The following is a 53173-nucleotide window of genomic DNA, read 5'->3' as shown; positions in this document are numbered from 1 at the left end:
CCTACGCTGCCGCAAGCCGGACGGCACCACCGGGCTGGTGGTCGGCGCGGTCGCCGGCGGCCTGCTGGGCCGCACGATCGACACGCGCGGCGACCGCACGCTCGGCACCGTGCTGGGCGGCGTCGGCGGCGCGCTGGCGGGCCGCGAGATCGAGCGCAGCAGCTCCAACCGCCGCTGCCGTTGAGCCTTTCGGGCTGATCGGCGTTGGAAGGGGCGCGGTCCGATGGGGACCGCGCCCCTTTTTCGTTGGAGACGACACATGCCCACCCGCAGTGGATCGGCGCGCTACGAAGGCCTTGGCAAGGACGGCAAGGGCTGGGTTTCCACTCAGTCGGGCGTGCTCAAGGACCAGCCATATGGCTTCAACACCCGGTTCGAGGACGGCGCCGGCACCAACCCGGAGGAGCTCATCGCCGCCGCGCATGCCAGTTGCTTCACCATGGCGCTCAGCTTCGCATTGGCCGGCGCCGGCTATCATGACGGTACGCTGGAGACGAGCGCGAAGGTCACCGTCGAAAAGGATGGCGACGGCTTCACCATCACCTCGTCGAAACTCGATCTCACCGCCACGGTCCCCGGCATCGCCGTCGATGAGTTCGAGAAGATCGCGAACGAGGCAAAGGCCGGCTGCCCGGTGTCGAAATTGATGACCGCCGAAGTAACGTTGACCCACCATCTGTCAGAGTAACTTGCGCGCGCGTGAACGGGCAGTAATGTTACGTTCACGCAACCGCGCGGCGTCTTCATCGTTCTCCCCGTTACTTTCGTCGATCAAGGAGAACAGTGATGCGTATCATCCTGGGTACGGTGTTGGCAGCGACCACGCTGGCCACGGTTCCGGTCGAGGCCACCGCGCAGACGCCGCCGCAGGCCGATCGCGAATATCGCCGCGACATCAATGATGCGCGCCGCGATTATCGTGATGACCTGCGCCGCGCGGACTCGCGCCGCGACGTGCGTGACGCCCGACGCGACTATCGAGATGACGTGCGCGACGCGCGACGCGATCGCAACGATACGGTGCGCGACTGGCGGCGATACAATCGCTACGACCATAACCGGTTCGAACCGGGCCAGCGCGGTTACGACCCGGCCCGCTACTACCGCGACGGGCGTTATTACCGGCAGCGCGCGCTGACCCGCAACGACCGCGTCTATCGCGGCTACAACGGCCGTTACTACTGCCGCCGGTCGGACGGGACGACCGGGCTGGTCGTCGGCGGCTTGGCCGGCGGTGCGCTGGGCAATATCATCGCCGGCGGCGGCTCGCGGCTACTGGGCACGGTGATCGGGGCGGGCGGCGGTGCGCTGCTCGGCCAGTCGATCGACCGCGGGCAGGTCGTCTGCCGCTAAGCGCGGCTTGACCAGGCGGAGGCGGCCCCGGCATCGCGCCGGGGCCGTTTTCGCATCAGATGATCCCGCCGCCCAGCATCAGCCGCAGGCCGAAGATCAGGATGAGGATCAGGTTCAGGTTGCGCCCGCCGTTGCGGGACGACAGCGCGCCGATCGCCGCGCCGACGACCGCGATCGGGATGACGAACCAGTAGCCCCAGGCGAAGAACGGCAGGAACGGCACGATGCCGAGCACCAGCGCCACCAGACCGATGAGGATGGAAAGCAAGTTGAGCATGACGGGAACATGGCCCTGCCACAGGTGTATTGCAAGAGTGAGACACGGAAGGGTTCGTTAACGCCGCCCGCGCCATGCCTCTTGCTCCTTTCCCTCGCCACGGACGGCCGATGCGACGCACGACGATCACCCCGCGCCTTCCCGGCATCGCTGCCATCCTTGCCGCGGCGCTCGCGCTGGCGGGGTGCGGATCGCCGAAGCCCGCGGCCGGTCCCGACGTCAATGCCGTCGATGCGGCGCTGCTCGGCAATAATGCCGACCCTGCGCTGACCGCGGCGTTGCGCGACCAGATCATGGTCGATCCGATGCTGGTGCAGCAGGCGAACGACGATGCGGTGCGCCCGCCGACCATGCCCGCGTCCGGCGCGGTGCCGCCCGACGGGATCGCGCAGGCGGCGATGCCCAAGGATCCGCTCGCCGGCCAGACGCTGCGCAGCGCCCCCGCCCCGTCCGCCGACTGCCCGCAATGCGCCGTCGCGCGCCGTGCGCTGACGCTGGGGGCGCTCGCCGGAGGACAGGGTGGCGCGACCGCGCAATGCGCTGGCCGCGTCGCTTACTCGGCGGTCTGGGCGACGCGCCTGCCGGGCAGCATCCCGCTGATCGCCGACGCGCGCGTGATCGAGGCGGCGGGCGCCGATGGCGACGGCTGCCGCCTGCGCATCGTCACCTTCGCCAGCGCGCAACCGATGCAGCGGCTACTCGACTATTACTACACCCGCGCCACCGCCGCCGGCTTCCGCGCCGGACATCAGGCGGACGGCGCGGAACATGTGCTGGCGGGCACGAAGGCCGGCGGGGGCGCGTTCCTGGCGCTCCTGCGCCCGCACGCCGGCGGCGGCACCGAGGTGGATCTGATGGTCGACGGCGGCTGATCCGCGCTATCGTCGCGCGATGCCGTACCTCCTCCTGCTCGCCGCCATTCTCTCCGAAGTGGTCGCCACCACCGCGCTCAAGCAATCGGACGGCTTCACCCGCCCGTTCCCCGCGCTGGTGACCGTCGCTGGCTATGCGATCGCCTTCTACTGCCTGTCGCTGGCGCTGCGCACGATCCCCACCGGCGTCGCCTATGCGATCTGGTCGGGGGTCGGCATCGTGCTGGTCACCGTCGCGGCGCGGATCGTCCACGGGCAGCGGCTCGACCTGCCGACGCTGGCGGGCATGGCGCTGATCGTCGCGGGGGTGGCGGTGATGAACCTGGGGCCGCGCGCCGCGGCGTCATGATCCGGGGGCATGACGCACGGTCAATTCCCTTCCGCGGCGAAAGCCGGTAGGGACGCGCGATGAATTCCCTCCTCCTCGTCATGGCGGGCGGCGCGATCGGTTCGGGCGCCCGCTTTCTCACCGGACAGGCGACGCTGGCCGCCTTCGGTCCCGGCTGGCCCTCCGGCACGCTGACCGTCAATATCGTTGGCAGCTTCATGATGGGGGTGCTGGCCGGCATCCTCGCACGCATCGGCATGGGGGGCGAGACATGGCGGCTGCTGCTGGGCACCGGCGTGCTCGGCGGCTTCACCACCTTCTCGGCCTTCGCGCTGGACACCGCCAACATGGTGGAGCGCGGCGATCCCGTCGCCGCGCTCTCCTATGTCCTCGCCAGCGTCGTCGGCGGGCTGATCGCGCTGTTCGCCGGGCTGATGATCGTCCGCGCGCTGTCCGGGGCGGGAGCATGAGCGACGGCGACGACAACGTCCGCCAGTTCACGGTCGGCTACGACGACGACGGCATCCGCGTCGATCGCTGGTTCAAGCGGCATCTGGAGGGGACCAGCTTCACCACCGTCGCCAAATGGGCGCGCACCGGGCAATTGCGGGTGGACGGCGCGCGCGTCGGCCCCGGCGACCGGTTGCAGGCCGGACAGGTGCTGCGCGTTCCCCCCGCCGAACCGGTTCGCACCGATGCCAGGCCGCAGCGCCAGCGCCCGCCGCTGAGCGATGACGAGGCGACCTTCGCGCGTGAGATGGTGATCCACAAGGACGCACAGGCGCTGGTCCTCAACAAGCCACCCGGCCTCGCGACGCAGGGCGGGACGAAGACGGTCCAGCATGTCGACGGCCTGCTCGACGCGCTGCAATATGAGGCGGAGGGGCGGCCCAAGCTGGTCCACCGCCTCGACAAGGATACGTCGGGCGCGCTGCTGGTCGCGCGCACTACCCGCGCTGCGGCGTTCTTCGCCAAGAGCTTCTCGGGCCGTTCCGCCAAGAAGGTCTATTGGGCGCTGGTGGTCGGCGTCCCCTCGATCGACGACGGCACGATCGACCTGCCGATCGCCAAGCAGCCCGGCACCGGCGGCGAGAAGATGCACGTCGACGAGGCGGAGGGCAGCCCCGCGCGCAGCCGCTATCGCGTGATCGAGCGGGCCGGCAACCGCGCCGCCTGGGTCGAGCTGCAACCCTTCACCGGGCGCACCCACCAGCTGCGCGTCCACATGGCGGCGATCGGTCATCCGATCGTCGGCGACGGCAAGTACGGCGGCCCGGCGGCGTTCCTGACCGGCGGGATCAGCCGCAAGATGCACCTCCACGCGCGCCGCATCCGCGTCGACCATCCCGACGGCGGCGAGATCGACGTGACGGCGGAGCTGCCGACGCACTTCGCCGAAAGCCTGGCGGGGCTGGGGTTCGAGGCGATGGCCGGCGACATGATGCCGCTCGACAGCTTCACCCCGCCCACGCGCGAGGAGAAGAAGGCCAAGGCGCGCGCGCATGCCAAGAGCGTCCGCAAGGAACGTCGCGGCGAACGGCGCGGCCGCGGCGCGGACGACACACCGCGCGGCGGCGGGAGTGGCGGCGGTCGCCCGCGCAGCGGCTCGCGAGCGGGCAGCGCGCCGGCTCGCCCCGCCGGCTCCCGCGGCGGCGCGCCCCGCGGCGGCGGTGCGCCGAAACGCTGACGATGCATCCCGATCCGGCCTTCGCGATCGATACGGCCGCGTGCCGCACGGTCGCGCGGCGGCTCGGCTTCGCGCAGGTCGCGCTGTCCGCCGGCGGGCGGCTGGCGCTGGTCCATGCGCCGCTGGTGCTGGCGGGCGACGACACGCTCACCTTCCACCTGTCGCGCCGCAACCGCGCGCTGCCGATCGCCGACGGCACCCCCGCGATCGCCGGGTTCGTCGCGACCGACTTCTATGTCAGCCCCGACTGGTATGTCGTGGACGGACAGGTGCCGACATGGAACTATGTCGCGGTGGAGGCGGAAGGGACGATCACCGCGCTCGACGATGACGCGCTGATCGCGCAGATCGACGCGCTGGGCGCCGAGCAGGAGGCGCGGCTTACCCCCAAGCCGCCGTGGACGCGCGCGAAGATGCCCGATGGCCGTTTCGACGCGATGCGCCGCGCGATCGCCGGCTTCACGCTGTCGATCGCCGCGTGGCGCGGCACCGCCAAGCTGTCGCAGAACAAGTCGGCCCCCGACCGTGCCGGCGCGATCGCGGGCCTTCGCGCCGCGGGCCACGACGATGCGGCGTCATGGATGGAAAGCGGCGTCGCGGCAGGCGACGTCCGGCGTCAGACCGCGGTCACCGCCCCGTCGATCACGCCCCAGCCGGCATAGACCGCCAGCGCCACCGCGGCGGTCGCCGTCACCCCGAACAGGACGTAGCCGACATATTCCAGCATCGGCGGGTTGGGCCGCGCCAGCTTGCGGTTGCGCGACGCACCCGACAGCACGAAGCTCAACAACATCCCGTAGGTCAGCGCCACCGCCTCGATCATTCCCGCCTCGCTCGTCCCGTAAAGGTCCAGCGGCCACCCCCCAGCAGCCTTGGTATGCGTTAACCATATCATGGCCTTGCTACCCAGAGGTTAACGATCGCCCTGCCCCGCGCATCGCTCGCCTTATCGCCCGGCACGGCTCCCGCCCGCACGCGCGACGTTATGGCGCGCGGCGACGCGCTGGTCTAAGGCGCCCGCCATGTCCCTTCGTCTCGCCGTATTTGACTGCGACGGCACCCTCGTCGACAGCCAGGCCAACATCTGCCGCGCGATGGAGGCCGCCTATGCCGCCGCGTCCCTGCCGCCACCGCCGCGCGCCGCGATCCGCGGCATCGTCGGGCTGAGCCTGGTGGAGGCGGTGGCGGTGCTCGCCCCCGACGCCCCGCCCGCGCTCCACGAACAGCTGGCGGAGGATTACAAGGCAGCGTTCCGCGCGATGCGCGCCGCAGGCGAACTGGAGGTGGAGCCACTGTACGACGGCCTGATCGCCGCGCTCGACGCGCTCGCCTCGGCCGGGTGGCTGCTCGGCGTGGCGACCGGCAAGTCCGACCGCGGCCTCGCCCACGTTCTGGCGCACCACGGCCTGTCGGCGCGCTTCGTGACGCTCCAGACCGCCGACCGCCACCCGTCGAAACCGCACCCGTCGATGCTGCACGAGGCGATGGCGCAGGCAGGTACCGATCCCCACATGACTGCGATGATCGGCGATACCAGCTACGACATGGAAATGGCGCGCGCCGCGGGCGTCCGCGCGGTCGGCGTCACCTGGGGCTATCACGACGCGGCGCAATTATGGGCGGCGGGCGCCGATGCGGTCGTCCACGATTACGCCGACGTGCCGGGGGCGCTGGCATGAGCGGGGATCCCGCGGTGGGGCGCTGGGCGCTGATGATGGCGGTGCGGGTCGCGGCCACGCTCGGCGCGGTGCTGGGCGTCGTGCTGCTCGGCCGGGCCGAGGCGTGGGGTCCGAAGCTGCTGGGCGTCGCGATCGTCGCCAGCGCGCTATGGGTCATCGCCACCGTGCCGCGCGCGCTGGCGCACCGCTGGCGGACGCCAGAATGAAGCGCTTCTGGAAGAGCGTCGCCATCGACGGCGAGCGCGTCGTCCGGCTCGACGATCGCCCGGTGCGCACCCCCGGCCGCGCCGCATTGGCACTGCCGACCGACGCGCTCGCCGCCGCGGTCGCCGACGAATGGCGCGCGGTCGGCGAGACGCTCGACCCGCGGGCGATGCCGCTGACCGGGCTGGCCAATGCCGCGATCGACCGGATCGCCGCGCAGCCCGCCGCCTTCGCCCATGGGCTGGCCCGCTATGGCGACAGCGACCTGTTCTATTACCGCGCCGATGCCCCGCGCGAACTGGTCGAGCGGCAGGAGGCCGCCTGGGACCCGCTGCTCGACTGGGCGCGCACCCGCTACGACGTGCATCTCGAAACCACCGCCGGGGTGATGCACCGCGCGCAGCCGCCCGCCACGCTGGCCCGACTGGCAGAGGCGGTGGCGGCACGCGATGCCTTCCACCTTGCCGCGCTGTCGCCGCTGGTGACGATCACCGGCACGCTGATTGGCGCGCTGGCGCTGGCCGAGGGCGCGACCGACGCCGACACGCTGTGGGCCGCCGCAATGGTGGATGAGGATTGGCAGGCCGAACGCTGGGGTGAGGATACGCTGGCGGCCCAGACGCGCGCAGCGAAACGCCGCGATTACGACGCCGGGGTGCGGTTCCTGTCGCTGTTGTGACGGGTGGACGGGGCGGTCGAATCTCCTCCGTCATGCCGGACCAGATCCGCCCGGCAACGACGGGCCGAACGCCCCCCGCCGCCTACGCCTCGCGCGTGCGCAGCTTGCGGATGAAGCCGATCAGCCCGGTCTGCCGCGACCGCTTCAGCCGTTCGGCCGCCAGGATCGTCTTGACCTTGGCATAGCAGCTTTCGACATCGTCGTTGACCAGCACATAGTCGTACCCGTCCCAATGGCTCACCTCGGCATCGGCGCGCGACATGCGGCGGTCGATGATCTCCTGCGCGTCGGTGGCGCGGCCCTCCAGACGGCGGCGCAGTTCCTCCATCGACGGGGGCAGGATGAACACGCGCACCACGTCGCCGCCGGCGATCTGGTGCAGCTGCTGCGCGCCCTGCCAGTCGATATCGAAAAGCACGTCGTTGCCCGCCGCCAGCATCGCCTCCACCGGCGCGCGCGGCGTGCCGTAGCGCTGGTCGAACACATGCGCCCATTCCAGGAACTCGCGCGCCTCCACCATCTCGCGGAACTTGTCGAGCGTCACAAAATGATAGTCGCGCCCGTCCTCCTCGCCCTCGCGGATCGCGCGCGTGGTGGCGGACACCGACAGCGACAGCTCCGGCTCGCTGGCCAGCAGCTTGCGCGCGATCGTCGACTTGCCCGCGCCCGATGGCGAGGACAGGACGAACAACACGCCGCGGCGCTTCATGTTGTGCGGGTCGGCGGTACGGTCGGAATCCATGGCGGCTGATGGCCCGCCGCCCCCCTTCCCGTCAAGCCGACAGGCGCGCCGCGTGCCAGTCGAGGTGATCGCCCATGAAGGTGGAGATGAAGTGGTAGCTGTGGTCGTACCCCGGCTGCATCCTGAGCGTCAGGTCGATGCCCGACGCCTCACACGCCGCCGCCAGCAATTCGGGGCGCAGCTGTTCGGCCAGGAAGCCATCGGCATCCCCCTGATCGACCAGCAATTCCTTCACCCGCGCGCCATCCTCGATCAGCGCGACCGCGTCGTGACGGCGCTTCGCCGCCGCATCGTCGCCCAGATAGCGGTCGAGCGCGCTGCCCCACGGCACCTGCGTCGGCGCGACGATCGGCGCGAAGGCGGACACCGCCCGGAACCGCTTGGGATGGGTCAACCCGATCGTCAGCGCGCCGTGCCCGCCCATCGAATGGCCCATGATCGACTGGCGATCCATGTCCACCGGAAATTCTGCGGCGACCAGCGCCGGCAGTTCGTCGGTGACATAGGTCCACATGCGATAGTTCGCCGACCACGGCGCCTGCGTCGCATCGACGTAGAAGCCGGCGCCCTTGGCGAAGTCCCACGCCTCCTCATCCGGCACGTCGTCGCCGCGCGGCGACGTGTCGGGCGCGACGAAGATCAGCCCGTGGCGCGCGCAATGCGCGCGGAACTCGCCCTTGTCAGTGACATTGGCATGGGTGCAGGTCAGCCCCGACAGATACCACACCACCGGCAGACGCGCGCCCGGCGCATGATCGGGGACATAGACCGAGAAGGTCATGTCGGTGCCGGTCGCCGTGGACGCATGGCGGTACACGCCCTGCGTCCCGCCATGCGCCCTGGAGGTCGAGACGCTGTCCATCGCTGTTTCCCGGATACAAAGGGGGGCCGCCCCGGCGCCGGGCCGGGGCGGCGACATGGTCACGCCGCGGCCGGCATCCGGTGCATCGCGCACAATTTGTTGCCGTCGGGGTCGCGCAGATACGCCAGGTACAGGTTCATGCCGTTGCCGCTGCGCACCCCGGGCGGATCCTCGATCGCGCGGCCGCCCGCGGCGACGCCCGCCTCATGCCAGGCGTTGGCCTGCTCCGGCCCGTCGACCGCAAAGCCCACCGTCATGCCGTTGCCCGGCGTCGCGGCTTCGCCGTCGATCGGCGGGGTGACCAGGAACAGGCCGCCGTTGTGCATGTAGATGAGCCGCCCCTTGGGATCGACCATCCCCGGCCTGCCGCCCAGCGCCGCGAATAGCGCGTCGTAGAACGTCTTCGACCGGTCGATGTCGTTCGATCCGACCATCATGTGCGAATACATATCCTGCTCCTCCTCGCTTGTTGTCTCAGAACACCACGACGCTGCGGATGCTCTCGCCCGCATGCATCAGGTCGAACCCCTTGTTGATCTCCTCCAGCGTCAGCCGGTGGGTGATCATCGGGTCGATCTGGATCAGCCCGTCCATATACCAGTCGACGATCTTCGGCACGTCGGTGCGCCCGCGCGCGCCGCCGAACGCGGTGCCCTTCCACACGCGACCGGTGACCAGCTGGAACGGGCGGGTGCTGATCTCCTTGCCCGATTCGGCCACGCCGATCACGATCGATTCGCCCCAGCCGCGGTGCGCCGCCTCCAGCGCCTGGCGCATCACGACCGTATTGCCGGTGCAGTCGAACGTATAGTCGCCGCCGCCATCGGTCATTGCGATCAGGTGCGGCACGATCTCGCCGACGTCCTTCGGGTTGACGAACTCGGTCATCCCGAACCTGCGGCCCCATTCCTCGCGGTCCGGGTTGATGTCGACGCCGATGATGCGGTGTGCGCCGGCCAGCTTGGCGCCCTGGATGACGTTCAGGCCGATCCCGCCCAGCCCGAACACGATCACCGTCGCGCCCGGCTCCACCTTGGCGGTGTTGACGACGGCGCCGACCCCGGTGGTCACGCCGCAGCCGATGTAGCAGCTGGTGTCGAACGGCGCATCGGGGCGGATCTTCGCCACCGCGATCTCCGGCAGTACAGTGAAGTTCGAGAAGGTGGAGCAGCCCATGTAATGGTAGATCGGCTGCCCCTTGTAGCTGAAGCGCGTCGTGCCGTCCGGCATCAGCCCCTTGCCCTGCGTCGCGCGGATCGCGGTGCACAGGTTGGTCTTCTGGCTCAGGCATGATTTACACTGGCGGCATTCCGGCGTGTAGAGCGGGATGACATGGTCGCCCGGCGCCACGCTGGTGACGCCCGCGCCCACTTCGCGCACGATACCACAGCCCTCATGCCCCAGCACGCTGGGGAACAGCCCCTCGCTGTCCAGCCCGTCCAGCGTATAGGCATCGGTATGGCAGATGCCGGTCGCCATGATCTCGACCAGCACCTCGCCCGCCTTCGGGCCTTCCAGGTCGAGTTCGACGATCTCCAGCGGCTTCTTCGCCTCGAACGCGACGGCGGCGCGGGTCTTCATGCAATCGGTCTCCACGGTGGGTCGCCCGGCCCTTACGGCGCGCGGCGGGTGCCATCAAGGCGCGAACCGGCTACACCGGCGCGATGACCGATATACCGCCCCGACCGCTCTCTGGCGTCCGCGTCCTCGAACTCGCCCGCATCCTCGCCGGGCCATGGGCCGGGCAGCTGCTCGCCGATCTGGGCGCCGACGTCATCAAGGTGGAACGCCCCGGGGAGGGCGACGACACCCGCCACTGGGGCCCGCCGTTCCTGACCGGCGCGGACGGGGAGAACCTGTCCGCGGCCTATTACCATGCCTGCAACCGCGGCAAGCGGTCGGTCGCGGTCGACATCGCCACGCCGAACGGGCAGGCGCGCGTCCGCGATCTGGCGGCGGGCGCGGACGTGGTGATCGAGAATTACAAGGTCGGCGGGCTCGTCAAATACGGCCTCGACGCCGCCACGCTGCGCGCCACCGATCCGCGGCTGATCGTCTGTTCGGTCACCGGCTTCGGACAGGACGGTCCCTATGCGCACCGCGCCGGCTACGACTTCATCGTCCAGGGGATGGGCGGGATCATGTCGATCACCGGGGAGCCGGACGGCCCGCCGCAAAAGGGCGGGGTCGCCTTCGCCGACCTGTTCACCGGCGTCTACTCGGTCGTCGCGATCCTGGCGGCGCTGCACGACCGCGCGCGCACCGGCACGGGCACGCATATCGACATGGCGCTGCTCGACACGCAGGTCGCGGTCCTGGGCAACCAGGCACTCAACTGGATGGCGAGCGGGGTGGTGCCGGTGCGGATGGGCAACGGCCATGCCAATCTGGCGCCCTACCAGAGCTTCCCGACTGCTGACGGCAACCTCATCATCGCGGTCGGCAACGACCGGCAGTTCGCGAAACTGTGCGATGTGCTGGGCGTCCCCGACATGACGCACGATCCGCGCTTCGCCACCAACCCCGCCCGCGTCACGAACCGTGCCGCGCTGCTGCCGCTGGTCACCGCGCGGACGGTTCTATGGCCCAGCGCCGACCTGCTCGCCGCGCTGGAGGCGGCCGGGGTGCCGGTCGGCCCGGTCAACCGCATCGACCAGGTATTCGCCGATCCGCAGGTGGTGGCGCGCGGAATGCGGCTGATGGTCGACGGCCTGCCCGGACTGGCCGCGCCGATCACCTATGACGGCACCCGCATCCGCGCCGACCGCGCCAGCCCGCGGCTCGGCGAGCATCAGGATGCGGAGTGGGCCGCCGATAGAGAAAACCCGCTTTGAAACAAACGTCATCCCAGCGAAAGCTGGGATCTCACTGCAACTGAGCGCGCTCCTCGCCACAGGAGGCCCCAGCTTTCGCTGGGGCGACGCGCATTGAGTATCCTACGCGTCTCAAACCCGCGTCGAAACACCCGCCTTCGCAGCCTTGCGCCGGTCGTACGCCTTCTTCGCGACATAGGCGCCGCCCAACGCCATGCCCAGCGGGCCCATGCGCGTCACCGCGCGCGTCGCCAGCGCGCCGAACAGCGCACCGCCCGCGCCGCCACGCCCGTCGCGGCGGTCCAGTTCGCGCCCCACCAGCGCGCCGAGAATCGTGCGGATCATGCCTTCACCCTTTCCGAAATCGTGTTGCCCAGCGTCTCGATACCCTTCAGCACGCCCCAGCCGATCGCCCAGGTGGCGACCACCGGCAGCACCACCTTCAGCACGTTGGCGGTGATCGCGCCGTACAGCGCACCATCCGCGACGCTGTCGTCGTCGCCCGACATCGCATCGATCGCGCCGCCGATCAGCGCGCCCATCGTCGTCACACCCATGGTGGCAGGATCCTTCATCGTTACGCCCGCGCTCAATGCGGCACGCGCACGTCAGTTCCCCAGCATCGCTTCCGGCCACACCACGCGGTCGAACGTCTCGGCATCCACCAGCCCCAGCGCGATGCCCGCCTCCTTCAGCGTCAGCCCCTCGACGTGCGCGTGCTTGGCGATCTTGGCCGCATTGTCGTACCCGATCTCCGGCGCCAGCGCGGTGACCAGCATCAGCGACCGGTCCAGCAACTCGCCGATCCGCGCCTCGTTCGCCTCCAGCCCCTGGACGCAGCGCTGCGCGAAACTGTCGCACCCCGTCGCCAGCAGGTCGATCGAGCGCAGCACCGCCGCGCCGATCATCGGCTTGAACACGTTCAGCTCCAGATGCCCCTGCGCCCCGCCGACGGTGATCGCGACATGATTACCGATCACCTGCGCCGCGACCATCGTCAGCATCTCGCATTGCGTCGGGTTGACCTTCCCGGGCATGATCGAGCTGCCCGGCTCGTTGGCGGGCAGGTCCAGTTCGCCCAGCCCGCACCGCGGGCCGGAGCCGAGCAGGCGGATATCGTTGGCGATCTTCGTACACGCCGTCGCCAGCGTGTTGAGCACGCCCGACAGATGGACCAGCGGGTCGTTGCTCGCCAGCGCCTCGAACATATTGTCCGCGGGACTAAAGGGGATGCCGGTCAGCCCGCGCACCTCGGCGCAGAAATCGCGCGCAAAGCCCTTCGGCGCGTTCAGCCCGGTGCCCACCGCGGTGCCGCCCTGCGCCAGCCGGTCGGTCCCCTGCTCCACCGCCGGCTCGATGCGGCGCAGGCAGCGATGGATCTGGTGCGCATAGCCCGAAAATTCGTCGCCCAGCGTCAGTGGGGTCGCATCCTGCAAATGCGTCCGTCCGATCTTGACGATCCCCGACCATTGCCGCGCCTTGGCATCCAGCGCGGCGTGCAGCCGCTCCGCCGCGGGGATCAGCCGCCGCCGCACCGCGATCGAACAGGCGATGTGCAGCGCGGTCGGGAAGCTGTCGTTCGACGATTGCCCGCGATTCACGTCGTCATTGGGATGGACCGGCGCCTTGCCGCCGCGCGTCCCCGTCATGATCTCGTTGGCGCGGCCAGCGATCACCTCGTTGACGTTCATGTTCGATTGCGTGCCGCTGCCGGTCTGCCAGATCACCAGCGGGAACTGGTCGTCCAGCATCCCGTCGGCGACTTCCTGCGCCGCCGCCTCGATCGCATCGGCCTTGTCGGCGGGAAGTCCATGGCGCCGGTTCACCCGCGCGGCCGCCTGTTTCACGATCGCCAGCGCATGGACGATCTCGATCGGCATCCGCTCGCGCGCGCCGAACGGGAAATTCTCCAGGCTGCGTTCGGTCTGCGCGCCCCAATAGGCATCGGCCGGCACCTCGATCGCACCGATCGAATCGGTTTCGGTCCGCGTCGCGCTCATCCTGTCTCTCCGTCCTGTCCGCTGCGTTACCGCATGAACCCGGCGGCGGCGTCAGTCGATCCGCTTCGACAGGAAGTAGCGCGCTTCGCCCGGCGGATAATCGTCGATCTGCCCGAACGCGGCATAGCCCAGCTTCTCGTAGAAGCCGCGCGCCTGGAAACTGTAGGTGTCCAGCCACACGCCGACACACCCCAGCCGCCGCGCTTCCTCCTCCGCCGCCAGCATTAACGCCCGCCCCTCGCCGCGCCCGCGCCGCTCGGGCGGCAGTGCCAGATACTGGACGAACAGCCAGCGATAGCCGGTCGTCCCCCACAATCCGCCGACGATCGCCCCGGCATCGTCGCGCACCGCCAGCGCCACGTCATGCCGCTCGGTCGGACCGGCGGCGGCATCGTTATGCGCCCGCAACGGCGCCAGGATCGCCTCGCGGACGGCGGCGTCGGGATGGGGGATACGGTCGATCATCGGGGTTCCCGGATGGTGGCGGCGATGCAATCACCTGATGCCCCGGTTCGCCTTGTCAATCTACGGGCCGAAGGGCGGTGGCCCAGCCCCCTCCGTTCGCCCTGAGGAGCCGTTGAGCCTGCCGAAACGGCGTCTCGAAGGGCCGGGGTGGCGGCGGTGCTTCGAGACGCGGCTTCGACAAGCTCAGAATCTCCTCTCCACGAACGGCTGGAGGTTGCGGGCCTCGCGTCACCCACTCACCCCATCGCCACGTCACGGGAATGAATCCCGTGACGTCGGACGCGCCCCTGGCGCGCCGGCCGTGACGGTGCGTTGCCGCGCAACCGACACAGAAACTGTGTCGCTCGCACCGTCACTTCTTCCGCTTGAAATCCACCGCGACGACGTTCGATCCGTCCTCCACCGGCGCGGCTGGGGGGCCGTCGTTCTCGGCCGGGTCGTGCCCGCCGGGGCCGTCCTCCGGCCCTTCCTGCGCCTGGAACCGCAGCTCGAAATTGACCGCGGGGTCGTGGAATCCGGTGATCGCCGAATAGGGGATCACCAGCTTCGACGGCACCTGGTTGAAGCTGAGCCCGACCGAAAAGCGCCGGTCGTCCACCGTCAGGTCCCAGAAACGGTTCTGCAGGACGATCGTCATCTCGTCCGGGAACCGCTCGATCAGGCGGGCGGGAATGTCCACGCCGGGCGCCTGCGTCTTGAAGGTGATGTAGAAATGGTGCTCGCCCGGTAGCCCCCCCGATTCGGCCACCGTCCCCAGCACGCGGCCCACCACCGCGCGCAGGGCTTCCTGCACGATTTCGTCATAGGGGATCAGGCTGTCGGGCAGCATGTCGTTCATGCCCCCTTGGGTAGCGCCATGATGCGCGGGGTCAAGGTTGCTTGGACGCGCGGCATCGTTATGGGGTGCTGCCCATCATGCGCACCGCCACGATCCGCCGCGACACCAGCGAAACCAAGATCGCCGTCACCGTCAACCTCGACGGCACCGGCGCCTATGCCGTGACAACGGGCGTCGGCTTCTTCGACCATATGCTCGAACAGCTGTCGCGCCATTCGCTGATCGACATGGATGTGACCTGCGACGGCGATCTGCACATCGACCAGCACCACACGGTGGAGGACACCGCGCTGGCGCTGGGCAGCGCGATCGCGCAGGCGCTGGCCGACAAGCGCGGCATCCGCCGCTATGGCGACGCGCTGTCGCCGATGGACGAAACGCTGACCCGCGTCGCGCTCGACATTTCCGGGCGCCCGTGGCTGGTGTGGAAGACCGAATTCACCCAGACCCGGCTGGGCGAGATGGATACCGAGATGTTCCAGCATTTCTTCCACAGCTTTGCCCAGGCCGCCGGCATCACGCTGCACATCGAAACGCTGTACGGCGACAACAACCACCACATCGCCGAAAGCGCGTTCAAGGGCCTCGCCCGCGCGCTGCGCCAGGCGGTGGAGATCGACCCGCGCAAGGCCGACGCGATCCCGTCGACCAAGGGAACGTTGTGAGCGCGTTTCGCAGCAGCGGCGCGCTGTGCGTCATCCTGCTCGACTATATCCGCCCGCTGGCCGACGTGGACGCACAGATGAACGCGCATGTCGCGTGGCTCGAAGCGGCCTTTTCGGGCGGCGCGTTCCTGGTCGCCGGGCGGCGTGATCCGCGCACCGGCGGGGTGATCGTCGCGCGCGGCACCCGCGAGGATGTCGAGGCGATCGCGGCGACCGATCCGTTCGTGACCAGCGGCGTCGCCACCGCGCAGGTCGTGGCGTTCGACGCCCGTTTCGCCGCCGCCGCAGTTCGGGAGTGGCTGGCATGACCCTGGCGCTGATCGACTACCAGGCCGGCAACCTTCACTCGGTCGAAAACGCGCTGCGTGCCGCTGGCTGCACCGACCTCACCGTCACCGCCGACCCGGACGTAGTCGCGCGCGCCGAGCGGATCGTGCTGCCGGGCGTCGGCGCCTTCGGTGCGTGCGCCGCGGCGTTGCGCGCCATCCCCGGCATGGTCGATGCGATGCGCGCGCGGGTCATCGACGGCGGCACGCCGTTCCTTGGCATCTGCGTCGGAATGCAATTGCTTGCCGATACCGGTGAGGAACTGGGCACCCACGCGGGCCTCGGCTGGATCGCCGGCACCGTCCGGCGCATCGACACCGCCGGCAGCGACGCGAAGGTGCCGCACATGGGCTGGAACGATGTCGTCCCCCTCGGCGACCACCCGCTGATCGTGCCGGGCGAGGCCTATTTCCTCCACAGCTACGCCTTCGACGGTTCGAATGTCGTCGCCACCACCGACCATGCCGGCCCGGTGACCGCCGCGGTCGCGCGCGACACGATCGTCGGCGTGCAGTTCCACCCCGAAAAGAGCCAGCGTTACGGGCTGGCGATGCTCGAAAGGTTCCTTGCATGGAAGCCGTGACCGCCCCGCTGATCGTCTTCCCCGCGATCGACCTGAAGGCCGGGCAGGTCGTTCGGCTGGCGGAGGGCGATATGGCGCGCGCCACCGTCTATGGCGACGATCCCGCGCACCAGGCGACGCTGTTCGCCGAGGCGGGGGCCGGGCATCTCCACGTCGTCGACCTCGACGGCGCGTTCGCGGGCGAAAGCGTCAACGGCGATGCGGTGCGCGCGATCGTCGCGGCCTTCCCTGGCCACGTCCAGCTGGGCGGCGGCATCCGCACCCCCGCCAGTGTGGAGGCGTGGTTCGACCTGGGCGTCGCGCGCGTCGTGATCGGCACCGCCGCGCTGGAAAACCCGCAGTTCGTCCGCGACATGGCCGCCGCCTTCCCGGGCGGGATCGTCGTCGCGGTGGATGCGAAGGACGGCATGGTCGCGACCAAGGGCTGGGCCGACGTTTCGACCACCAGCGCGGTCGACCTCGCCCGCCGGTTCGAGGATGCCGGGGTCGCCGCGGTGCTGTTCACCGACGTCGGCCGCGACGGCCTCCTCAAGGGCTGCAATGTCGAGGCGACAGTCGATCTGGCGCGGGCGGTCGACATTCCCGTGATCGCCAGCGGCGGGGTGGCGGGCATTGCCGACATCCACGTCCTGGCGTTGCACGCGCGCGACGGGATCGAGGGGGTCATCACCGGCCGTGCGCTCTACGATGGCCGGCTCGACCTTGCCGCCGCGCTCAGCGTCGCCGCCGCCGCCTGACCGGCGCCCGACCGTCGAATGACCAACTTGTAACGCAACACGCCGCCCCGCGCGGCGTATCTTCCGCCATCACCAGTGATGGAGGATGTTGTGAAGCGTTTCGCCGTTCTGATCGCGCTGCCGCTGATGGTGGCCTCGACCTCGCCCGCGCTCGCCAAGGGTTGCCTGCGCGGCGCCGCCGCCGGTGCGGTCGCCGGCCATTATGTCGGCAAGGGCCATGCCGTGATGGGCGCGATGGCCGGCTGCGCGGCGATGCACCACCATTACGCCAAGCAGGCGAAGGCAAAGGCGCAGGCCGCGCCGCGCTGATCGACGGGGCAAGCGATGCTTGCCCCGCACCGCCCGCGCGGGCATGGAGCGGCGCATGACCGTCCGCGCCCGCGTGATCCCCTGCCTCGACGTCGCCGGCGGCCGCGTGGTGAAGGGCGTGAATTTCGTCGACCTGATCGACGCCGGCGATCCGGTGGAACAGGCGCGCGCCTATGACGCGGCCGGCGCGGACGAACTGTGCTTCCTGGATATCACCGCCAGTCATGAGGCGCGCGGCACGATCCTCGACGTGGTGCGGCGCACCGCCGCGGTCTGCTTCATGCCGCTGACCGTCGGCGGCGGCGTGCGCACCGCCGAGGATGCGCGCGCGCTGCTGCTGGCCGGGGCGGACAAGGTCGCGGTCAATTCCGCCGCCGTTGCACGGCCGGAAGTGGTCGCCGATATCGCCGAACGCTTCGGCAGCCAGTGCTGCGTCGCCAGCATCGACGCGCGCCGCAGCGGCGAGGGATGGGAGGTGTTCACTCACGGCGGCCGCCGCGCCACCGGAATCGACGCGGTCGCGCACGCGCTGCGCCTCGCCGAACTGGGCGCGGGCGAGCTGCTGGTGACGTCGATGGACCGCGACGGCACGCGCGACGGCTACGACCTGGCGCTGATCCGCGCGATCGCCGACCGCACGTCGGTGCCCGTCGTCGCGTCGGGCGGGGTCGGATCGCTAGACGATCTGGTGGCGGGCGTTACGGAAGGTCACGCCTCCGCGGTGCTCGCCGCGTCGATCTTCCATTTCGGGCAGGCCACCGTCGCGCAGGCGCATCAGGCGCTCGCCGCCGCCGGCGTGCCGGTGCGCGCGCATTGAGGCAGCCGCGCGCCGCCGCGGCGATGGCGATGGCCATGCTGCTGTCGGCATGCGGCGGGCGCTACGCTCCGGTCAGCGACTGGCCGGTACGGATCGGCAAGCCCTATCAGGTGCGCGGCACCACCTACACCCCCGCCGCCGACCCGACGTACGACATGCTCGGCTATGCCAGCTGGTACGGCAATGAATCGGGCAAACGTACCGCCAATGGCGAACGCTTCCGCGCCAAGGCGATCAGCGGGGCGCACACCACCCTGCCGCTGCCCAGCTATGTCGAGGTGACCGCGCTCGACACCGGGCGCACCATCCTGCTGCGCGTCAACGACCGCGGGCCGTTCGCGGCCGGGCGGATCATCGATCTGTCGCGCGGCGCGGCGGAGGAACTCGGCGTCCGCCCGCAGGGGCAGGTCGCGGTGCGCGTGCGCGTCGTCGACCCGCCCGAGCGCGACCGCGCCCGCCTGCGCGCCGGCAAGCCCGCCGCCCCGCGCCCGCCCGCCTCCCCCGCGACGATCGCCAACCTGCGCGCGCAGCTCGACACCGGCCGCCGCGCGCTGGGACTGGCGCCGTAAGTCGACCGTCCGCTCCGTTCGCCCTGAGGAGCCATTGAGCTTGTCGAAACGGCGTCTCGAAGGGTGCTTCGAGACGAGGCTCCGGCAGGCTCAGCCTCTCCTCAGCACGAACGGATGGGGGGTGAAGGACATCCATCCCCAAAGGTCGCCCCAGCGAAGGCGGGCGCCTCGCGATGGGACGAATGCCCCCCGTAACCTCCCGCTAACCATCCCCCCGCTACCCCCGCCGGCGATGCGCAGCGTGTTCCTCATCCTACTGCTGATCGGCCCCGCGCTGGCGCAAGGCGGGCATGACGGCCGTGTCGCGCCCGCCACCGGCCCGGCGCTGTCGGACGTCGCGCTGTTCGTCATGGCCGCGCTCGCGATCTGGCTGACGCGCCGCGCGCTTCGCCGCCGTCATCACCGCAAGGATTGACCGCGGCCACGCGAGCGGGCACCCGCCGCGCCATGGCCGACGATATCCTTGATCGCCTCGCCGCCACGATCGCCGCCCGCAAGGGCGCCGACGCCGGCAGCTCCTATACCGCCTCGCTGTTCGCGCGCGGCCGCGCGCGGATCGCGCAGAAAATCGGCGAGGAAGCGACCGAAACCGTCATCGCCGCAATGGGCAACGATCCGGCGACGATCGTGCCCGAGGCCGCCGACCTGATCTATCACCTGCTCGTCCTGCTCGCCGATGCCGGGCTGACGCTGGACCAGGTGCGCGCCGAACTGGCGCGGCGCGAAGGGACCAGCGGCCATGACGAAAAGGCCGCGCGCACGCCCGCGGCGAACGGCCTGCCCCTCTCCTTCCGCCCCGAATGAGGTGATCCGATGAGCGTCGATGCGACCCAGCCCTATGACGACGGCAACATCTTCGCCAGGCTGCTGCGCGGCGAGATCCCGTCGCGCCGCGTGTATGAGGACGAGCATGTCGTCGTCTTCCACGACATCGCGCCCTGGGCGCCGACGCACCTGCTGGCGGTGCCGCGCGGCCGCTACGTCAGCTGGGACGATTTTTCCGCCAACGCCAGCGATGCCGAAATCGCCGCCTTCACCCGCGCGATCGGCAAGGTCGCGCGCGACGCCGGGCTGGTCGAAACCGGCTATCGCCTGATCGCCAACGCCGGTCGCGACAGCCATCAGGAGGTGCCGCACCTCCACGTCCACATCATGGCCGGGCGCCCGCTCGGCCCGATGCTGGTCGAGAACGACGGCCGAAAGTAACACGGGATACCGTCACGTCCGCGCAACACTATTGCGCGGGCGTGAAGTGACGCTAGGCTCCCCGCCATCACACTCCCCGGGGGGATAGGAATTTCATGATTTTCGGGCGCGTCAAACCTCTCGAGGCGATTCTCGCCACCGCGGAGAAGAAATCGCTTCACCGCACGCTCGGCTGGTTCCAGCTGACCCTGTTCGGAATCGGGTGCGTCATCGGCACCGGCATCTTTGTGCTCACCGCCGCCGGCGCGCAGAAAGCGGGCCCGGGGCTGATGCTGGCCTTCGCGATCGCGGGCGCGATCTGCATCGTCGCCGCGCTCTGCTATGCCGAGATCGCGGCGATGATCCCGGTCGCGGGGTCGGCTTATACCTATACGTATTCGACGATGGGCGAATTGCTCGCCTGGACGGTCGGCTGGGCGCTGATCCTCGAATATGCGGTCGCCGCCAGCGCGGTCGCGGTCGGCTGGTCGGGCTATTTCAGCGGCACCATCCTCAACCAGTTCCTCGGCATCCATCTGCCGACATGGCTGTCGGCGGCGCCGCTGGCGCTGGGCGGCGCGCCGGGCGGGCTCATCAACCTGCCGGCGGTCGTCATCGCGCTGCTCATCACCTGGCTGCTGATGATCGGAACGACCGAAAGCGCGCGCGTCAATGCGGTGCTGGTCGCGATCAAGGTGACGGCGCTGACCGCGTTCATCATCCTGACGCTGCCCAGCGACCATTTCGATGCCGCGCGCTTCAATCCGTTCCTGCCCGCGGGCGTGTTCGGCGGATTCGGGTCGGGCGTCGGCGCGGTGGGCGCGGCGGCGACGATCTTCTTCGCCTATGTCGGCTTCGATGCGGTCTCCACCGCCGCCGAGGAAACCAAGAACCCGCAGCGCAACGTACCGATCGGGCTGATCGGGTCGCTGCTGTTCTGCACCATCTTCTACATCCTGGTCGCCGCCGGTGCGATCGGCACGATCGGCGGACAGCCGATCATGGGGCCGAACGGCATCCCCTTCCCCGCCGGGTCGGAGGAACTGGCGCGTCAGTGCGCGCTGCCGGCCTATCGCGATGCGCTGGTCTGCTCGAACGAGGCGCTGGCGCATGTGCTGCGCGCAATCGGCTGGTCCAAGGTCGGCAACATGCTCGGCATCGCCGCCTTCCTGGCGCTGCCCTCGGTCATCCTGATCCTGATGTTCGGTCAGACGCGCATCTTCTTCGTGATGAGCCGCGACGGGCTGCTGCCGGAACGGCTGTCGACCGTCCATCCCAAGTGGAAGACACCGCACATCGTCACCGCCGTCACGGGCGTGGGCGTGGCCTTCGCCGCCGCCTTCCTGCCGGTCGGGCAACTGGCCGATATCGCCAATGCCGGAACGCTCTACGCCTTCATGATGGTGGCGGTGGCGGTGATGATCCTGCGCCGCACCGCGCCGCATCACCCCCGCAACTTCCGCACCCCGGCGCTGTTCCTGGTGGGGCCGGCGACAATCCTGGGCTGCGTGTTCCTGTTCTTCAACCTGCCCACCGCCGCAATGCTGGTGCTGCCGGTTTGGGGCGCGATCGGGATGGTGATCTATTTCGGCTACAGCCGCAGCCACAGCCATGTCGGCCGCGGCATCATCGAAGTCGTCGACGACCCGTCGATGACTCCCGGCACGCACTGATCGCACCGCGATCGTCGAAAAACGGGGCCGGCGGAGCGATCCGCCGGCCCTTTTCGCGTCACGCCGCCGGGGGCGTGGCGCCGCGGTTCTTCAACTCGTCGCGGATCTCGCGCAGCAGCACGACCTCGGCGGGTTCGGCGGCCGGCTCGGCGGTGCCGGCGGCCTTCTCGCGCTCCATCGTGGCGACCAGCTTGTTGACGCTGCGCATCAGCAGGAAGACGATGAACGCCAGGATCACGAAGTTGATGACGACGGTGATGAACTCGCCATAGCCCAGCAGCGGCACGCCCGCCGCCTTCAGCTGTGCATAGCTGTCCGGCGATCCGGTGTACGTCGCCGGAATCGCGCCCAGCCGGATGAAATAGGCCGAAAAATCGAACCCGCCGAAGATCGCGCCGACCACCGGCATGATGACGTCATCGGTCAGCGATTTGGTGATCGTCGCGAACGCGCCGCCGATGATGACGCCGACCGCGAGGTCCAGCACGTTGCCCCGCGCGATGAACGCCCTGAAATCCTTGAGCATGCCGCTCCCCTTTCTTCACTGTTGCCGTGCCGAAATAAACCATCCGGCGGGCATTCACGATCCCTCGCGGGTGTCCTATATGCGTGACACAGACAGTGGAGAGCTTGTCACGATGATCCGTCGCTATGTCGCCCCCGTTGCGCTCGCGCTGCCGCTGGCCGCGTGCGGGCTGAACAGCATCCCCACCGCCGAGGAAACCGCCAAGGCGCGCTGGGCCGACGTCCAGAACGAATATCAGCGCCGCGCCGATCTGATCCCCAATCTGGTCAGCACGGTGAAGGGCTATGCCAAGCAGGAATCCGACGTGCTGACCCGCGTGACCGAGGCGCGCGCCGGCGCCACCCGCGTCCAGCTGTCGGGTGACGACCTGAAGGACCCGGCCAAGGTGCAGCAGTTCGAACGCGCGCAGAACGCCGTCACGCTGTCGCTCCAGCGGTTGCAGGAAGCCTATCCGGACCTGAAGTCGAACCAGAACTTCCTGTCGCTGCAATCGCAGCTGGAGGGGACGGAAAACCGCATCACCATCGCGCGGCGCGACTACAACCAGGCGGTGCAGGCCTATAATACCCGCATCCGCACCTTTCCCGACGCGGTCGGCGCGAAGATTTTCTACGGCGCCAAGCCGATGGTCCCGTTCCAGGCGACCACGCCCGGCGCGGAAACCGCCCCGACGGTGAACTTCGGCGCCTGAGGCGGGCCGGATGACACGCTGGCTGCGGGCGCTGCTGGCACTGGTGCTGGCCGCGCTCGCGCTGCCCGCGCTGGCGCAGGCGCCGTCGGAACCGTCCTTTCCGAAGCTGACCGGGCGCGTGGTCGATGACGCGCACCTGCTGTCGCCCGCGCAGGTGCAGCAGCTGGAGCGACTGTCGGCCGAGACGGAGAAGGCGTCGTCGCGACAGCTGGTGGTCGCGACCATCCCCGATCTTCAGGGCTATGCGATCGAGGATTACGGCTATCGCCTCGGCCGCGCCTGGGGGATCGGGCAGAAGGACGCGAACAACGGCCTGATCCTGATCGTCGCGCCCAAGGAGCGCAAGGTGCGGATCGAGGTCGGCTACGGCCTGGAACCGATCATGACCGACGCACTCGCCAGCGTCATCATCAACCAGACGATCCTGCCGCGTTTCCGTGACGGCGACATGGCCGGCGGGATCGTCGCGGGCGCGCAGGCGATCGCCGACCAGCTCAAGGCGCCGCCCGAGGCGGCCGAGAAGCGCGCGCAGGAGGCGGCGGCCACCCGCGTCAAGAAGAAGGACGGCATCGGCGACTGGATGGTCGCGGCCTTCTGGATCGCGGTGGTCGTGTTCATCGTCCTGCCGATGCTGTTCGGGCGGCGCGGCGGTCGGCGCTTCGGCGGCGGCGGCATGCCCCCGGTCATCATCTGGGGCAGCGACTGGGGCGGCGGCGGCGGATCGTCGTGGGGCGGCGGCAACGATAGCTTCTCCGGCGGCGGCGGGTCGTTCGGCGGCGGCGGCGCGAGCGGGGACTGGTGATGGCACGGCTGGTGTTGAGCGAGGCGGAGCGCGACGCCGTCACCGCCGCGGTGGCCGCCGCGGAGGCGAGCACCGATGGCGAGATCGTCACGATCGTCACCCAGCGGTCGGACGCCTATCACGACGTCGCGCTCCATTATGCGGTGATCGCGGTGCTGGCGATGACCGCGATCGGCGCGGTCGCACCGGGCATCTTCACCCCGTTCGACCGCGGGTGGGAGGAAGCCGATCTGGGGCGCGACCTGCTGGCGCTGCTGATCGTCCAGGCGCTCGCCTTCCTGGCGGTCCGCTACGCGCTCGCCTGGACGCCGCTGCGCCTGGCGCTGACCCCGCGCGGCACCAAGGCGCGCCGCGTCCGCCGCCGCGCGGTGGAGCTGTTCCGCGTCGGCACCGAAAGCCGCACCGCCGGGCATGAGGGGGTGCTGCTGTACCTGTCCACCGACGAACATGTCGCGGAGATCGTCACCGACGCCGCCGTGCATCGCGCGGTCCCGCCCGAACGCTGGGGCGAGGCGATGGCCGCGCTGGTGACGGCGGTGCGCGATGGGCGCGCGGGCGACGGGATGGTTGCCGCCGTCACCGCGATCGGCGCGATCCTGGCCGAGCATTTCCCGAAGACCGCCGACAATCCCAACGAGCTGCCGGACCGGGTGATCGAACTATGACGCTGGAGGAAGAAGCCGCACTGCCCGCCCAGGTCCGCTGGGAGGGGCGCTTCATCCAGGCGATCACCCAGGGCCGCTGGGAATATGTGGCGCGCGCGCGCGGCATCCAGGCGGCGGTGATCCTCGCCTTCGATGCCGAGGACCGCGTCATCCTGGTCGAGCAGTTCCGCGTCCCCCTTGCCCGCCGCTGCCTGGAGCTGCCCGCCGGGCTGGTCGGGGACGAGGAGGCCGGCGAACCGGTCGCGCTGGCCGCCGCGCGCGAACTGGAGGAGGAAACCGGCTATCGCGCCGCGCGGGTCGAGGAACTGGGCTTCTTCCACGCCTCGCCGGGCATGGTCAGCGAAGGCTTCACGCTGGTGCGCGCGCATGATGTGGTGAAGGTCGCCGACGGCGGCGGCACGGGGGACGAGGACATTGCCGTCCATCTGGTGCCCCGCGCCGAGGTCGCATCGTTCGTCGCCGCGAAACGCGCCGAGGGCGTGGCGATCGACGTCAAGCTGTTGCTGCTGCTGGCGGATACGCTGGTCTGAGCCAATCGTCGCCCCTGCGAAGGCAGGGGCCTTTCTCCGCCACTACCCTACCGCCTGCGCCACAAGATCCCAGCCTCCGCCGGGATGACGCATTGCCAGGAACGTCGCCCCAGCGCAGGCTGGGGCCTCCCCGCAACTCCTGCCCCGCGCCGCCCTCGTGGCCCGGCCACGGCCGGACCCGCACGACCCTACCGGAAATTGTCGGCGTAGCTCTGCAGCTTGAGCGTCTTCGTCGGCGTCGGGATCACCGTGTACGGCAACCCCTCGCGCTCGGCATAGGCGATCGCGGCCTCGCACGTCGGAAAGCCCAGCCGGATCTGGTCGCGCGTGTCGCCGCTGCCGGCCCAGCCGGTCAGCGGATCGGCCTGCTTCGGCTCGGCCGGCTCGAAATCGAGCTGCCAGCGATCGGTCCGGAATTTGCCGGACTGCATGGCGTTCTTGGGACGCTGGTAGATGCGGGCTTTCTGCATATCGGCTCCTCTACGATCCACGCACGGGACAGGCAACGGTTCCCTTCACATTGAACGCAATCTTGCGGCGCGGAACACGCCACCTATATCGCCACGGGTCAACGCGGTTGCGCTGCCATAACGGGGCGCCGCCGACATCGTTTTACGTTCGTAGGGGCTAGGCAAAGCACTCATGGCAAAAGTTATCGGTATCGACCTCGGCACCACCAATTCCTGCGTCGCGGTCATGGAAGGCGGCAAGGCCAAGGTGATCGAGAATGCGGAAGGCGCGCGCACGACGCCGTCGATCGTCGCCTTCGCCAAGGATGGTGAGCGGCTGATCGGCCAGCCGGCAAAGCGCCAGGCCGTCACCAACGGCGACAACACCATTTTCGCGGTGAAGCGCCTGATCGGTCGCCGCTTCGACGATCCCGTCACCAAGAAGGACACCGAGCTCGTCCCGTACAAGATCGTGCGCGGGTCGAACGGTGACGCCTGGGTCGAGGCGGGCGGCAAGGAATACAGCCCGTCGCAGATCAGCGCCTTCACGCTGCAGAAGATGAAGGAAACCGCCGAATCCTATCTGGGTGAGACGGTGACGCAGGCGGTCATCACCGTCCCGGCCTATTTCAACGACGCCCAGCGTCAGGCGACCAAGGACGCCGGCCAGATCGCGGGCCTTGAGGTGCTGCGCATCATCAACGAGCCGACCGCCGCGGCGCTGGCCTATGGCCTCGAAAAGCAGGATGGCAAGACGATCGCGGTCTACGACCTTGGCGGCGGCACCTTCGACGTCTCGATCCTGGAGATCGGCGACGGCGTGTTCGAGGTGAAGGCCACCAACGGCGATACCTTCCTGGGCGGTGAGGATTTCGACAACAAGATCGTCGACTATCTGGCGCAGGGTTTCCAGAAGGATGAGGGCATTGACCTCACCAAGGACAAGCTGGCGCTCCAGCGTCTGAAGGAAGCCGCCGAGAAGGCGAAGATCGAGCTGTCGTCGGCGCAGTCAACCGAGGTCAACCTGCCCTTCATCACCGCCGACCAGAACGGCCCGAAGCATCTGGTCAAGACGATCACCCGCGCCGATCTGGAGCGGCTGGTCGAGGACCTCATCAAGCGGACGCTGGAGCCGTGCAAGAAGGCGCTTTCCGACGCCGGCCTCAGTGCCAGCGAGATCGCCGATGTCGTGCTGGTCGGCGGCATGACCCGCATGCCGCGCGTGCGCGAGGTGGTGAAGCAGTTCTTCGGCAAGGATCCGCACACCGGCGTCAACCCGGACGAGGTCGTCGCGATGGGCGCCGCGATCCAGGCGGGCGTGCTGCAGGGCGATGTGAAGGACGTGCTGCTGCTCGACGTCACCCCGCTGTCGCTGGGTATCGAGACGCTGGGCGGCGTGTTCACGCGCATGATCGACCGCAACACCACCATCCCGACCAAGAAGTCGCAGACCTACTCCACCGCTGACGACAATCAGCAGGCAGTGACGATCCGCGTCTTCCAGGGCGAGCGCGAGATGGCGGCCGACAACAAGCTGCTGGGCCAGTTCGATCTGGTTGGCATTCCGCCCGCGCCGCGTGGCGTACCGCAGATCGAGGTAACGTTCGACATCGACGCCAACGGCATCGTCAACGTGTCCGCGAAGGACAAGGGGACGGGCAAGGAACAGCAGATCCGCATCCAGGCGTCGGGCGGGTTGTCGGATGCCGACATCGACCAGATGGTCCGCGATGCCGAACAGTTCGCCGAGGAGGACAAGAAGCGTCGTGCCGGTGCCGAGGCGAAGAACAACGCCGAATCGCTGATCCACACCACCGAACGCCAGCTCGCCGACAACGGCGACAAGGTGGACGATGCGCTCAAGGGTGAGATCCAGTCCGCGATCGACGCTGCCAAGGCGGCGGTCGAGGGTGGCGATCCCGAGGCGATGAACGAGAAGAGCCAGGCGCTGGCGCAGGTCGCGATGAAGCTGGGTCAGGCGATCTACGAAAAGCAGCAGCAGGCCGAAGCGGCGCCGCAGGGTGGCGCAACGGCCGGCGACGCGCCCAAGGAGGACGTCGTCGACGCCGAATTCTCGGAAGTCGACGAAACGAAGTGAGGTCTCCCGTAAAGCCCTCTCCCCGGCGAGGAGAGGGTTGGGAGAGGGGTAGTGAGAAGGGGTGACCGCACAATGCGCGACAGCGTCCGTGGCCGCCCCTCACCCAAACCCTCTCCCCAGAGGGGAGAGGGCTTAGGTTGCAGATGACCGAAATCGACTATTACGAACTGCTCGAGTGCGAGCGCACCGCGGATGCCGCGACGATCAAGTCGTCGTATCGCAAGCTTGCAATGAAATATCACCCGGACAAGAACGCCGGGTGCAAGGATTCCGAGGCGAAGTTCAAGGCGGTCAGCGAAGCCTATGACTGCCTGAAGGATCCGCAGAAGCGCGCCGCCTACGATCGGTTCGGTCATGCCGCGTTCCGCAACGGCGGGATGGGCGGCGGCGGCCACGGCCATGGCGCGCAGGATTTTGCCGGCTTCTCCGACATTTTCGAAAGCGTCTTCGGCGAATTCATGGGCGGGCAACGCGGCGGCGGCGGCGGGCGTCAGGCGCGCCGCGGCGCAGACCTGCGCTACGACATGGAAGTGTCGCTGGAAGAAGCGTTCCACGGCAAGGAGACGGAGATCACGATCGACATCTCCGCCGCCTGCGACAGCTGCCACGGCACCGGGTCGAAACCCGGCACCCACGCGCACACCTGCCACCATTGCCAGGGCGCCGGAAAGGTCCGCGCGCAGCAGGGTTTCTTCGTGGTCGAACGCGCCTGCCCGGTCTGCCACGGCTCGGGCGAGGTCATCACCGATCCGTGCCCCGACTGCCGCGGCGAGGGTCGCGTGGAAAAGACCAAGACGCTCAGCGTCAACGTGCCGCCGGGCGTCGATGAAGGCACGCGCATCCGCCTGACCGGCGAGGGCGAGGCGGGCGCGCGCGGCGCCCCCCCGGGCGATCTCTACATCTTCCTGCATGTGAAGCGGCACGCGATCTTCGAGCGCGAGGGCACGACATTGTTCGCGCGCGCGCCGATCAGCTTCACCACCGCCGCGCTGGGCGGCACCATGTCGATCCCCGGCCTCGACGGCCGCCGTCACGAGGTGAAGATCCCCGCCGGCATCCAATCGGGCAAGCAGCTGCGCCAGCGCGGCGCCGGCATGCCGGTGCTGCAGGGGCGCGGCCACGGCGATCTGGTGATTCAGGTCGAGGTGGAGACCCCCACCCGGCTCAGCACCCGCCAGCGCGCGTTGCTGGAGGAATTCCGCGAGACCGAGACCGGCGACGAATGCCCGCAGAGCCAGGGCTTCTTCTCGCGCCTCAAGAACGCGTTCGCCGGCGAATGACCGAGGGCATGGATACCCCGCCGACGTCTCAACATTCGCAACATTCGCCCGCCACGCATTGCGGGCTGGTGGCGGTGGTCGGCGCGCCCAATGCGGGCAAGTCGACGCTGGTCAATGCGCTGGTCGGGCAGAAGGTCGCGATCGTCAGTCCCAAGGCGCAGACGACGCGCGCGCGGCTGATGGGCGTCGCGATCGAGGGCGACACGCAGCTGCTGCTGGTCGACACGCCCGGGATCTTCGAGCCGCACCGCCGGCTCGACCGCGCGATGATCGCGGCCGCCTGGGGCGGGACCGAGGGCGCCGACGTGATCGCGCTGGTGGTCGACGGCAAGGGCGGACTTGGCCCCAAGGTGACCGAAATTGCCGAGGGGCTGACGGGCCGGCGCGAGCCGATCTACCTCATCCTCAACAAGGTCGATCTGGCGGACAAGGGCAAGCTGCTCACCCACGCCGAACGGCTCAACGCGATCCTCCCCTTCGCGGAGACGTTCTTCATCTCCGCGCAGACCGGCGACGGCCTGCCCGAACTGAAGCGCGCGCTGGCGGCGGCGATGCCGGCGGGGCCGTGGCATTACCCGGAGGACCAGGTCTCCGACGCCTCCGAACGCGCGCTCGCGGCGGAGGTGACGCGCGAGCAATTGTACCTGCAACTCCACGCCGAATTGCCCTATGCCAGCGTGGTCGAGACCGAGAAATTCTCGGATCGCGAGGACGGGTCAGCGGAAATCCACCAGCAGATCCTGGTCGAACGCCCGACGCAGCGCGCGATCGTGCTGGGGAAGGGCGGCACCCGCATCCGCGAGATCGGCGCGCGCGCGCGGGCCGAACTGGCGGTGCTGCTCGACCGGCCGGTGCACCTCTATCTGCACGTCAAGGTGAAGCCCGGCTGGGACGAGGATCGCGGCGTCTATCGCGACATCGGGCTGGACTGGGTGGAATGACGTTCGGCCTGCTGTCGGGCAGGCAACAATTCGTTACGCCCCTGCGTTGCATCAGCCGCCATGACCCTTGCCGCGCGGGTGCGCGCTTTCCTGTCCGAGGAGACCTGGGCCTATGCCCCGCATGAACGGCCGGCCATGCCCGGTTCGCCCGGCTCCCCCGCGCATCCGCGCCGGCGGCAGGTCGCCTATGCGCTGACCGGCGTGCTGCTGGGATTGACAGGCGGGTTCGGGAACGCGCTGGTCGCGGCGAACACCGTCACGCTGGCGGGGTCGCTGGGGCTCGACCCGGCGGAGATCGCGTGGCTGCCGACCGTCTATGTGATGACGAACGTCAGCATCAACCTGCTGCTTATCAAGTTCCGCCAGCAGTTCGGCCTGCGTCCCTATGCGGTGATCTTCCTGACGCTGTACCTGGCGCTGACGCTGGCGCATCTGTTCGTCAACGATTTCACCTCGGCGATACTGGTCCGCGCCGCCAGCGGCATGGCCGGCGCCGCGCTCAGCACCTTCGCGCTCTATTATTTCATGCAGGCGTTCCCGGCGCCGTGGCGGCTGCGCGCGATCGTCGTCGGCATCGGCGTGCCGCAATGCGCCACCCCGCTCGCCCGGCTGTTCTCGCCCGAACTGCTGGCGATGAGCCAGTGGCGCACGCTCTATCTGTTCGAACTCGGCATGGCGGCGATGAGCCTGGCCGCCGTCCTCGCCTTCCGCCTGCCCCCGACCGAGCGGCAGAAGGCGTTCGAGCCGCTCGACTTCGTCACCTTCACGCTGTTCGCGGGCGCCACCGCGCTGTTCGCGGCGGTGCTGGGGCTGGGGCGGATCGTGTGGTGGACGCAGGCGGCGTGGATCGGCTGGGCGCTGCTGGCGGCGATCCCGATGCTGGCCGCCGCGCTGGTGATCGAGCATCACCGCGCCAACCCGCTGATCAACACCCGCTGGCTGGGCAGCGCCGACATCCTGCGCTTCACGATCGTCACCGTCATGGCGCGGATCGTCCTGTCCGAACAAAGCTATGGCGCGGTCGGGCTGCTGACGGTGCTGGGGCAGAACAACGATCAGTTGACCGGGCTGTTCACGCTGATCTTCCTGGCCACCGCCGCCGGGGTCGTCGCCAGCGCGATGACGATCAACGTCGAGAAACTGACCCATTCGGTCATGCTCGCGATCGGGCTGGTCGCGATCGCCGCCTGGGCCGATTCCTATTCCACCAGCCTGACGCGCGCGCCGCAATTCTACGTGACGCAAGGCGTGATCGCCTTCTCCGCCGCCTTCTTCCTCGGCCCGTCGCTGCTGTTCGGAATGACCCGCGCGCTGCAACGCGGCAGCGGGCATATCATCAGCTTCATCGCGCTATTCGGGGTCATCAACTCGCTGGGCGGCCTTGGCGGCACCGCGCTGCTCGGCACGTACCAGACGATCCGCGAGAAGGCGAACAGCGCCGCGCTGGTGCAGGCGGTCGACCCCACCGATCCGCAGGTGCAGGCCCGGTTGCAGGCCGGCGCCAGCGGCGTCGCGCGCGTCGTCGGCGATCCGGGGCTGCGCAGCGCGGAGGGCGGCGCGCTGCTGTCGCAAACCGCCACGCGGGAGGCGAACGTGCTCGCCTATGACGACGTCTTCCGGCTGGTCGCGGTGCTGGCCGCGCTGACCTTCTGCTACCTGCTGTTCCTGCTGCTGCGCCGTCGCTGGCGCGCCCATCGGACGATTGCCGCATGACCGACGCCCGTACCCCCGTTTCCGAAACCCCCGTCACGGAGGAGAAGCTGGCCGAGGACGCCGCCCCCGCCGCCCCCGCCCCCGCTACCGCCGCGCCGGCGGGATCGGGCTGGCGCCCGCCGAAGCTCTCGGTACGCGCCACCGCGCTGATCGTGGTGCTGGCGCTGGCGGGGATGGCCGCGGTGCTGGCGGCGTGGCGGATCTGGCCGTTCACCAGCGCATATGAATCGACCGACAACGCCTATGTCCGCGGGCGCACCACGGTCATCGCGCCGCAGGTGTCGGGCTATGTCACCCGCGTGCTGGTCCGCGATTTCGAAAGCGTGCGCACCGGCCAGCCGCTGGTGGAGATCGACCAGCGCATCTACCGCCAGCGCGTCGACCAGGCACAGGCGCAGGTGGAGGCCGCGCAGGCCACGCTCGCCAACAGCCGCCAGTCCGCCGCCAGCCGGCAGGCCAGCCTCGGCGCACAGGAAGCCACCGTCGCCAACGCCCGCGCGCAATTGATGCGGGCGCAGGCCGATATGGCGCGCGTGAACGATCTGGTCACCGACGGCTCGGTCTCGCTGCGCGAACGCGACCAGACGCTCGCCGCGCTGCGTCAGGCGCAGGCGCAGGTGCAGCAGGCGGAGGCCGCGCGCGAGATCGCCCGGCAGGACATCCGCACCGTGGAGGTCGGGCGGGGCGGGCAGCAGGCCGGCGTATCGGGGGCCGAGGCGGCGCTGCGGCTCGCCCGCATCGATCTTGCCAATACCGTCATCCGCGCGCCGGAGGCCGGGCGGCTCAGCGAGGTCGGCGTGCGCACCGGCCAATATGTCACCGCCGGGTCGCAACTGATGTTCCTCGTCCCCGCCGAAACCTGGGTCATCGCCAATTTCAAGGAAGCGCAGACCGCGCGGATCATGGTCGGCCAGCCGGCCAGCTTCACCGTCGATGCGCTCGCCAACGCGCGGCTGACCGGGCGGGTGGAGCGTATCTCCCCCGCGGCGGGCAGCGAATTCGCGGTGCTGAAATCCGACAATGCCACCGGCAATTTCACCAAGGTGCCGCAACGCATTGCGGTGCGCATCCGCGTCGATCCGGGCCAGCCGCTGGCGATGCGGCTTCGGCCCGGCATGTCGGTGCAGGCGCGCGTCGACACCCGAAACGCGCCCTCCCCGCGATGATCCGCCGCAGCGCCCTTCTCGCCGCGCTGCTGCTGGCGGGCTGCACCCTGCCCGGCAAGCGCGCGCCGGCGCCCGATGCCGCCGCCGTCGCGCCCCCCCCGGCATGGCGCACCGCGCTCGGTCCCGGCGCGCCGATCCGCGCCGACTGGTGGCAGGGGTTCGGCGATCCGCAGCTGACCGCGCTGGTCGAACGCGCGCTCGCCAACAATGTCGACGTGCTGACCGCCGCCGCCCGCGTCGAGGAAGCGCGAGCGGCGGAGGCGCTGGCGCGCGCGCAACTGCTGCCGCAGATCGGCGGGACGGTGCCCGAAACGCAGGGGCAGACGCTCACCGCATTCGGCACCACCAGCCGGGCGATCGGCGCGCAGCCCGGCGTCACCGCCAGCTACGATCTCGACCTATTCGGGCGGCTGCGGCAGGCCTCGCGCGCCGCCCGCGCGCAATTGCTCGCGACCGAGGCCGCGCGCGACACCGTGCGGCTCGCCACCGCCGCCGCCGCCGCGTCGGGCTATATCACCCTGCGTGCGCTCGATCAGCGGCTGGCGATCTCGCAGGCGACGCTGGCCGCGCGGCAGGACGCGCTGCGCATCGCACGCCGCCGGTTCGAGGCGGGCTATTCCTCGCGCCTCGAATACCGGCAGGCGCAGGGCGAATATGCCGCGACCCAGCAACTCGTCCCCGCCGCGCAGCTGGCGATCACGCGGCAGGAAAATGCGCTGTCACTGCTGACCGGCGACACGCCGCGCGACATCGCGCGCGGGCTGGCGCTGGACCGTATCGCCGCGCCCGCCATCCCCGACGGGCTGCCCGCCGACCTGCTGCGCCGCCGCCCGGACCTGTATCAGGCCGAACAGACATTGGTCGCCGCCGACCGCACGCTCGACAGCCAGCGCGCGGCGATGCTGCCCAACCTGTCGCTCACCGGATCGGCCGGACTGGTGCTGTCGACCGCGCTGGCGCAGCCGCAGGCGATCTTCTCGCTCGGCGCCAGCATCCTGGCGCCGCTGTTCGACGGCGGGCGGCTGCGCGCGCAGGAACGCGCCGCCACCGCGCGCCGCGATCAGGCCGCCTTCGCCTACCGCCGCACCGCGCTCACCGCGTTTCGCGAGGTGGAGGATGCGCTGGCCGGGGTGCGCCGCACCCGCGAACAGGCGCGCGCGCTGGAGGATCAGGTCGCGGCGGTGCGCGGCGCGCTGCGGAATGCCACCAACCGCTATCGCGCGGGCTATTCGGGTTACCTCGAACAGCTCGATGCGCAGCGCAACCTGCTCACCGCCGAACTCGCGCTGGTGCAGACCGAGTCGGATCGCCTGACCGCCCATGTCGCGCTCTATCAGGCGATGGGCGGCGGGTGGTCGCCGGGGGAGGTACAGGCGGTGACGGAGCGGCGGTAGAACGTCGCCCCAGCGAAGGCTGGGGCCTCCCGCGGCTCCTGCGTCGCGCCATCGCACGAAGAGCCCGGCCTGCGCTGGGATGACGCTCGCAGCCCACCGTTCGGCCTGAGCGAAGTCGAAGGCCACGCACGCGTCAGTGCAGCGCCACCTTCTCTTCCCCCGGCGGCACCGGCACCGGTTTCATCCAGAACGCCGTCACCAGGAACAGCACCAGATTGGTCCCCTGCGTCAGCGCGGTGCCCGCCACCAGCAGCCCCGCCATCGCGTCGCGCGACACGGTCAGCGCGCCGCTCATCTGCAACCCGGCCGCCATGAACAACAGGTCGCGGTTGGGAATGAACGGCAGCCGCGCGATCACCAACTGGGCGGTCAGGAAGCTGAGCCACGTCGTCCAATGCTCGCCCGGCAGCACGATCACCCATTGCACCACCTGGATCGCCAGGTTGATGACCGTCCGCAGCGAATGGATGCCGAACACCTGCCACGCGACGCGGCTGCTGGTGGACAGGATCGCATGGCGGAACCGCAGCAGCAGCGGCAGCGTCAGGCTGGCGCACAGCACCCCGCCGACGACCAGCCCCAGCGACGAATCGAGCCATGAGGCGATCCGCCCGGTCGGCGCGCGCACGATGAAGGTGACGATGAACGCCCCCGCCACCATCGCTCCCGCCAGCGACGACAGGATCGCATTGTCCTTCACCGCCAGCAACAGCTTGCGCGCATCGATGCCCAGCCGGGTGCGCGCCCAGCTGTACAGGTAGACGTCGCCCGAATAGTCGACCAGCACCGCATTGACGATCCGCTTGCGCACCAGCACCGGCAGCGCGCCGGGGATCGCCTGCCCCAGCAGCAGGCGGAAGATCGGCACCTCGGTCAACGGCAGGACCATGAAGTTGACGAAGAACAGGATGTAGAACAGCGGCTGCGTCGGCAGTGCGCGGATCACGTCGGACCATCCGATCGCGCGCAGCTGGAACAGCAGGATCGCGATCATCGCGACGAAGAACAGGATGCGCGCCACCCGCCCCAGCCGCTTTGCCCCGGGGGTCTCGGCCCAGGCCTTCGCGCGTGTCGCGATCGTCTTGAAATCCATCTTCGCCGTATCGTCCATGCCATCCGGGCGCCGCCGCCGCGGGATGTTGAGGGCCCCGCCCCTACGCCAGCGCGCGCGCCGGCGCCAGCGACCGCACCAGCGCGACATACTGGTCCGCGATCGTATCGGGCGCGAACTGCCGCAAATGCGCCTCCACGGCGTCGCGCGACGGGCTTGGAAACGTGCCGTCCGTCATGCGCACCATCGCCTGTGCCAGTCGCGACTCGTCCCCGGCCGCGATCAATTCCCCCAATCGACCGTCCGCCAGCAACTCGCGCGGGCCGCTCGGGCAGTCGAAAGCGGCGACGGGACACCCCATCGACAGCGCTTCGGCCAGCACCAGCCCGAACCCTTCGTTGCGCGACGACAGCACGAACCCCGCCGCACGCGCCATATACGGGCGCACGTCCGCGACGAATCCCGGCATTTCGACGCTGTCGGCGATCCCCAAGGCGCGGATTTGCGCCTCCAGCGCCGGCCGCAACGGCCCCTCGCCCAGGATCAGCAGCGTCGCACGCCCCGCCAATCCGGCGTCGTGGAACGCGCGGATCAGCGCCGCCTGGTCCTTCTGCGGCATCATCCGCCCCGCATTGACGATCACCGGCCGCGTGAAAAAGCGCTCATGCGCCGTCTCGATCGCGCCCGCGGCGGGGCGATCGGGCAGCGGGTTGTAGATCGTATGGACGCGCTCGGGGGGCAGCGCGAACTGCCGCACCACCTGCGCCGCCAGATCGCGGGAGACGGCGTGGGCCGCCACCACATCCCGGTACAGCCATCGTTCCGGCGCATGGCCGAACACCGCCCGCGGCCAGAAACGCGCGCGCCGCGGCACCTCCAGCGCGTTATGAACGCTGATCGCCAAGCGTATGTCGGGACGCAGTTTCTTGGCGATCCCCGCCATCATCTTGGCGCTGTGCACGAAGGCGAACAGCAGGTCCGGCTGCGCGCGATCGACGTACCGCAGCAGCGCCCGCGCGCTCAGCATCTCGTTGGGCGCCCTCAGGTCGACGCCATGGCGTGCGAACACCGGCGCATCGACCAGCGCTCCCTCCGCTTTGGCGACCACCAGTTCCGCGTCGATCCCGGCGCCCCGCAGCCGTTCGGTCACGAACAGCGCGATCCGCTCGGCACCGCCACCGGCCAGCGAGGGCAGGAAGATCGCGACTTTCATCCCCGCCGCCGTTAGCAAAGTGCCCGTGACTTTGAAATCAATCGCCATCCTCCTCCACGATTTCAACGCCGGCGGCACCGAAGCGACCGCGCTGCGCCTCGCCGCCGAATGGCTTTCACAGGGGCACCGGGTGACGATCATCGCCGGCGCCGCCGACGGCCCGATGCGCGACCGCGTGCCCGTCGGCGCCGACGTGCACCTGCTGTCGCCGCCGGTCCCGCGCAGTGCGCTGTCGCGGCTGGGGCTGGGAAGCGCGATGGTGCCGGTGCTGCAACGGGTCGCGCCGGACATCGCCTATATCACCGGCAACTTCCACTTCTGGCTCGCCCCCGCCATCCGCCGCGCATTGCCGCAGCTGCCGATCGTCGCGAAGATCAGCAACCCGCTGCTCCCCGACTTGCCCGCACCGCTGCGTCCCCTCGGGCGAGCGGCGCTGGCGCGGCTGACCGATGCGATCGACCTGTTCGTCGCCATGTCTCCCGAACTGGCGGCGCGCGACGCCGCCTGGCTGCCGGCGCGTCCGATCCGCGTTGCCCCCGAACCCAACCTGCCGCGCGACCATCACCCGTTGCCGCGCGCGGTGGCGGAGCCGCCGCATATCCTGGCGATCGGGCGGCTGGAACCGCAGAAGGACATGGCGCTGGCGCTGCGCACCTTCGCCGTACTGCGCGCACAGCGGCCGGCGCGGCTCACGATCCTGGGCGACGGACCCGACCGCGCGCGGCTGGAGGCGCTGTCGCGCCGGCTGGGCATCGCGCAGGACGTCGCGATGCCCGGCTTCGTCGGCGATGTGGCGCAGCGGCTGTCGCACGCGGCCTGCCTGCTGATGACGTCGCGCTACGAAGGCTTCCCTGCGGTACCCGTCGAGGCACTGGCCGCCGACGTGCCGGTCGTAGCGACCGATTGCTCCCCGGTGTTGCGCGGCCTGATCGCCACGCCGCTGCACGGCGAGGTCGTTGCCGATCGCCACCCGGCGCTTCTCGCAGCTGCCCTGGGCCGCGCGATCGCACTGCCACCGATTTCGGACGGCGTGCGCCCGGCGAATGCGACACCCTACTCTTCGCCGACCGCCGCGCGCCGCTATCTCGATATCTTCGATGAAGCCATCACCCTTCACCCCTTGCGTTGCAAATAAGCAACACCATCTGACACCCAAGAGAGACAGGGCCGACAGATGAACCTAGAGAAATTTACCGACCGCGCACGCGGCTTCCTTCAGTCCGCACAGACCGTCGCCATCCGCATGAACCACCAGCAGATCGCCCCCGAGCATCTGCTCAAGGCGCTGCTGGAGGACGATCAGGGCATGGCCGCGGGCCTCATTACCGCCGCGGGCGGCGATGCGCGCCGCGCCGTGGCCGAAACCGATACCGCGCTGGCGAAGATCCCCGCCGTTTCCGGCTCGGGCGCGCAGAACCAACCAGGCCTGTCGGCCGATGCGGTGCGCGTGCTCGACCAGGCCGAACAGATCGCGCAGAAGGCCGGCGACAGCTATGTCACCGTCGAACGCCTGCTGGTCGCGCTCGCGCTCAGCCTCAACACCGCCGCGGGTAAGGCGCTGAAGAGCGCCAACGCCACCCCCGAGGCGCTCAACGCTGCGATCACGCAGCTGCGCGGCGGCCGCACTGCCGACACGGCCAGCGCCGAGGACCGCTACGACGCGCTCAAGAAGTTCGCGCGCGACCTGACGCAGGCGGCGCGCGACGGCAAGCTCGACCCCGTGATCGGCCGCGACGAGGAAATCCGCCGCACGATCCAGGTGCTGGCGCGCCGCACCAAGAACAATCCCGTGCTGATCGGCGAACCCGGCGTCGGCAAGACCGCGATCGTCGAGGGGCTGGCGCTGCGCATCGCCAATGGCGACGTGCCCGACGGGCTGAAGGACAAGACGCTGATGGCGCTCGACATGGGCGCGTTGATCGCGGGCGCGAAATATCGCGGCGAGTTCGAGGAGCGGCTGAAGGGCGTCATCGACGAGGTGAAGCAGGCCGAGGGTGACATCATCCTGTTCATCGACGAGATGCACACGCTGATCGGCGCGGGCAAGTCCGAGGGCGCGATGGACGCGGGCAACCTGCTCAAGCCCGCACTCGCTCGCGGCGAGCTGCATTGCGTCGGCGCGACCACGCTCGACGAATATCGCAAGCATGTCGAGAAGGACCCCGCGCTCCAGCGGCGGTTCCAGCCGGTGTTCGTCGGCGAGCCGACCGTGGAAGATACGATCAGCATCCTGCGCGGGCTGAAGGAAAAATACGAGCTGCACCACGGCGTCCGGATCACCGATGGCGCGTTGGTGTCCGCGGCGACGCTCAGCAACCGCTACATCACCGACCGCTTCCTGCCCGACAAGGCGATCGACCTGATGGACGAAGCCGCCAGCCGCATCCGGATGGAAGTGGAGAGCAAGCCCGAGGAGATCGAGGCGCTCGACCGCCGCATCCTGCGCCTGAAGATCGAGCGCGAGGGGCTGAAGCGCGAAACCGACGCCGCCTCGATCGACCGGCTGGAGACGCTGGAGGGCGAGCTCGCCAATCTGGAAGAGCAGTCGGCCGAATTGACCGCGCGCTGGCAGGCGGAGAAGGACAAGATCGCCGGCGAGGCGAAGCTGAAGGAACAGCTCGACGCCGCACGGCTGGAGCTGGAGCAGGCACAGCGCAGCGGCGACCTCGCCAAGGCGGGCGAGCTGTCCTACGGGCGCATCCCTGCGCTGGAAAAGCAACTGGCCGAGGCGCAGGCGACCACCCAGGGCGCGATGCTGCGCGAGGAAGTGACCGCCGATGACATCGCCGGCGTCGTCAGCCGCTGGACCGGCGTACCCGTCGACCGGATGCTGGAGGGCGAGCGCGAGAAGCTGCTGCGCATGGAAGAGGTGATCGGCAAGCGCGTGATCGGGCAGGAACAGGCGGTGCGTGCCGTCTCCACCGCGGTCCGCCGCGCGCGGGCGGGGTTGCAGGATCCGAACCGGCCATTGGGCAGCTTCCTGTTCCTCGGCCCGACCGGCGTCGGCAAGACCGAGCTGACCAAGGCGCTGGCCGAATTCCTGTTCGACGATCCCAGCGCGATGGTGCGCATCGACATGAGCGAGTTCATGGAGAAGCACGCAGTCGCGCGGCTGATCGGCGCCCCGCCGGGCTATGTCGGGTACGAGGAAGGCGGCGTCCTGACCGAGGCGGTGCGGCGGCGGCCCTATCAGGTCGTGCTGTTCGACGAGGTGGAGAAGGCGCACGGCGACGTCTTCAACGTGCTGCTACAGGTGCTGGACGACGGGCGCCTGACCGATGGTCAGGGGCGGACGGTCGATTTCTCGAACACGCTCATCATCCTGACCTCGAACCTGGGCAGCCAGTATCTGGCGAACATGGGCGAGAACGATGCGGTCGAGAGCGTCGAGCCGCAGGTGATGGAGGTGGTGCGCGCGCATTTCCGCCCGGAATTCCTCAACCGTCTGGACGAGATCATCCTGTTCCACCGCCTGGGTCAGGCGCACATGGGACCGATCGTCGACATACAGGTCGGTCGCGTCGGCAAGCTGCTGGCGGATCGCAAGATCGCGCTGGACCTGACCGATGCCGCGCGCGCCTGGCTTGGCCGGGTCGGCTACGATCCCGTCTATGGCGCACGGCCGCTCAAACGCGCAGTGCAGCGCCATCTGCAGGATCCGCTCGCCGAACTGATCCTGCGCGGCGAGGTGAAGGACGGTTCCACCGTCCATGTCGATGAGGGCGACGGGAAATTGCTGCTGTCCGTCGAATGATTGCCGCGCACGCGACGGATTGCATGGCGTGGCCCGGGGTGGCATCCGCCCCGGGATCATGCGGCACCCATCCGCATAACCGGCGTTAACAGGTCACCTTACGTTTCAGGGAGAGGAACTCCGACGCCGGCAGGCGACGACGCGCGGTGCTTCGCGCGGGGTCGCGTGTCGGTTCCTCACCACGGCGTTCCGGCCCGGCGCATCGCCAGCCAGGCGGATCGCCATAACGAAAGGGCTGCCCGCCGTGTCTTTGCCTGCGTCGCCGACTGAAACCTCCCCCTCGCCCGCCGACACCGGGGTGACGCGCCGCCACCTGCTGCGCGGCAGCGCAGCGGCGGGAGCGACGGCGATGCTGGCCGGATGCGGGGAGCGCGCACCGACCGCGGAACGCAGCGTCGACGTCCTGCTGATCGGCGGCGGGATCATGAGCGCGACGCTGGGCGTGCTGCTGCGCCAGCTGGAGCCGGGCTGGTCGATGGAACTGGTCGAGCGGCTGGACAAGGTGGCGGAGGAAAGCTCGAACGGCTGGAACAACGCCGGCACCGGCCATTCCGCGCTGTGCGAGTTGAACTATACGCCGGTGAACAAGGCCGATGGCCGGGTAGAGATCGCCAAGGCGATCGAGATCAACGAACAATTCCAGGTCACCCGGCAGTTCCTGAGCCATCAGGTCGAACGCGGCGTGCTGCGCGATCCGCGCAGCTTCATCAACTCCACCCCGCATATGAATCTGGTGTGGGGCGACGAAAATGTCGGCTTCCTTCAGAAGCGGCACGCCGCGCTCGGTGCCAGCCCGCTGTTCTCGGGAATGGAATTCACCACCGACCCGGCGCAGATCGCCCGCTGGGCGCCGATCATGATGGAGGGCCGCGCCGCCGGCACGCCGCTAGCCGCGACCCGCTCGGTGCTGGGCACCGACTGCGAATGGGGCGAGGTGACGCGGCAATATGTCGCGGCGCTGCGTACCTCGCCGGGATTCCGCCTGACGACCGGCCACGAAGTCCGCGCGCTGGAGCGCAACCCCGCCGGCGGCTGGCGCGTCAGCATCCATGACATGAAGAGCGGCGACCGGCAGGTCGTCAACGCGCGCTTCGTCTTCGCCGGAGCGGGCGGCGGCGCGCTGCCGGTCCTCCAGAAATCGGGCATCCCCGAAGCTGACGATTACGCCGGCTTCCCGGTCGGCGGCTCGTTCCTGGTGACCGAAAACCAGGCAATCGCGAAGCGCCATCTGGCCAAGGTCTATGGCAAGGCGGCGACGGGCTCGCCGCCGATGTCGGTGCCGCACCTCGACACGCGCTACCTGAACGGCAAGCGGGTGCTGCTGTTCGGCCCCTTCGCCACCTTCTCCACCAAATTCCTGAAGGAAGGGTCGTATTTCGACCTGCCCAAGTCGGTGACGCTCGACAATTTCCGGCCGATGCTGTCGGTCGGCTGGAACGAGTTCGATCTGGTCGAATATCTCGCCGGGCAGCTCATCATGAGCCAGACCGACCGGATAAACGCGCTGCGCGAATATCTGCCGCGTGCGCAGGACGGCGACTGGCGGCTGTGGCAGGCCGGGCAGCGGGTACAGATCATCAAGCGCGATCCGAAGAAGGGCGGCATCCTGAAGCTGGGTACGGAGATCGTGACGTCACGCGACGGATCGATCGCGGCGCTGCTGGGCGCGTCGCCCGGCGCGTCGACCGCACCGTCGATAATGCTCGACCTCCTCAAGCGCGCCTTCCCCGACCGACTGGCGACGCCGCGCTGGCAGGCGGCGGTGCGCGAGATCGTGCCGACCTACGGCGTGTCGCTGAACGGCGATCCGGCACTGCTGGGCTATCAGTGGCGCGCCACGGCGCAGACGCTGCAACTTGCCATCGCCCCGCCCCAGCCGCAGGCGCCGCGCACGCCCTCACCCGCCGTGCCGGCGGCCACAAGGGTGAAGCCCGATCGCCAGCCCGATCTGGCGCTGTGACCTGATCCTTTTCGACGGGCGGGGCGTCCGGTCGCGGATCGCCCCTGTCCTTCGGCGGCGTTTATGTGCATGGGGCGGCGGCACTGCTTCTGTTCTCGGCCAGGGTAATCGCATGACCAGCATCGGTATCTACGGCAGCAACGGACGGATGGGGCGCGCGATCGCCACCATCGCGGAGGGCGAAGGCGCGACCGTCGCCGGCGGCGTGGACGCGGGCGGCGATCCGTTCCCGCTGGCGCAGACCGCCGACGTGCTCGTCGATTTCTCCACCCCCGCCGCGCTGGAATCGCATCTCGCGGCGGCGGTCGCCGCGCGCACCCCGATCGTCATCGGCACCACCGGGCTGATGCCGACGCACCACGCGCTGATCGAACAGGCCGCGGACGACATCGCGGTGCTGCAAACCGGTAATACCTCGCTGGGCATCACCCTGCTCAACATCCTCGTGCGCGAGGCGGCGGCTCGGCTCGGCGCCGACTGGGACATCGAGATCGCCGAGATGCACCACCGGCACAAGGTGGATGCCCCGTCCGGCACCGCATTGCTGCTGGGCGAAGCGGCCGCTGCGGGACGCGGTACCCGGCTGGCGGAGGTGCGGGTCGACAGCCGCGCCGGGCTGGTCGGCGCGCGCAGCGAAGGGACGATCGGCTTCGCCTCGCTGCGCGGCGGATCGGTGGTGGGCGATCACCAGGTGATCTTCGCCGGCGAAGGCGAACGGATCGAGATCGGGCATCGCGGCGAGGATCGCACCATCTTCGCGCGCGGCGCGCTGAAGGCGGCGCTGTGGCTCGCCGGGCGGGCGCCCGGTCGATATGCGATGGCCGAGGTCCTGGGCCTGTAAGGAACGCCGCGGTGAAGAAGGCCGATGTCATCGAATTCTACCGCCGGCTGGCCGAGGCGAACCCGCATCCCGAAACCGAGCTGGAGTCGGTCAACACCTATACATTGCTCGTCGCTGTCGTCCTGTCCGCCCAGGCGACCGATGCCGGCGTCAACAAAGCGACACGCGCGCTGTTCGCCACGGTGGATACGCCCGAGAAGATGCTGGCGCTCGGTCTCGACGGGTTAAAGCAGCACATTCGCACGATCGGGTTGTTCAACACCAAGGCGAAGAACGTCATCGCGCTCAGCGAGGCGTTGATCGCCGAGCATGGCGGGGAGGTGCCGGCGAACCGCGACGCGCTCGAAAAGCTGCCCGGCGTGGGGCGCAAGACCGCCAATGTCGTGATGAACGTCGCATTCGGCGCCGAAACCTTCGCCGTCGACACCCATATCTTCCGCGTCGGCAACCGCACCGGGCTGGCGCGCGGCAAGACCGTGCTCGCGGTCGAAAAGGCGCTCGACAAGGCAACCCCCGCCCCCTTCCGCGTCCACGCCCACCACTGGCTGATCCTGCACGGCCGCTACGTGTGCAAGGCGCGGCGCCCCGAATGCTGGCGATGCATCGAGATCGACCTGTGCGCGTTCAAGCCGAAGACGCCCGCACCCAAGGCGGCGCGCACGCAGCAAGGAGAGTGACATTGCGTCCCATCGCCCTCGCCACCGCCGGCGCAACGCTGATCGCGCTTGGCGCACCCGGCGATGCGCGCGCACCGGCACGCGACAGCGTTCCCGCCGCCACGCCTGCGGGCAGGCCGCAGAGCTGCATCCCGATCCAGTCGATCCGCGAAAGCCTAGTCCGCAGCGACTCGGTGATCGACTTCCGCACCAACGGCAATCGCATCTATCGCGTGACATTGCCGAAGGGCTGCCCCGGACTGGGGTTCGAACGGCGTTTCTCCTACGCGACGTCGCTAAGCCAATTGTGCGCGCAGGACATCATTACCGTCTTTTCGCAGAGCCCGCCGATGCGCGGCGCCAGCTGCGGCCTTGCCCCGTTCCAGCCGGTGACCCTCGAAAAGCGGGTAGCGCACCGCTGAAACCCCTGCTAGGCGGACCTTCCACGCACCCGTAGCTCAGCTGGATAGAGCGCTGCCCTCCGAAGGCAGAGGCCACAGGTTCGAATCCTGTCGGGTGCGCCAGCTCCCTATACCCCCTTGCCGACGCCCGGTCGATCAGCGCGGCGAGACGCCCGTGATCAGTATCTCCACCATCTGCTCTGCTACCTGTGCAGCGTTCAGTGCACCGCCCGCGACGAACCAGCGCGCCGGCCAGTTGAGCGCGCCGGCGAGCGTGAAGGCCAGCAGCCGCGGGTCGGCCGGGGCGATGGAACCGTCCGCCACGCCTGCGGCGATCAGGTCGCGCATTGCGGTGTCGATCTCCCGTTTCAGCGACCGGAACCGTGCAGCGCTCTCGGGAGACAATGCCTCATCCCCCGTGCGGATCACACAGCGCCCGAAATCGTCCATGTTGATCTGCGCATAGCGGACCAGGAAGTCGCGCAGGCGGTCGATCCCGCGTCCGGGCCGGGCCGCGGCGATCGCGGCGGCCCCGCGCAGCTGTTTCAGGCCGATCAGGACGCATTCCAGCAGCACCTGATCCTTGTTGCCCAGATGGTGGTAGATGGTCGGTTTCGACACCCCCAGGCTGGCGGCGACCTCATCCAGCGATGTCGCGTGAAAACCGCGTTCGTTGAACATCCTGACCGCCGCCAGCAGCAGCGCGTCGCGCTTGGCGGCGCGGTTAGCCAGCCGCTGCGCACGGTCGGGAAAGGGCGAGGGAGCCGGTCTGTCGGACATTTCGGAAGCCATGGGCCCGCAACTTGACATGCGACCAGCCGGAATACAATCTACCCGTCAGTAGCATATTGGCGGGCGGGTATATGATTCTTTCCGAGGTGCAGGTCGCAGTGCGCGACATGGTGCGCGACATGGCACAGGAGCGCATCCGCCCGCACAGCGCGCGCTTCGCTGCCGACGGCGGCTACCCGCCCCAGCTGTTCCAGGACCTGGCGCAGCTGGGGCTGATGGGGATGACCGCGCCGGAGCAGGCGGGCGGCGCCGGGGCCGATTATGTGTCCTACGCGCTGGCGCTGATCGAGCTGGCCGCCGCGGATGGCGCGCTGTCAACGATCGTGTCGATCCAGAATTCGATCATGGTGTCAGGCATCCTGAAGGACGGCACCGCGGCACAGCAGGCACGCTGGCTGCCCGAGCTGACGTCCGGCCGTATGATCGGCGCCTTTGCGCTGACCGAGACCGACGCAGGGTCGGATGCGGCCGCGATCCGCACCACCGCCACCCGCGTCGACGGCGGCTGGCGCTTAAACGGCGGCAAGCAGTTCATCACGTCCGGCAAGATCGCGGGCGTGGCGATGGTGATCGCGGTCACCGATCCGGCGGCGGGGCGAAAGGGCATGTCGGCCTTCCTCGTACCCACGGACACCCCCGGCTATGTCGTCGACAAGGTCGAGCACAAGCTCGGCCAGTCCGCCTCCGACACCTGTGCGCTGCGGTTCGAGGATTGCGTCGTGCCCGACGACGCGCTGCTGGGCGCGGAGGGGCGCGGCTACTCGATCGCCCTCGCCAATCTGGAGGCGGGACGGATCGGCATCGCCGCGCAGGCGGTCGGCATGGCGCAGGCCGCGCTCGACATCGCGATCGCCTATGCGCATGACCGCACGAGCTTCGGCAAGCCGATCATCGAGCATCAGGCGGTCGGCTTCCGCCTCGCCGACCTGGCGACGAAGCTGGAAGCGTCGCGTCAGCTGGTGCTGCACGCCGCATCGCTGAAGGATGCCGGCGAACCGGCGCTGACCGCTGCGTCGATGGCCAAGCTGTTCGCCTCCGAAGCGGCGGAGACGATCGTCTCCGGCGCGATCCAGACGCTGGGCGGCTACGGCTATCTCGAGGAATTCGGCCTCGCGCGCATCTATCGCGATGTCCGCGTCTGCCAGATTTACGAAGGCACGTCCGACATCCAGCGCATGGTCATCGCACGCGGACTTTGACGTCAACGTCTCACAAGGGAATCATGGCATGGACATCGACGGCGTCGCGGCGATCGTGACGGGGGGTGCCTCCGGGCTGGGCATCGTCACCGCGCGGCGGCTGGCCGCACAGGGGGCGAAGGTCGCCATCTTCGACCTGAACGAGGATATGGGGCGCCAGCTGGCGGATGAGATCGGCGGGCATTTCGTCCGCGTCGACGTCACCGACGATACGTCGGTAGCGGATGCGATCGCTGCGGCGACGGCAGCAAACGGCACCGCACGCATCCTCGTCAACTGCGCCGGCATCGCGCCCCCTGCCAAGGTGATCGACCGCGACGGCAACCCGGCATCGCTTGCCGCCTTCGCGAAGATCGTCACGATCAACCTGATCGGCACGTTCAACGTCGCGTCGAAATTCGCGGCAGCGCTCCACAAAGCCGAGCCGATCGGCGAGGAACGCGGCGTCATCGTCAATACCGCGTCGGTCGCCGCGTTCGACGGTCAGATCGGCCAGGCCGCCTATGCCGCGTCAAAGGCAGGCGTCGCAGGCATGACGCTGCCGGTCGCGCGCGAGCTGGCGCGCTACGGCATCCGCGTGATGACGATCGCGCCGGGCATCTTCTGGACGCCGATGCTTGCCAGCCTGCCGCAGGAGGCACAGGACAGCCTGGGCACGCAGGTGCCCTTCCCTTCGCGGCTCGGCCAGCCGGACGAATATGCGCGGCTGGTGGAGGCGATCGTCACCAATCCGATGCTGAACGGCGAGACGATCCGCCTGGACGGCGCGATCCGCATGGCGCCGCGATGAGCGCGCTCGATCAGGCGGCGAACGCCGGCACGACCCCGGTGCGCGAGGCGCATCGGTTCGACGAAGCCGCGCTGGCCCGGTGGATGACCCAGCACGTCGACGGCTTCGCCGGGCCGCTGACGGTCGAGCAGTTCAAGGGCGGCCAGTCCAACCCGACCTATCGCCTGTCGACACCCGGCGCGCGCTACGTCCTGCGTCGCAAGCCGCCCGGGCCATTGCTGAAGGGCGCGCACGACGTCCTGCGCGAAGCGCGCGTGCTCACCGCGCTGGGCAACACCCCCGTCCCGGTCGCGCCGATCCATGGCGTGTGCGACGACGACAGCGTCATCGGCACGTCGTTCTACATCATGTCGATGGTCGAAGGGCGCGTCTTCTGGGACGCGACCTTTCCCGACGTGCCGCGCGACGATCGCGCCGCCTATTTCGATGCGATGAACGCGACGCTGGCCGCGCTGCACCGCGTCGATCACGAGCGGATCGGCCTTGGCGATTATGGGCGACCGGGCAATTATTTCGCACGCCAGATCGGCCGGTGGTCCAAGCAATATCTGGACGATGCCGACGCTGGTCGCGACGCGGACATGGACGCGCTAGTCGAATGGTTGCCGACGCGTATCCCGGCGGGCGACAAAACCAGCATCGTCCATGGCGATTTCCGCTGCGACAACATGATCTTCCACCCGAGCGAGCCACGCGTTCTGGCGGTGCTCGACTGGGAGCTGTCGACGCTCGGCCATCCACTGGCCGATTTCGCCTATCACGCGATGATGTACCGGATGCCGCCCGATATCGTTGCCGGGCTGGCGGGTGCCGATCTCGCGGCGCTCGGCATTCCGCCGGAGCAGGACTATGTCGCGGCGTATTGCGCGCGGACCGGACGCGACGGCATCGCCGATTACGATTATTACGTCGCCTTCAACTTCTTCCGCCTCGCGGCGATCTTCCACGGCATCAAGGGACGCGTGATCCGCGGCACCGCGGCGTCGGCGCATGCGCGCGAACGTGCCGAAAGCTTCCCGCGCCTCGCCCGGCTGGCGCGCGAGGCGATGGAAGCATGCCGGTGAGCGCGATCCTGCTGCTGGACGGCGCGCGGTCGTCGTCGTGCGATCACCTGTATCGGAAAGCCGCACCGATCGCCGCGGCGGGCTTACACGAAAAAGCGCACGAAGGCGTCGCCGCTTTCCTGACCCGCTGCCGACCCGACGTCCGCCGGGCCTGATCGCCCCGTAGGAGGCGCCGCGCCTCCCGCAGGATACGCCGGGACAAGAAACCCGGCGATGAAGGTCGTCCTCACACCGGCGCGGTCGGGCGCGTCAGGATATAGAGCGCGCACCCCGCCATCGTCGCCCCGACCAGCATCGCCAGCGGCAGGCCCGGTCGCGCGGTCCACAGGAAAATGCTGTAACCGGCGGCGATCCCGCCGCACGCCAGCGTCTTGCCACGGCGGCCGATCGCGCCGTCGCGCCGCCACGCGCGCAGCGTCGGGCCGACGCGCGGATGGTCGAGCAGCCACGCTTCCAGCCGCGGCGACGAACGGGCGAAACAGCCTGCCGCCAGGATGAGGAAGATGGTGGTCGGCATCAGCGGCAACAGCGCGCCGATGATCCCGAGCGCGACACAGATCCAGCCCATCGCCAGCCAGCCGAGGCGGGCCGCCCGCCCCCCCACGCCGGGCCGCTTTTCGCCGGAGTCGGGCCGCTGCGAACCGTCGCTACCGCGACCGGGTGGATCGGCGCGCAACGGCGAAGGAAGGCGACGGCGGCGGCTCATTGGCGCCACCATGTCGCGGCTGCCGTCAAAAAGATACGGTCGGCGCGTCTGCCGCCCCGGGGCGGGGCGCCGCGCGACGCCCCGCCCATCACACGATCAATAGCGGACGCGGAAGTCGACGCCCAGGCGCCGCGGGGTCAGGACGTTGTACGAATAATAGCGTTCGATCACGCCCGTGCGCACCTGATTGAACGAACTGCGATCGTTCGACACCGACGTGACCGCATATTTGTCGAACAAATTGTCGCCGAACACGCCGATGTCGAAGCGATCGGTGCGATAGGTGATCGACGCGCGATGCGTGACATAGCCGGGGATCGCCTCGCCGTTGGCGCGCAGGCCGGTGCGCGAATAGATGTCGCCGATATACGCCGTGGCCCAGGTTGCCTCGATGTCCGCGCCATTGTCCAGCGGCTGGGTATAGGTCGCCTGACCGCTGGCGGTATGCTTCGCCGAACCGGGCAAGCGATCCCCCGCAAAGGCGCCGAACGTCTGACCCTGGCTGACCAGGATGCCTGGCGCATCCTTCGTCAGCTTGGCATCGACATAAGCGTAGGTGCCTTGCAGCGTCAGCCGCGGCGTGACGCGCAGCACTGCCGACACGTCGAAGCCCTGCGACCGCGCCTCGCTGCCGTTGACGATGATGCCGACCGCACCGTTGACCGTCTGGCTGGGAACCTGGATCCCCTTCCAGTCGATGCGATAGATCGACGCGGTCAGCTGCAACCGCTTGTCGAACAGCGCGCTGCGCACGCCGATTTCGGCATTGCGCGTCTTGTCGGGCTGATAGGACAGCTCGTTGGGCAGCGCGCAGACGTTCTGGCCGGGCGGCAGCGGTAGGATACAGGGTGCGACGCGGTTGACGTTACCAGGGCGATAGCCGGTGCTGTACGTCGCATAGGCCAGCAGCGTATCGCTGAACTTGTACGATGTGTTCGCCTTCCACACGAACCCGTCGGCGGCGGTATCGCCCGATTTGATCCGGCTGGGCGCGAAGACGACCAGCGGATAGGGCGTGTTCTTGCTGAACAGCGGCGTGTCGGTGCCGCCCTGCGCGAAGGCGTCGTACTTGTAGTATCGCAAACCGCCGGTCACCTGCCATGCGTCGGTAATGTGCAGCGTCCCCTCGCCGTACACCGCCTTTTCCTTGGTACGGGTGTTGATGAACGACATATATTCCAAGTTGTCAGGGCGATAGATGCCCGCGAACTCGGGATAGCCGGGTACGTACTCGCGATATTGCGACCGCTGGCGCTGGTTGTTGTAGAAGCCGCCGATCACCCAGCTGAACGGCCCGCCATGCGTGGAAACCAGCCGGACCTCGCCGTTGAACTGGCGATAGATCGTCTCGTTGGTGTTGTACGAGGAAAAGGCCGGGAACGCTTCGTAGCCGTAATCGAGGTCGAGCAGCAGGTCGGTATTGTCCGACTGGGCGCGATTGCGCTGGTTGGTCAGCGCGGCGGTGGCGACCAGATCGGCGATGCCGCCCAGTCCCAGGTTCAACTCCGCGGCGTACAAGTCCGCCTTGCGGCTGCGCGGCTCGGCGTAGCGCCAGGGCGCCTCGTAGCGGCCGGTGCCCAGCACGCCCGCGCCGTTCGACTGCTGCCCGCCCGTGTCGGTGGTCTGGTGCGCATAGGTCAGGAACAGCTTCGCGTGCGGGCTGGCCTGCAACAGCAGCTGGTTGCGCGTGGTGAAGGTCCGCTCGTAGTTCAGATCCTTGCGGCGGTAGAAGTTCGCGGCATAATCAGCCGGCGTCCCGAACGACCCCTGCGCCGCGGTGGCGCCGCGCACCGGCTGCGGATTCGACACCCCCGGCTGCTGGAGCAGGTATGGATAGTCGATGAAGCCGGGATTGTCGTAATAGCCGGTGGCGGTGCGGAACGCGATGTGATCCGCCACGATCGGCAGGTTGAAGGTCGCATCGCCGTTCACGCCCGGGCTGCTGCCGTGCGCAACCCCGAAATAGCGACCGTGATATTCCAGCGAGATACGATCGGTGTTCGGCCGGTTGGGCATGTAGCGGATCGCGCCGGACAGCGTGCCCAGCCCGTACAGCGTGCCCTGCGGCCCCTGCAGCACCTCGACGCGCGCCAGGTCGATCAGCTTGAAGTCGAGGTAAAGCGGCACCTCGCCCAGGTATACGCCCAGCGCGCTCTGCGCATTCGCGCCGCCCGACGTATCGGCCGACGAAATGCCGCGCAGGATGACGTTGCCGGTCGACGCCGGGCCGGTATCGGTGATCGTCAGCCCCGGCGTGAACGCCGCCAACCCGCGCACGTCGTCGATGCGCTGGCGCGACAGCGTTTCCGGGCTGATCGCGCTGATGTTGATCGGCGCATCCTGCAGCGTCGTCTGTCGCCGCGTCGCCGTCACGATGATCTCGTCGCCGCTGCTCTCGGCCGCGCTATCGGATGGCGCGGTCTGCGCGAAGGCGGGGACGGCGCCCAGCCCGAACAGGATGGTCGCGCCCAGCAATGTGTTTCGAAACGATGTTACAGCCACGATGACCCCCTTGCTCATCAGCCCGTGTCAGCCGGCATCGCCCTCCTGATCGGACGCCGATAAGGGCCGGCGCCTTCCCGTTCCCTGCGGCGCGGCGTTGTCACCGTCGCCTGGTCGTCGCTGACGTCGCTGCGTCGCGATCCTTGTCGGTCGTTGCGCGCGCCTTCGGCGGGTTCGACATGATCGCCGGGCGGGTGACCGATCCCGATCGGACCGATGCGATCGCGCGCCGAGCAATCCATGTCGAAACCGGCGAACGCGCCGGTTGTCCTGTCATTCCCGGCACCATGGTCGCGATGCCGATGACCACACGGTATGGATATTACCGATGTGGTCAAGCGTAATATTTCATCGGCATGTCAGCGGGAAAAAGTAATACGCGGCCACCGACCGGCCGGTCGCTCGGGGCCGCCGCCCTCCTCTTCCATGCACGCGCGTAGTCGCCGTCGCCGTTATTACCCTTTCGCCACGCGGTAATAATTTTCCTGTGGACAGCCTTGCCGATCGGCGCGATGCTGCATTGCGAAAGGGGATCGAATCATGTCGAAGATGATCCGCAAGGCGGGCCATGTCGCGGCATTGGCGACGGCGTTGTTCCTGGCATCCTGTTCGTCCGGTTCGAACACGCCGCCGGCCAAGCGCCACGATTTCACAATCGGCTGGTCGATCTATGCCGGCTGGATGCCATGGCCCTATGCGCAGCAGGCCGGCATCGTGAAGAAATGGGCCGACAAATACGGCATCAAGATCGATGTCGTGCAGGTCAACGACTATGTCGAATCGGTCAACCAGTACAATGCGGGCAAGTTTGACGGCGTGGCCGTCACCAACATGGACGCGCTCACCATTCCAGCCGCGGGGGGCAAGGATACCAGCGCGATCATCGTCGGCGACTATTCGGACGGCAACGACGGCGTCCTGCTGAAGGGCGCGGACAAGCTGGCGGCGATCAAGGGCCGGCAGGTCTATCTGGTCGAACTGTCGGTGTCGCATTACCTGCTGGCGCGCGCGCTCGACACCGTCGGGATGAAGCCCAGCGACGTGCGCACGGTCAACACCTCCGACGCCGATATCGTCGGCGCGTTCGGCAGCCCGGACGTGACCGCGGCAGTCGCCTGGAACCCGCAGCTGTCGGTAATGAAGGCGCAGCCGAACACGCATCAGGTGTTCAGCTCCGCCGATATTCCCGGCGAGATTCTCGACCTGCTGGTCGTCGACACCAAGACGCTGAACGCCAATCCCGACCTGGGCAAGGCGCTGGCGGGCATCTGGTACGAAACCGTCGCGCTGCTGAAGCGCCCCGACGCGCAGGGGCAGGCCGCACGCGCGGCGATGGCGAAGCTGGCGGGCACGGACACCGCCACGTTCGAACGCCAGCTGGCCACCACCCACCTGTACGATACGCCCAAGGCCGCGGTCGCCGCGACCACCGCGCCGGCGCTGGTGACGACGATGACGCGGGTCCGCGACTTCAGCTTCCAGCGCGGACTGTTCAAGGGCGCGGCGAGCGCCGACGCGGTCGGCATCGCCTTTCCGGGCAAGCGTACACTGGGCGATGCGCAGCATGTGACGCTGCGCTTCGATGACCGCTACATGGCGTTGGCCGCCGACGGGAAGCTGTGACGCCCGCCCCCGCCCCCTTTGCCGCGACGACGGAAAGGCGACCGCGATGCGCTGGGTGAACCGGCAGATGCGCCGCAACGACCGGATCGTGCTGGGGTCGGTGCCGGTCGCGCTGCTGGCGCTGGTCTATCTGATCGCCGCGGTACGGCGCCACGCGGCGGACCCCACCGACAAGATCCTGCCGTTGCCCGATGCGATGGTCCGCGCGATGACCGCGCTGGTGACGCAGCCGGATCCGCTGTCGGGGCAGTTGCTGTTCTGGGGCGACACGCTCGCCAGCCTGCAGCGACTGGGGCTGGGCCTCGGCATCGCCACCGTCGCGGCGTTGCTGGTCGGGCTGGTGCTGGGGGTGCTGCCGCCGGTGCGCGCGACCTTCGGCCCGCTGGTGACCGGCATCGCGGTGATCCCGCCGATCGCGCTGCTGCCGATGCTGTTCATCGCGCTGGGGCTGGGGGAAACCGCGAAGGTGGCGCTGATCGTGATCGGCATCGCGCCGGTGATGGTCCGCGATATCGCGGCGCACGTCGCCGCTTTGCCGCGCGAACAGATCATCAAGGCGCAGACACTGGGCGCGTCGAGCTGGCAGATCATGATCCGCGTCGCGCTACCGCAGGCGATGCCGCGGCTGTTGCAGGCAATGCGCCTCGCGCTCGGCCCGGCATGGGTGTTCCTGATCTCGGCAGAGGCGATCGCCTCGGATAT

Annotated in this window: 64 protein-coding genes and 1 tRNA gene (2 of these 65 cut by a window edge); 47 read left to right on the top strand and 18 right to left on the bottom strand. The window is 69.0% G+C overall.

Annotation, left to right across the window (positions count from 1 at the left end):
- The 3 genes from COA17_RS04230 to COA17_RS04220 all read left to right on the top strand — a co-directional run.
- On the top strand, positions 1-184 hold the 3' portion of the coding sequence (locus COA17_RS04230) for a glycine zipper 2TM domain-containing protein (RefSeq protein WP_070321830.1). It extends 125 nt beyond the left edge of the window; only the last 184 of its 309 coding nucleotides appear in the window; the start codon falls outside the window, past its left edge; the stop codon is at positions 182-184.
- Between the two features lie 75 nt (positions 185-259).
- Positions 260-688, top strand: coding sequence for an OsmC family protein (locus COA17_RS04225; RefSeq protein ID WP_096610319.1), 429 nt, complete (start codon positions 260-262; stop codon positions 686-688).
- A gap of 98 nt (positions 689-786) precedes the next feature.
- The gene (locus tag COA17_RS04220) at positions 787-1353 is read left to right on the top strand and encodes a glycine zipper 2TM domain-containing protein (RefSeq protein ID WP_096610809.1); all 567 of its coding nucleotides are present in this window, start codon (positions 787-789) and stop codon (positions 1351-1353) included.
- Between the two features lie 55 nt (positions 1354-1408).
- Here COA17_RS04220 and COA17_RS04215 read toward each other — a convergent pair whose 3' ends face one another.
- Positions 1409-1630, bottom strand: a complete 222-nt coding sequence (locus COA17_RS04215) for a hypothetical protein (RefSeq protein ID WP_066488795.1) — start codon at positions 1628-1630, stop codon at positions 1409-1411.
- Positions 1631-1740: 110 nt separating this feature from the next.
- Here COA17_RS04215 and COA17_RS04210 point away from each other — a divergent pair, with 110 nt between their 5' ends.
- From COA17_RS04210 to COA17_RS04190, 5 genes are read left to right on the top strand one after another with little or no spacing between them, the layout of a single operon-like run.
- Entirely contained in the window at positions 1741-2502 is a 762-nt protein-coding gene (locus tag COA17_RS04210) for a hypothetical protein (RefSeq protein ID WP_096610317.1), read from the top strand.
- A gap of 19 nt (positions 2503-2521) precedes the next feature.
- Positions 2522-2851 (top strand): DMT family transporter, encoded by a 330-nt coding sequence (locus COA17_RS04205; RefSeq protein WP_096610315.1) that lies wholly within the window; start codon positions 2522-2524, stop codon positions 2849-2851.
- Positions 2852-2910: 59 nt separating this feature from the next.
- Positions 2911-3300, top strand: a complete 390-nt coding sequence (gene crcB, locus COA17_RS04200) for a fluoride efflux transporter CrcB (RefSeq protein ID WP_096610313.1) — start codon at positions 2911-2913, stop codon at positions 3298-3300.
- Entirely contained in the window at positions 3297-4517 is a 1221-nt protein-coding gene (locus tag COA17_RS04195) for an RluA family pseudouridine synthase (protein ID WP_096610311.1), read from the top strand. The genes crcB and COA17_RS04195 overlap by 4 nt, the downstream gene beginning before the upstream one ends.
- A 2-nt stretch (positions 4518-4519) precedes the next feature.
- The gene (locus tag COA17_RS04190; RefSeq protein ID WP_096610309.1) at positions 4520-5179 is read left to right on the top strand and encodes an FMN-binding negative transcriptional regulator; all 660 of its coding nucleotides are present in this window, start codon (positions 4520-4522) and stop codon (positions 5177-5179) included.
- Here the strand turns inward: COA17_RS04190 and COA17_RS04185 are convergent.
- The gene (locus tag COA17_RS04185; protein ID WP_425442663.1) at positions 5134-5412 is read right to left on the bottom strand and encodes a hypothetical protein; all 279 of its coding nucleotides are present in this window, start codon (positions 5410-5412) and stop codon (positions 5134-5136) included. The genes COA17_RS04190 and COA17_RS04185 overlap by 46 nt on opposite strands.
- 127 nt (positions 5413-5539) lie before the next feature.
- Between COA17_RS04185 and COA17_RS04180 the strand changes: the two genes are divergently transcribed.
- Genes COA17_RS04180 through COA17_RS04170 form a run of 3 tightly spaced genes read left to right on the top strand, consistent with a single transcriptional unit; the run spans position 5540 to position 7079 of the window.
- On the top strand, positions 5540-6196 hold the full coding sequence (locus COA17_RS04180) for an HAD-IA family hydrolase (protein WP_096610307.1): 657 nt from the start codon (positions 5540-5542) through the stop codon (positions 6194-6196).
- The gene (locus COA17_RS04175) at positions 6193-6402 is read left to right on the top strand and encodes a hypothetical protein (protein ID WP_096610305.1); all 210 of its coding nucleotides are present in this window, start codon (positions 6193-6195) and stop codon (positions 6400-6402) included. Before COA17_RS04180 ends, COA17_RS04175 begins: the two co-directional genes overlap by 4 nt.
- Positions 6399-7079, top strand: a complete 681-nt coding sequence (locus COA17_RS04170) for an ATP12 family chaperone protein (RefSeq protein ID WP_096610303.1) — start codon at positions 6399-6401, stop codon at positions 7077-7079. The genes COA17_RS04175 and COA17_RS04170 overlap by 4 nt, the downstream gene beginning before the upstream one ends.
- An 82-nt stretch (positions 7080-7161) precedes the next feature.
- Here the strand turns inward: COA17_RS04170 and gmk are convergent, their stop codons facing one another.
- Genes gmk through COA17_RS04150 form a run of 4 tightly spaced genes read right to left on the bottom strand, consistent with a single transcriptional unit; the run spans position 7162 to position 10264 of the window.
- Positions 7162-7821, bottom strand: coding sequence for a guanylate kinase (gmk, locus tag COA17_RS04165; RefSeq protein WP_066490225.1), 660 nt, complete (start codon positions 7819-7821; stop codon positions 7162-7164).
- A gap of 31 nt (positions 7822-7852) precedes the next feature.
- On the bottom strand, positions 7853-8683 hold the full coding sequence (gene fghA, locus COA17_RS04160) for an S-formylglutathione hydrolase (RefSeq protein ID WP_096610301.1): 831 nt from the start codon (positions 8681-8683) through the stop codon (positions 7853-7855).
- Positions 8684-8742: 59 nt separating this feature from the next.
- Positions 8743-9132, bottom strand: a complete 390-nt coding sequence (locus COA17_RS04155) for a VOC family protein (RefSeq protein ID WP_066490220.1) — start codon at positions 9130-9132, stop codon at positions 8743-8745.
- Between the two features lie 25 nt (positions 9133-9157).
- Positions 9158-10264, bottom strand: coding sequence for an S-(hydroxymethyl)glutathione dehydrogenase/class III alcohol dehydrogenase (locus tag COA17_RS04150; RefSeq protein WP_066490218.1), 1107 nt, complete (start codon positions 10262-10264; stop codon positions 9158-9160).
- A gap of 83 nt (positions 10265-10347) precedes the next feature.
- Between COA17_RS04150 and COA17_RS04145 the strand changes: the two genes are divergently transcribed.
- A complete protein-coding gene (locus tag COA17_RS04145) occupies positions 10348-11517 on the top strand; it encodes a CaiB/BaiF CoA transferase family protein (protein ID WP_096610299.1) in 1170 nt (389 codons plus the stop codon).
- 111 nt (positions 11518-11628) lie between these two features.
- Here the strand turns inward: COA17_RS04145 and COA17_RS04140 are convergent, their stop codons facing one another.
- The 5 genes from COA17_RS04140 to COA17_RS04120 form a co-directional block, all read right to left on the bottom strand.
- Positions 11629-11841 (bottom strand): hypothetical protein, encoded by a 213-nt coding sequence (locus tag COA17_RS04140; RefSeq protein ID WP_096610297.1) that lies wholly within the window; start codon positions 11839-11841, stop codon positions 11629-11631.
- The gene (locus COA17_RS04135; RefSeq protein ID WP_331710181.1) at positions 11838-12071 is read right to left on the bottom strand and encodes a hypothetical protein; all 234 of its coding nucleotides are present in this window, start codon (positions 12069-12071) and stop codon (positions 11838-11840) included. The genes COA17_RS04140 and COA17_RS04135 overlap by 4 nt, the downstream gene beginning before the upstream one ends.
- A 33-nt stretch (positions 12072-12104) precedes the next feature.
- Positions 12105-13496, bottom strand: a complete 1392-nt coding sequence (fumC, locus tag COA17_RS04130; RefSeq protein WP_096610295.1) for a class II fumarate hydratase — start codon at positions 13494-13496, stop codon at positions 12105-12107.
- A gap of 51 nt (positions 13497-13547) precedes the next feature.
- On the bottom strand, positions 13548-13961 hold the full coding sequence (locus tag COA17_RS04125; protein ID WP_066490209.1) for a GNAT family N-acetyltransferase: 414 nt from the start codon (positions 13959-13961) through the stop codon (positions 13548-13550).
- Positions 13962-14313: 352 nt separating this feature from the next.
- Positions 14314-14799, bottom strand: coding sequence for an SspB family protein (locus tag COA17_RS04120; protein ID WP_066490207.1), 486 nt, complete (start codon positions 14797-14799; stop codon positions 14314-14316).
- A gap of 77 nt (positions 14800-14876) precedes the next feature.
- On the opposite strand from COA17_RS04120, the gene hisB reads away from it, so the two are divergent.
- From hisB to COA17_RS04065, 11 genes are all read left to right on the top strand, one after another.
- Positions 14877-15464, top strand: coding sequence for an imidazoleglycerol-phosphate dehydratase HisB (gene hisB, locus COA17_RS04115; RefSeq protein ID WP_066490236.1), 588 nt, complete (start codon positions 14877-14879; stop codon positions 15462-15464).
- On the top strand, positions 15461-15772 hold the full coding sequence (locus COA17_RS04110; protein ID WP_066490206.1) for a YciI family protein: 312 nt from the start codon (positions 15461-15463) through the stop codon (positions 15770-15772). Before hisB ends, COA17_RS04110 begins: the two co-directional genes overlap by 4 nt.
- Positions 15769-16374 carry an imidazole glycerol phosphate synthase subunit HisH gene (hisH, locus tag COA17_RS04105; protein WP_096610293.1) on the top strand — a complete coding sequence of 202 codons (606 nt, stop codon included), beginning with the start codon at positions 15769-15771 and terminating at the stop codon, positions 16372-16374. Before COA17_RS04110 ends, hisH begins: the two co-directional genes overlap by 4 nt.
- Positions 16362-17111 (top strand): 1-(5-phosphoribosyl)-5-[(5-phosphoribosylamino)methylideneamino]imidazole-4-carboxamide isomerase, encoded by a 750-nt coding sequence (gene hisA / locus COA17_RS04100; RefSeq protein WP_176484790.1) that lies wholly within the window; start codon positions 16362-16364, stop codon positions 17109-17111. The genes hisH and hisA overlap by 13 nt, the downstream gene beginning before the upstream one ends.
- 90 nt (positions 17112-17201) lie before the next feature.
- Positions 17202-17420 (top strand): hypothetical protein, encoded by a 219-nt coding sequence (locus COA17_RS04095; RefSeq protein WP_420542569.1) that lies wholly within the window; start codon positions 17202-17204, stop codon positions 17418-17420.
- 55 nt (positions 17421-17475) lie between these two features.
- Positions 17476-18237 carry an imidazole glycerol phosphate synthase subunit HisF gene (hisF, locus tag COA17_RS04090; protein ID WP_096610803.1) on the top strand — a complete coding sequence of 254 codons (762 nt, stop codon included), beginning with the start codon at positions 17476-17478 and terminating at the stop codon, positions 18235-18237.
- Between the two features lie 23 nt (positions 18238-18260).
- Positions 18261-18806 carry a septal ring lytic transglycosylase RlpA family protein gene (locus COA17_RS04085; protein WP_096610291.1) on the top strand — a complete coding sequence of 182 codons (546 nt, stop codon included), beginning with the start codon at positions 18261-18263 and terminating at the stop codon, positions 18804-18806.
- Positions 18807-19047: 241 nt separating this feature from the next.
- Entirely contained in the window at positions 19048-19221 is a 174-nt protein-coding gene (locus COA17_RS04080) for a hypothetical protein (protein WP_420542565.1), read from the top strand.
- A 32-nt stretch (positions 19222-19253) separates the two neighbouring features.
- A complete protein-coding gene (locus COA17_RS04075) occupies positions 19254-19610 on the top strand; it encodes a phosphoribosyl-ATP diphosphatase (protein ID WP_066491918.1) in 357 nt (118 codons plus the stop codon).
- Between the two features lie 9 nt (positions 19611-19619).
- Positions 19620-20012, top strand: a complete 393-nt coding sequence (locus COA17_RS04070) for an HIT domain-containing protein (RefSeq protein WP_066491916.1) — start codon at positions 19620-19622, stop codon at positions 20010-20012.
- Positions 20013-20107: 95 nt separating this feature from the next.
- Positions 20108-21664 carry an amino acid permease gene (locus COA17_RS04065; protein WP_096610289.1) on the top strand — a complete coding sequence of 519 codons (1557 nt, stop codon included), beginning with the start codon at positions 20108-20110 and terminating at the stop codon, positions 21662-21664.
- A 58-nt stretch (positions 21665-21722) separates the two neighbouring features.
- Here the strand turns inward: COA17_RS04065 and mscL are convergent, their stop codons facing one another.
- Positions 21723-22190, bottom strand: coding sequence for a large conductance mechanosensitive channel protein MscL (mscL, locus tag COA17_RS04060; protein WP_096610287.1), 468 nt, complete (start codon positions 22188-22190; stop codon positions 21723-21725).
- Between the two features lie 112 nt (positions 22191-22302).
- Between mscL and COA17_RS04055 the strand changes: the two genes are divergently transcribed.
- Genes COA17_RS04055 through COA17_RS04040 form a run of 4 tightly spaced genes read left to right on the top strand, consistent with a single transcriptional unit; the run spans position 22303 to position 24878 of the window.
- Entirely contained in the window at positions 22303-22881 is a 579-nt protein-coding gene (locus COA17_RS04055) for a LemA family protein (protein WP_066491908.1), read from the top strand.
- Positions 22882-22891: 10 nt separating this feature from the next.
- Positions 22892-23683, top strand: a complete 792-nt coding sequence (locus tag COA17_RS04050) for a TPM domain-containing protein (RefSeq protein ID WP_096610285.1) — start codon at positions 22892-22894, stop codon at positions 23681-23683.
- Positions 23683-24348, top strand: coding sequence for a TPM domain-containing protein (locus COA17_RS04045; RefSeq protein WP_096610283.1), 666 nt, complete (start codon positions 23683-23685; stop codon positions 24346-24348). The genes COA17_RS04050 and COA17_RS04045 overlap by 1 nt, the downstream gene beginning before the upstream one ends.
- Entirely contained in the window at positions 24345-24878 is a 534-nt protein-coding gene (locus COA17_RS04040) for an NUDIX hydrolase (RefSeq protein ID WP_096610281.1), read from the top strand. The genes COA17_RS04045 and COA17_RS04040 overlap by 4 nt, the downstream gene beginning before the upstream one ends.
- A 188-nt stretch (positions 24879-25066) precedes the next feature.
- Here COA17_RS04040 and COA17_RS04035 read toward each other — a convergent pair whose 3' ends face one another.
- Complete coding sequence (locus COA17_RS04035) at positions 25067-25348, bottom strand: ETC complex I subunit (protein ID WP_066492050.1); 282 nt, start codon at positions 25346-25348, stop codon at positions 25067-25069.
- A gap of 172 nt (positions 25349-25520) precedes the next feature.
- On the opposite strand from COA17_RS04035, the gene dnaK reads away from it, so the two are divergent.
- The 6 genes from dnaK (at position 25521) to COA17_RS04005 (ending at position 33919) form a co-directional block, all read left to right on the top strand.
- Positions 25521-27425, top strand: coding sequence for a molecular chaperone DnaK (gene dnaK, locus COA17_RS04030; protein ID WP_096610279.1), 1905 nt, complete (start codon positions 25521-25523; stop codon positions 27423-27425).
- A 143-nt stretch (positions 27426-27568) separates the two neighbouring features.
- Positions 27569-28705: a molecular chaperone DnaJ gene (gene dnaJ / locus COA17_RS04025; RefSeq protein ID WP_096610277.1), complete on the top strand. Its 1137-nt coding sequence runs from the start codon at positions 27569-27571 to the stop codon at positions 28703-28705.
- Between the two features lie 8 nt (positions 28706-28713).
- Positions 28714-29646, top strand: coding sequence for a GTPase Era (gene era, locus COA17_RS04020; RefSeq protein WP_066492057.1), 933 nt, complete (start codon positions 28714-28716; stop codon positions 29644-29646).
- Positions 29647-29706: 60 nt separating this feature from the next.
- A complete protein-coding gene (locus COA17_RS04015) occupies positions 29707-31359 on the top strand; it encodes an efflux MFS transporter permease (RefSeq protein WP_070321382.1) in 1653 nt (550 codons plus the stop codon).
- Positions 31356-32525 (top strand): HlyD family secretion protein, encoded by a 1170-nt coding sequence (locus tag COA17_RS04010; protein WP_096610275.1) that lies wholly within the window; start codon positions 31356-31358, stop codon positions 32523-32525. The genes COA17_RS04015 and COA17_RS04010 overlap by 4 nt, the downstream gene beginning before the upstream one ends.
- Positions 32522-33919 carry an efflux transporter outer membrane subunit gene (locus tag COA17_RS04005; RefSeq protein WP_096610273.1) on the top strand — a complete coding sequence of 466 codons (1398 nt, stop codon included), beginning with the start codon at positions 32522-32524 and terminating at the stop codon, positions 33917-33919. The genes COA17_RS04010 and COA17_RS04005 overlap by 4 nt, the downstream gene beginning before the upstream one ends.
- Positions 33920-34052: 133 nt before the next feature.
- Here COA17_RS04005 and COA17_RS04000 read toward each other — a convergent pair whose 3' ends face one another.
- Together COA17_RS04000 and COA17_RS03995 are read right to left on the bottom strand one after the other, a co-directional pair.
- Entirely contained in the window at positions 34053-35030 is a 978-nt protein-coding gene (locus COA17_RS04000; protein WP_096610271.1) for a hypothetical protein, read from the bottom strand.
- A gap of 43 nt (positions 35031-35073) precedes the next feature.
- A complete protein-coding gene (locus tag COA17_RS03995) occupies positions 35074-36183 on the bottom strand; it encodes a glycosyltransferase (RefSeq protein WP_176484789.1) in 1110 nt (369 codons plus the stop codon).
- A gap of 25 nt (positions 36184-36208) precedes the next feature.
- Between COA17_RS03995 and COA17_RS18720 the strand changes: the two genes are divergently transcribed.
- The 7 genes from COA17_RS18720 to COA17_RS03960 all read left to right on the top strand — a co-directional run bounded on the left by COA17_RS18720 (position 36209) and on the right by COA17_RS03960 (position 43918).
- Complete coding sequence (locus tag COA17_RS18720; protein ID WP_176484788.1) at positions 36209-37318, top strand: glycosyltransferase; 1110 nt, start codon at positions 36209-36211, stop codon at positions 37316-37318.
- 39 nt (positions 37319-37357) lie between these two features.
- A complete protein-coding gene (clpB, locus tag COA17_RS03985) occupies positions 37358-39937 on the top strand; it encodes an ATP-dependent chaperone ClpB (protein ID WP_096610267.1) in 2580 nt (859 codons plus the stop codon).
- 244 nt (positions 39938-40181) lie between these two features.
- Positions 40182-41897 carry a malate dehydrogenase (quinone) gene (gene mqo, locus COA17_RS03980; RefSeq protein WP_176484787.1) on the top strand — a complete coding sequence of 572 codons (1716 nt, stop codon included), beginning with the start codon at positions 40182-40184 and terminating at the stop codon, positions 41895-41897.
- Positions 41898-42009: 112 nt separating this feature from the next.
- Entirely contained in the window at positions 42010-42738 is a 729-nt protein-coding gene (dapB, locus tag COA17_RS03975) for a 4-hydroxy-tetrahydrodipicolinate reductase (RefSeq protein ID WP_066485549.1), read from the top strand.
- Positions 42739-42749: 11 nt separating this feature from the next.
- Complete coding sequence (gene nth, locus COA17_RS03970) at positions 42750-43415, top strand: endonuclease III (RefSeq protein WP_066485546.1); 666 nt, start codon at positions 42750-42752, stop codon at positions 43413-43415.
- On the top strand, positions 43412-43816 hold the full coding sequence (locus tag COA17_RS03965) for a hypothetical protein (protein WP_176484786.1): 405 nt from the start codon (positions 43412-43414) through the stop codon (positions 43814-43816). The genes nth and COA17_RS03965 overlap by 4 nt, the downstream gene beginning before the upstream one ends.
- A 25-nt stretch (positions 43817-43841) precedes the next feature.
- Positions 43842-43918: transfer RNA gene (locus tag COA17_RS03960), tRNA-Arg, on the top strand.
- Positions 43919-43951: 33 nt separating this feature from the next.
- On the opposite strand, the gene COA17_RS03955 is transcribed toward COA17_RS03960, so the two are convergent.
- Complete coding sequence (locus COA17_RS03955; RefSeq protein ID WP_096610795.1) at positions 43952-44575, bottom strand: TetR/AcrR family transcriptional regulator; 624 nt, start codon at positions 44573-44575, stop codon at positions 43952-43954.
- Between the two features lie 83 nt (positions 44576-44658).
- Between COA17_RS03955 and COA17_RS03950 the strand changes: the two genes are divergently transcribed.
- The 4 genes from COA17_RS03950 to COA17_RS19270 are packed head-to-tail and all read left to right on the top strand — an operon-like array spanning position 44659 to position 47795.
- Complete coding sequence (locus COA17_RS03950) at positions 44659-45786, top strand: acyl-CoA dehydrogenase family protein (RefSeq protein WP_096610265.1); 1128 nt, start codon at positions 44659-44661, stop codon at positions 45784-45786.
- A 28-nt stretch (positions 45787-45814) separates the two neighbouring features.
- The gene (locus COA17_RS03945) at positions 45815-46576 is read left to right on the top strand and encodes an SDR family NAD(P)-dependent oxidoreductase (RefSeq protein WP_096610263.1); all 762 of its coding nucleotides are present in this window, start codon (positions 45815-45817) and stop codon (positions 46574-46576) included.
- Positions 46573-47640 carry a phosphotransferase gene (locus COA17_RS03940; protein ID WP_096610261.1) on the top strand — a complete coding sequence of 356 codons (1068 nt, stop codon included), beginning with the start codon at positions 46573-46575 and terminating at the stop codon, positions 47638-47640. Before COA17_RS03945 ends, COA17_RS03940 begins: the two co-directional genes overlap by 4 nt.
- Complete coding sequence (locus tag COA17_RS19270) at positions 47637-47795, top strand: hypothetical protein (protein WP_176484785.1); 159 nt, start codon at positions 47637-47639, stop codon at positions 47793-47795. Before COA17_RS03940 ends, COA17_RS19270 begins: the two co-directional genes overlap by 4 nt.
- 71 nt (positions 47796-47866) lie before the next feature.
- Here COA17_RS19270 and COA17_RS03935 read toward each other — a convergent pair whose 3' ends face one another.
- Positions 47867-48244: a YbaN family protein gene (locus COA17_RS03935; protein WP_269450453.1), complete on the bottom strand. Its 378-nt coding sequence runs from the start codon at positions 48242-48244 to the stop codon at positions 47867-47869.
- A 198-nt stretch (positions 48245-48442) separates the two neighbouring features.
- Positions 48443-50848 carry a TonB-dependent receptor gene (locus tag COA17_RS03930; protein WP_245857404.1) on the bottom strand — a complete coding sequence of 802 codons (2406 nt, stop codon included), beginning with the start codon at positions 50846-50848 and terminating at the stop codon, positions 48443-48445.
- Between the two features lie 143 nt (positions 50849-50991).
- Here COA17_RS03930 and COA17_RS19265 point away from each other — a divergent pair, with 143 nt between their 5' ends.
- From COA17_RS19265 to COA17_RS03915, 3 genes are all read left to right on the top strand, one after another.
- Entirely contained in the window at positions 50992-51192 is a 201-nt protein-coding gene (locus tag COA17_RS19265; protein ID WP_066485530.1) for a hypothetical protein, read from the top strand.
- A gap of 196 nt (positions 51193-51388) precedes the next feature.
- Positions 51389-52471 carry a putative urea ABC transporter substrate-binding protein gene (locus COA17_RS03920; RefSeq protein WP_066485528.1) on the top strand — a complete coding sequence of 361 codons (1083 nt, stop codon included), beginning with the start codon at positions 51389-51391 and terminating at the stop codon, positions 52469-52471.
- A 46-nt stretch (positions 52472-52517) separates the two neighbouring features.
- Positions 52518-53173: the 5' portion of an ABC transporter permease gene (locus COA17_RS03915; protein WP_096610255.1), read on the top strand. Its footprint extends 160 nt past the window's final position; the window shows 656 of its 816 coding nt (coding positions 1-656); the start codon lies at positions 52518-52520; its stop codon lies beyond the right edge, outside the window.

Source organism: Sphingomonas ginsenosidimutans (assembly GCF_002374835.1).
GTDB classification, from domain to species: domain Bacteria; phylum Pseudomonadota; class Alphaproteobacteria; order Sphingomonadales; family Sphingomonadaceae; genus Sphingomonas; species Sphingomonas ginsenosidimutans.
This window is presented reverse-complemented; position numbering and strand designations above follow the sequence as displayed.

What these genes read in the sequence shown, in the direction of transcription:
- hisH (WP_096610293.1), top strand. Translation starts at nt 15,769, where the DNA reads ATGACCCTGGCGCTGATCGACTACCAGGCCGGCAACCTTCACTCGGTC.
- COA17_RS03995 (WP_176484789.1), bottom strand. Translation starts at nt 36,183, where the DNA reads ATGAAAGTCGCGATCTTCCTGCCCTCGCTGGCCGGTGGCGGTGCCGAG.
- COA17_RS04040 (WP_096610281.1), top strand. Translation starts at nt 24,345, where the DNA reads ATGACGCTGGAGGAAGAAGCCGCACTGCCCGCCCAGGTCCGCTGGGAG.
- COA17_RS04125 (WP_066490209.1), bottom strand. Translation starts at nt 13,961, where the DNA reads ATGATCGACCGTATCCCCCATCCCGACGCCGCCGTCCGCGAGGCGATC.
- COA17_RS04205 (WP_096610315.1), top strand. Translation starts at nt 2,522, where the DNA reads ATGCCGTACCTCCTCCTGCTCGCCGCCATTCTCTCCGAAGTGGTCGCC.
- COA17_RS04220 (WP_096610809.1), top strand. Translation starts at nt 787, where the DNA reads ATGCGTATCATCCTGGGTACGGTGTTGGCAGCGACCACGCTGGCCACG.
- gmk (WP_066490225.1), bottom strand. Translation starts at nt 7,821, where the DNA reads ATGGATTCCGACCGTACCGCCGACCCGCACAACATGAAGCGCCGCGGC.
- COA17_RS04140 (WP_096610297.1), bottom strand. Translation starts at nt 11,841, where the DNA reads ATGATCCGCACGATTCTCGGCGCGCTGGTGGGGCGCGAACTGGACCGC.
- COA17_RS04005 (WP_096610273.1), top strand. Translation starts at nt 32,522, where the DNA reads ATGATCCGCCGCAGCGCCCTTCTCGCCGCGCTGCTGCTGGCGGGCTGC.
- COA17_RS04120 (WP_066490207.1), bottom strand. Translation starts at nt 14,799, where the DNA reads ATGAACGACATGCTGCCCGACAGCCTGATCCCCTATGACGAAATCGTG.
- COA17_RS04155 (WP_066490220.1), bottom strand. Translation starts at nt 9,132, where the DNA reads ATGTATTCGCACATGATGGTCGGATCGAACGACATCGACCGGTCGAAG.
- hisB (WP_066490236.1), top strand. Translation starts at nt 14,877, where the DNA reads ATGCGCACCGCCACGATCCGCCGCGACACCAGCGAAACCAAGATCGCC.
- era (WP_066492057.1), top strand. Translation starts at nt 28,714, where the DNA reads ATGGATACCCCGCCGACGTCTCAACATTCGCAACATTCGCCCGCCACG.
- COA17_RS04225 (WP_096610319.1), top strand. Translation starts at nt 260, where the DNA reads ATGCCCACCCGCAGTGGATCGGCGCGCTACGAAGGCCTTGGCAAGGAC.
- hisA (WP_176484790.1), top strand. Translation starts at nt 16,362, where the DNA reads ATGGAAGCCGTGACCGCCCCGCTGATCGTCTTCCCCGCGATCGACCTG.
- dapB (WP_066485549.1), top strand. Translation starts at nt 42,010, where the DNA reads ATGACCAGCATCGGTATCTACGGCAGCAACGGACGGATGGGGCGCGCG.
- COA17_RS04000 (WP_096610271.1), bottom strand. Translation starts at nt 35,030, where the DNA reads ATGGACGATACGGCGAAGATGGATTTCAAGACGATCGCGACACGCGCG.
- mscL (WP_096610287.1), bottom strand. Translation starts at nt 22,190, where the DNA reads ATGCTCAAGGATTTCAGGGCGTTCATCGCGCGGGGCAACGTGCTGGAC.
- dnaK (WP_096610279.1), top strand. Translation starts at nt 25,521, where the DNA reads ATGGCAAAAGTTATCGGTATCGACCTCGGCACCACCAATTCCTGCGTC.
- COA17_RS03955 (WP_096610795.1), bottom strand. Translation starts at nt 44,575, where the DNA reads ATGTCCGACAGACCGGCTCCCTCGCCCTTTCCCGACCGTGCGCAGCGG.
- COA17_RS03950 (WP_096610265.1), top strand. Translation starts at nt 44,659, where the DNA reads ATGATTCTTTCCGAGGTGCAGGTCGCAGTGCGCGACATGGTGCGCGAC.
- COA17_RS03940 (WP_096610261.1), top strand. Translation starts at nt 46,573, where the DNA reads ATGAGCGCGCTCGATCAGGCGGCGAACGCCGGCACGACCCCGGTGCGC.
- COA17_RS04045 (WP_096610283.1), top strand. Translation starts at nt 23,683, where the DNA reads ATGGCACGGCTGGTGTTGAGCGAGGCGGAGCGCGACGCCGTCACCGCC.
- COA17_RS04145 (WP_096610299.1), top strand. Translation starts at nt 10,348, where the DNA reads ATGACCGATATACCGCCCCGACCGCTCTCTGGCGTCCGCGTCCTCGAA.
- COA17_RS04175 (WP_096610305.1), top strand. Translation starts at nt 6,193, where the DNA reads ATGAGCGGGGATCCCGCGGTGGGGCGCTGGGCGCTGATGATGGCGGTG.
- COA17_RS04010 (WP_096610275.1), top strand. Translation starts at nt 31,356, where the DNA reads ATGACCGACGCCCGTACCCCCGTTTCCGAAACCCCCGTCACGGAGGAG.
- crcB (WP_096610313.1), top strand. Translation starts at nt 2,911, where the DNA reads ATGAATTCCCTCCTCCTCGTCATGGCGGGCGGCGCGATCGGTTCGGGC.
- COA17_RS04055 (WP_066491908.1), top strand. Translation starts at nt 22,303, where the DNA reads ATGATCCGTCGCTATGTCGCCCCCGTTGCGCTCGCGCTGCCGCTGGCC.
- COA17_RS04135 (WP_331710181.1), bottom strand. Translation starts at nt 12,071, where the DNA reads ATGAAGGATCCTGCCACCATGGGTGTGACGACGATGGGCGCGCTGATC.
- COA17_RS04065 (WP_096610289.1), top strand. Translation starts at nt 20,108, where the DNA reads ATGATTTTCGGGCGCGTCAAACCTCTCGAGGCGATTCTCGCCACCGCG.
- hisF (WP_096610803.1), top strand. Translation starts at nt 17,476, where the DNA reads ATGACCGTCCGCGCCCGCGTGATCCCCTGCCTCGACGTCGCCGGCGGC.
- clpB (WP_096610267.1), top strand. Translation starts at nt 37,358, where the DNA reads ATGAACCTAGAGAAATTTACCGACCGCGCACGCGGCTTCCTTCAGTCC.
- dnaJ (WP_096610277.1), top strand. Translation starts at nt 27,569, where the DNA reads ATGACCGAAATCGACTATTACGAACTGCTCGAGTGCGAGCGCACCGCG.
- COA17_RS04075 (WP_066491918.1), top strand. Translation starts at nt 19,254, where the DNA reads ATGGCCGACGATATCCTTGATCGCCTCGCCGCCACGATCGCCGCCCGC.
- COA17_RS03945 (WP_096610263.1), top strand. Translation starts at nt 45,815, where the DNA reads ATGGACATCGACGGCGTCGCGGCGATCGTGACGGGGGGTGCCTCCGGG.
- COA17_RS04170 (WP_096610303.1), top strand. Translation starts at nt 6,399, where the DNA reads ATGAAGCGCTTCTGGAAGAGCGTCGCCATCGACGGCGAGCGCGTCGTC.
- COA17_RS04050 (WP_096610285.1), top strand. Translation starts at nt 22,892, where the DNA reads ATGACACGCTGGCTGCGGGCGCTGCTGGCACTGGTGCTGGCCGCGCTC.
- COA17_RS04210 (WP_096610317.1), top strand. Translation starts at nt 1,741, where the DNA reads ATGCGACGCACGACGATCACCCCGCGCCTTCCCGGCATCGCTGCCATC.
- COA17_RS04185 (WP_425442663.1), bottom strand. Translation starts at nt 5,412, where the DNA reads ATGATATGGTTAACGCATACCAAGGCTGCTGGGGGGTGGCCGCTGGAC.
- fghA (WP_096610301.1), bottom strand. Translation starts at nt 8,683, where the DNA reads ATGGACAGCGTCTCGACCTCCAGGGCGCATGGCGGGACGCAGGGCGTG.
- COA17_RS04180 (WP_096610307.1), top strand. Translation starts at nt 5,540, where the DNA reads ATGTCCCTTCGTCTCGCCGTATTTGACTGCGACGGCACCCTCGTCGAC.
- COA17_RS04015 (WP_070321382.1), top strand. Translation starts at nt 29,707, where the DNA reads ATGACCCTTGCCGCGCGGGTGCGCGCTTTCCTGTCCGAGGAGACCTGG.
- COA17_RS04070 (WP_066491916.1), top strand. Translation starts at nt 19,620, where the DNA reads ATGAGCGTCGATGCGACCCAGCCCTATGACGACGGCAACATCTTCGCC.
- COA17_RS03920 (WP_066485528.1), top strand. Translation starts at nt 51,389, where the DNA reads ATGTCGAAGATGATCCGCAAGGCGGGCCATGTCGCGGCATTGGCGACG.
- COA17_RS04085 (WP_096610291.1), top strand. Translation starts at nt 18,261, where the DNA reads ATGGCGATGGCCATGCTGCTGTCGGCATGCGGCGGGCGCTACGCTCCG.
- COA17_RS04150 (WP_066490218.1), bottom strand. Translation starts at nt 10,264, where the DNA reads ATGAAGACCCGCGCCGCCGTCGCGTTCGAGGCGAAGAAGCCGCTGGAG.
- COA17_RS04215 (WP_066488795.1), bottom strand. Translation starts at nt 1,630, where the DNA reads ATGCTCAACTTGCTTTCCATCCTCATCGGTCTGGTGGCGCTGGTGCTC.
- fumC (WP_096610295.1), bottom strand. Translation starts at nt 13,496, where the DNA reads ATGAGCGCGACGCGGACCGAAACCGATTCGATCGGTGCGATCGAGGTG.
- COA17_RS04195 (WP_096610311.1), top strand. Translation starts at nt 3,297, where the DNA reads ATGAGCGACGGCGACGACAACGTCCGCCAGTTCACGGTCGGCTACGAC.
- COA17_RS04035 (WP_066492050.1), bottom strand. Translation starts at nt 25,348, where the DNA reads ATGCAGAAAGCCCGCATCTACCAGCGTCCCAAGAACGCCATGCAGTCC.
- COA17_RS04190 (WP_096610309.1), top strand. Translation starts at nt 4,520, where the DNA reads ATGCATCCCGATCCGGCCTTCGCGATCGATACGGCCGCGTGCCGCACG.